Origin of the sequence: Streptomyces sp. OR43 (assembly GCF_008042275.1) — a bacterium.
In the GTDB taxonomy this organism is placed as follows: domain Bacteria; phylum Actinomycetota; class Actinomycetes; order Streptomycetales; family Streptomycetaceae; genus Streptomyces.
In genome coordinates, this window is record NZ_RDBK01000043.1 from 2,715,135 (window position 1) to 2,772,805 (window position 57,671).

General features: G+C 69.5%; 51 protein-coding genes and 3 pseudogenes (1 of these 54 only partly in view). 34 read left to right on the forward strand and 20 right to left on the reverse strand.

From position 1 onward, the window contains the following. Positions 1-725: 725 nt before the first annotated feature. Positions 726-2,297, reverse strand: a complete 1,572-nt coding sequence (locus EAO72_RS31240; protein WP_148020437.1) for a trypsin-like serine protease — start codon at positions 2,295-2,297, stop codon at positions 726-728. 116 nt (positions 2,298-2,413) lie between these two features. Then, on the reverse strand, positions 2,414-2,923 hold the full coding sequence (locus tag EAO72_RS43445; RefSeq protein ID WP_261991684.1) for a hypothetical protein: 510 nt from the start codon (positions 2,921-2,923) through the stop codon (positions 2,414-2,416). 400 nt (positions 2,924-3,323) lie between these two features. Between EAO72_RS43445 and EAO72_RS31250 the strand changes: the two genes are divergently transcribed. The 17 genes and pseudogenes from EAO72_RS31250 (at position 3,324) to EAO72_RS31330 (ending at position 20,935) form a co-directional block, all read left to right on the forward strand. Further along, positions 3,324-6,932, forward strand: a complete 3,609-nt coding sequence (locus EAO72_RS31250) for a colicin D domain-containing protein (protein WP_148020438.1) — start codon at positions 3,324-3,326, stop codon at positions 6,930-6,932. Between the two features lie 46 nt (positions 6,933-6,978). Further along, positions 6,979-7,215, forward strand: coding sequence for a hypothetical protein (locus tag EAO72_RS31255; protein WP_148020439.1), 237 nt, complete (start codon positions 6,979-6,981; stop codon positions 7,213-7,215). 768 nt (positions 7,216-7,983) lie between these two features. Next, positions 7,984-8,415 (forward strand): annotated as a pseudogene (locus EAO72_RS31260) (hypothetical protein); the annotation flags it as partial. Between the two features lie 171 nt (positions 8,416-8,586). Then, the gene (gene cpaB, locus EAO72_RS31265; RefSeq protein ID WP_148020440.1) at positions 8,587-9,297 is read left to right on the forward strand and encodes a Flp pilus assembly protein CpaB; all 711 of its coding nucleotides are present in this window, start codon (positions 8,587-8,589) and stop codon (positions 9,295-9,297) included. Positions 9,298-9,304: 7 nt separating this feature from the next. Next, entirely contained in the window at positions 9,305-10,576 is a 1,272-nt protein-coding gene (locus EAO72_RS31270; protein ID WP_148020441.1) for an AAA family ATPase, read from the forward strand. Between the two features lie 16 nt (positions 10,577-10,592). After that, positions 10,593-11,015: a TadE family protein gene (locus EAO72_RS31275; protein ID WP_148020442.1), complete on the forward strand. Its 423-nt coding sequence runs from the start codon at positions 10,593-10,595 to the stop codon at positions 11,013-11,015. Positions 11,016-11,018: 3 nt separating this feature from the next. Beyond that, positions 11,019-11,399, forward strand: a complete 381-nt coding sequence (locus tag EAO72_RS31280; protein ID WP_148020443.1) for a TadE/TadG family type IV pilus assembly protein — start codon at positions 11,019-11,021, stop codon at positions 11,397-11,399. A 66-nt stretch (positions 11,400-11,465) separates the two neighbouring features. Then, positions 11,466-12,803 (forward strand): CpaF family protein, encoded by a 1,338-nt coding sequence (locus EAO72_RS31285; protein ID WP_148020444.1) that lies wholly within the window; start codon positions 11,466-11,468, stop codon positions 12,801-12,803. A 10-nt stretch (positions 12,804-12,813) separates the two neighbouring features. Beyond that, positions 12,814-13,752, forward strand: a complete 939-nt coding sequence (locus EAO72_RS31290; RefSeq protein WP_148020445.1) for a type II secretion system F family protein — start codon at positions 12,814-12,816, stop codon at positions 13,750-13,752. Between the two features lie 14 nt (positions 13,753-13,766). After that, positions 13,767-14,648, forward strand: a complete 882-nt coding sequence (locus EAO72_RS31295; protein ID WP_148020446.1) for a DUF5936 domain-containing protein — start codon at positions 13,767-13,769, stop codon at positions 14,646-14,648. 54 nt (positions 14,649-14,702) lie between these two features. Beyond that, the gene (locus EAO72_RS31300; protein WP_148020447.1) at positions 14,703-16,019 is read left to right on the forward strand and encodes a sensor histidine kinase; all 1,317 of its coding nucleotides are present in this window, start codon (positions 14,703-14,705) and stop codon (positions 16,017-16,019) included. Positions 16,020-16,065: 46 nt separating this feature from the next. Continuing rightward, the gene (locus EAO72_RS31305; protein WP_148020448.1) at positions 16,066-17,163 is read left to right on the forward strand and encodes a response regulator transcription factor; all 1,098 of its coding nucleotides are present in this window, start codon (positions 16,066-16,068) and stop codon (positions 17,161-17,163) included. Positions 17,164-17,415: 252 nt separating this feature from the next. Beyond that, positions 17,416-17,646 carry a hypothetical protein gene (locus EAO72_RS31310; protein ID WP_148020449.1) on the forward strand — a complete coding sequence of 77 codons (231 nt, stop codon included), beginning with the start codon at positions 17,416-17,418 and terminating at the stop codon, positions 17,644-17,646. Next, positions 17,646-18,314 carry a pilus assembly protein TadG-related protein gene (locus EAO72_RS31315; protein WP_148020450.1) on the forward strand — a complete coding sequence of 223 codons (669 nt, stop codon included), beginning with the start codon at positions 17,646-17,648 and terminating at the stop codon, positions 18,312-18,314. The genes EAO72_RS31310 and EAO72_RS31315 overlap by 1 nt, the downstream gene beginning before the upstream one ends. 31 nt (positions 18,315-18,345) lie before the next feature. Beyond that, positions 18,346-18,948, forward strand: coding sequence for a hypothetical protein (locus EAO72_RS31320; protein WP_148020451.1), 603 nt, complete (start codon positions 18,346-18,348; stop codon positions 18,946-18,948). Between the two features lie 8 nt (positions 18,949-18,956). Continuing rightward, a complete protein-coding gene (locus EAO72_RS31325) occupies positions 18,957-19,607 on the forward strand; it encodes an OmpA family protein (protein WP_148022149.1) in 651 nt (216 codons plus the stop codon). Positions 19,608-20,330: 723 nt separating this feature from the next. Then, positions 20,331-20,935, forward strand: a pseudogene (locus EAO72_RS31330) (DinB family protein). 176 nt (positions 20,936-21,111) lie between these two features. On the opposite strand, the gene EAO72_RS31335 reads toward EAO72_RS31330, so the two are convergent. Beyond that, on the reverse strand, positions 21,112-21,546 hold the full coding sequence (locus EAO72_RS31335; protein ID WP_148020452.1) for a nuclear transport factor 2 family protein: 435 nt from the start codon (positions 21,544-21,546) through the stop codon (positions 21,112-21,114). A gap of 83 nt (positions 21,547-21,629) precedes the next feature. On the opposite strand from EAO72_RS31335, the gene EAO72_RS31340 reads away from it, so the two are divergent. From EAO72_RS31340 to EAO72_RS31375, 7 genes are all read left to right on the forward strand, one after another. After that, entirely contained in the window at positions 21,630-22,010 is a 381-nt protein-coding gene (locus EAO72_RS31340; RefSeq protein ID WP_148020453.1) for a winged helix-turn-helix transcriptional regulator, read from the forward strand. 110 nt (positions 22,011-22,120) lie between these two features. Continuing rightward, positions 22,121-22,612, forward strand: a complete 492-nt coding sequence (locus EAO72_RS31345; protein WP_148020454.1) for a DUF2975 domain-containing protein — start codon at positions 22,121-22,123, stop codon at positions 22,610-22,612. Then, on the forward strand, positions 22,612-22,833 hold the full coding sequence (locus EAO72_RS31350) for a helix-turn-helix domain-containing protein (protein WP_148020455.1): 222 nt from the start codon (positions 22,612-22,614) through the stop codon (positions 22,831-22,833). The genes EAO72_RS31345 and EAO72_RS31350 overlap by 1 nt, the downstream gene beginning before the upstream one ends. Positions 22,834-22,953: 120 nt before the next feature. Beyond that, positions 22,954-23,298 (forward strand): hypothetical protein, encoded by a 345-nt coding sequence (locus EAO72_RS31355; protein WP_148020456.1) that lies wholly within the window; start codon positions 22,954-22,956, stop codon positions 23,296-23,298. 652 nt (positions 23,299-23,950) lie between these two features. Beyond that, entirely contained in the window at positions 23,951-24,670 is a 720-nt protein-coding gene (locus tag EAO72_RS31360) for a hypothetical protein (RefSeq protein ID WP_148020457.1), read from the forward strand. Between the two features lie 31 nt (positions 24,671-24,701). Further along, positions 24,702-25,817 carry a hypothetical protein gene (locus EAO72_RS31370; protein WP_410090550.1) on the forward strand — a complete coding sequence of 372 codons (1,116 nt, stop codon included), beginning with the start codon at positions 24,702-24,704 and terminating at the stop codon, positions 25,815-25,817. Between the two features lie 112 nt (positions 25,818-25,929). Beyond that, complete coding sequence (locus EAO72_RS31375) at positions 25,930-26,727, forward strand: hypothetical protein (RefSeq protein WP_148020459.1); 798 nt, start codon at positions 25,930-25,932, stop codon at positions 26,725-26,727. Between the two features lie 208 nt (positions 26,728-26,935). Here EAO72_RS31375 and EAO72_RS31380 read toward each other — a convergent pair whose 3' ends face one another. The 3 genes from EAO72_RS31380 to EAO72_RS31390 form a co-directional block, all read right to left on the reverse strand. Next, complete coding sequence (locus tag EAO72_RS31380; RefSeq protein ID WP_148020460.1) at positions 26,936-27,442, reverse strand: hypothetical protein; 507 nt, start codon at positions 27,440-27,442, stop codon at positions 26,936-26,938. Then, on the reverse strand, positions 27,439-28,983 hold the full coding sequence (locus EAO72_RS31385; protein WP_148020461.1) for a polymorphic toxin-type HINT domain-containing protein: 1,545 nt from the start codon (positions 28,981-28,983) through the stop codon (positions 27,439-27,441). Before EAO72_RS31385 ends, EAO72_RS31380 begins: the two co-directional genes overlap by 4 nt. A 97-nt stretch (positions 28,984-29,080) precedes the next feature. Then, the gene (locus tag EAO72_RS31390; RefSeq protein WP_148020462.1) at positions 29,081-29,455 is read right to left on the reverse strand and encodes a DUF192 domain-containing protein; all 375 of its coding nucleotides are present in this window, start codon (positions 29,453-29,455) and stop codon (positions 29,081-29,083) included. Positions 29,456-29,558: 103 nt separating this feature from the next. Here EAO72_RS31390 and EAO72_RS31395 point away from each other — a divergent pair, with 103 nt between their 5' ends. From EAO72_RS31395 to EAO72_RS31405, 3 genes are all read left to right on the forward strand, one after another. After that, positions 29,559-30,449 carry a prepilin peptidase gene (locus EAO72_RS31395; protein ID WP_148020463.1) on the forward strand — a complete coding sequence of 297 codons (891 nt, stop codon included), beginning with the start codon at positions 29,559-29,561 and terminating at the stop codon, positions 30,447-30,449. Positions 30,450-30,558: 109 nt separating this feature from the next. Further along, a complete protein-coding gene (locus EAO72_RS31400; RefSeq protein WP_148020464.1) occupies positions 30,559-31,362 on the forward strand; it encodes a class I SAM-dependent methyltransferase in 804 nt (267 codons plus the stop codon). A 69-nt stretch (positions 31,363-31,431) separates the two neighbouring features. Beyond that, positions 31,432-31,890: a hypothetical protein gene (locus tag EAO72_RS31405; RefSeq protein ID WP_148020465.1), complete on the forward strand. Its 459-nt coding sequence runs from the start codon at positions 31,432-31,434 to the stop codon at positions 31,888-31,890. Here EAO72_RS31405 and EAO72_RS31410 read toward each other — a convergent pair. From EAO72_RS31410 to mgrA, 3 genes are all read right to left on the reverse strand, one after another. Continuing rightward, the gene (locus tag EAO72_RS31410) at positions 31,853-32,665 is read right to left on the reverse strand and encodes a YqjF family protein (RefSeq protein ID WP_148020466.1); all 813 of its coding nucleotides are present in this window, start codon (positions 32,663-32,665) and stop codon (positions 31,853-31,855) included. The genes EAO72_RS31405 and EAO72_RS31410 overlap by 38 nt on opposite strands. A gap of 88 nt (positions 32,666-32,753) precedes the next feature. Then, positions 32,754-33,908 carry a winged helix DNA-binding domain-containing protein gene (locus tag EAO72_RS31415; RefSeq protein ID WP_148020467.1) on the reverse strand — a complete coding sequence of 385 codons (1,155 nt, stop codon included), beginning with the start codon at positions 33,906-33,908 and terminating at the stop codon, positions 32,754-32,756. A gap of 430 nt (positions 33,909-34,338) precedes the next feature. Beyond that, positions 34,339-35,379, reverse strand: coding sequence for an L-glyceraldehyde 3-phosphate reductase (mgrA, locus tag EAO72_RS31420; RefSeq protein WP_148020468.1), 1,041 nt, complete (start codon positions 35,377-35,379; stop codon positions 34,339-34,341). 219 nt (positions 35,380-35,598) lie between these two features. On the opposite strand from mgrA, the gene EAO72_RS31425 reads away from it, so the two are divergent. The 4 genes from EAO72_RS31425 (at position 35,599) to EAO72_RS31440 (ending at position 40,709) form a co-directional block, all read left to right on the forward strand. Continuing rightward, positions 35,599-36,360 (forward strand): isoprenyl transferase, encoded by a 762-nt coding sequence (locus tag EAO72_RS31425; RefSeq protein ID WP_148020469.1) that lies wholly within the window; start codon positions 35,599-35,601, stop codon positions 36,358-36,360. 392 nt (positions 36,361-36,752) lie between these two features. After that, complete coding sequence (locus tag EAO72_RS31430; protein WP_148020470.1) at positions 36,753-38,075, forward strand: PhoH family protein; 1,323 nt, start codon at positions 36,753-36,755, stop codon at positions 38,073-38,075. A gap of 390 nt (positions 38,076-38,465) precedes the next feature. Continuing rightward, positions 38,466-39,170: an aggregation-promoting factor C-terminal-like domain-containing protein gene (locus EAO72_RS31435; RefSeq protein WP_148020471.1), complete on the forward strand. Its 705-nt coding sequence runs from the start codon at positions 38,466-38,468 to the stop codon at positions 39,168-39,170. 135 nt (positions 39,171-39,305) lie between these two features. Continuing rightward, complete coding sequence (locus EAO72_RS31440) at positions 39,306-40,709, forward strand: AI-2E family transporter (protein ID WP_148020472.1); 1,404 nt, start codon at positions 39,306-39,308, stop codon at positions 40,707-40,709. 72 nt (positions 40,710-40,781) lie between these two features. Here EAO72_RS31440 and EAO72_RS31445 read toward each other — a convergent pair whose 3' ends face one another. Together EAO72_RS31445 and EAO72_RS31450 are read right to left on the reverse strand one after the other, a co-directional pair. Further along, positions 40,782-41,315 carry an alkyl hydroperoxide reductase gene (locus tag EAO72_RS31445; RefSeq protein WP_018550318.1) on the reverse strand — a complete coding sequence of 178 codons (534 nt, stop codon included), beginning with the start codon at positions 41,313-41,315 and terminating at the stop codon, positions 40,782-40,784. Positions 41,316-41,327: 12 nt separating this feature from the next. Then, positions 41,328-41,882: a peroxiredoxin gene (locus tag EAO72_RS31450; protein WP_148020473.1), complete on the reverse strand. Its 555-nt coding sequence runs from the start codon at positions 41,880-41,882 to the stop codon at positions 41,328-41,330. A 132-nt stretch (positions 41,883-42,014) separates the two neighbouring features. Between EAO72_RS31450 and EAO72_RS31455 the strand changes: the two genes are divergently transcribed. Next, on the forward strand, positions 42,015-42,980 hold the full coding sequence (locus EAO72_RS31455; protein WP_148020474.1) for a hydrogen peroxide-inducible genes activator: 966 nt from the start codon (positions 42,015-42,017) through the stop codon (positions 42,978-42,980). Positions 42,981-43,011: 31 nt separating this feature from the next. Here the strand turns inward: EAO72_RS31455 and EAO72_RS31460 are convergent. The 5 genes and pseudogenes from EAO72_RS31460 to EAO72_RS31480 form a co-directional block, all read right to left on the reverse strand. Continuing rightward, a pseudogene (locus tag EAO72_RS31460) lies at positions 43,012-45,424 on the reverse strand (FtsX-like permease family protein). Further along, entirely contained in the window at positions 45,421-46,107 is a 687-nt protein-coding gene (locus tag EAO72_RS31465) for an ABC transporter ATP-binding protein (protein WP_148020475.1), read from the reverse strand. Before EAO72_RS31465 ends, EAO72_RS31460 begins: the two are co-directional and overlap by 4 nt. Further along, positions 46,104-46,628, reverse strand: coding sequence for a PadR family transcriptional regulator (locus EAO72_RS31470; RefSeq protein WP_148020476.1), 525 nt, complete (start codon positions 46,626-46,628; stop codon positions 46,104-46,106). Before EAO72_RS31470 ends, EAO72_RS31465 begins: the two co-directional genes overlap by 4 nt. Before the next feature lie 92 nt (positions 46,629-46,720). Then, on the reverse strand, positions 46,721-46,918 hold the full coding sequence (locus EAO72_RS31475; RefSeq protein ID WP_410090551.1) for a type II toxin-antitoxin system antitoxin: 198 nt from the start codon (positions 46,916-46,918) through the stop codon (positions 46,721-46,723). Between the two features lie 56 nt (positions 46,919-46,974). Continuing rightward, positions 46,975-47,946, reverse strand: a complete 972-nt coding sequence (locus EAO72_RS31480; protein ID WP_148020478.1) for an SPFH domain-containing protein — start codon at positions 47,944-47,946, stop codon at positions 46,975-46,977. A gap of 222 nt (positions 47,947-48,168) precedes the next feature. Between EAO72_RS31480 and EAO72_RS31485 the strand changes: the two genes are divergently transcribed. Next, positions 48,169-50,469 (forward strand): transglycosylase domain-containing protein, encoded by a 2,301-nt coding sequence (locus EAO72_RS31485; RefSeq protein WP_148020479.1) that lies wholly within the window; start codon positions 48,169-48,171, stop codon positions 50,467-50,469. 87 nt (positions 50,470-50,556) lie between these two features. Here the strand turns inward: EAO72_RS31485 and EAO72_RS31490 are convergent, their stop codons facing one another. From EAO72_RS31490 to EAO72_RS31505, 4 genes are all read right to left on the reverse strand, one after another. Next, positions 50,557-52,026 (reverse strand): catalase, encoded by a 1,470-nt coding sequence (locus EAO72_RS31490; protein ID WP_148020480.1) that lies wholly within the window; start codon positions 52,024-52,026, stop codon positions 50,557-50,559. 123 nt (positions 52,027-52,149) lie between these two features. Next, entirely contained in the window at positions 52,150-54,066 is a 1,917-nt protein-coding gene (locus EAO72_RS31495; protein WP_148020481.1) for a SpoIIE family protein phosphatase, read from the reverse strand. 394 nt (positions 54,067-54,460) lie between these two features. Further along, positions 54,461-55,180 carry a cytidylyl-2-hydroxypropylphosphonate hydrolase gene (gene fomD, locus EAO72_RS31500; RefSeq protein ID WP_148020482.1) on the reverse strand — a complete coding sequence of 240 codons (720 nt, stop codon included), beginning with the start codon at positions 55,178-55,180 and terminating at the stop codon, positions 54,461-54,463. Between the two features lie 44 nt (positions 55,181-55,224). Next, on the reverse strand, positions 55,225-56,625 hold the full coding sequence (locus EAO72_RS31505; RefSeq protein WP_148020483.1) for a class II fumarate hydratase: 1,401 nt from the start codon (positions 56,623-56,625) through the stop codon (positions 55,225-55,227). Positions 56,626-56,762: 137 nt separating this feature from the next. Between EAO72_RS31505 and EAO72_RS31510 the strand changes: the two genes are divergently transcribed. Further along, positions 56,763-57,671, forward strand: partial view of a ricin-type beta-trefoil lectin domain protein gene (locus EAO72_RS31510; protein ID WP_148020484.1) — the 5' portion only. Its footprint extends 618 nt past the window's final position; the window shows 909 of its 1,527 coding nt (coding positions 1-909); its start codon is at positions 56,763-56,765; its stop codon lies beyond the right edge, outside the window.

Consider the following 57,671-nt stretch of genomic DNA (forward strand, 5'->3'; position numbering starts at 1 on the left):
TGCCGGGGGTGCGGCACGGGGAGTGCTGGGGTGTGGAATCGAGGAACGGTGGCCACCGCTGGGCGACAAAACTGGTCCAGACCAATCGAGTTGTCAAGACCTCTGGCAGGGGCCGGTGGCGAAGAGTGCTGGGGAGAACGCCCCGAAGACCGTCCCGAAGACTGCTGTGAAGCCCGGTTGGGCGAGGGGTGAGGGGAGCTGCGTATCGCGGTTCGTTCGCTCACGCGAAGGGTCGATCCACCGGCGCGGGCGCGCGATCCGGGCGTGGGGGCCTGTGTGGGCGGTGCCGCGCCCGGATGCGGCGGTCGACGCGCATCCGAGGGCCGGAACGTTGCCCGATGCGGATGAGGGGGCAGGCACGTGAGCGAGTGCGGTCGACGGCGATACGGTCAGCGGATCGCGAACCGAAACGGCCGGAGCGATCCGCCGACGCCCGCGCAGGCGGCTCAGGACCGAGGCGTTCGGCCGCCTCGCCGGGCGATGCGAGTCAGTGGATAGCGCGCCGGCTTGATAGCGGGAAGGTCCTGGATGGCGCGTTCGCCTGATCGCCGGCGTGAGCGCACAGTCGCCGAGTCACCCAGGACCGCTCTTGTCTGGTCCGACGTCACCGTACGGCCCGGACGGCGACCGTTCCGCCCGGACGGACGGTGCCCGAGGCGGCCGTACCGCCCGGACCGACTGTCGCCGGTCCGGGCGGTACGCGGATCATCTGTGGGGTCGAGGGCTCAGGACCCCGCGGGCCACAGAGTGGTGCCGAGGGCGAGGGCGCCGGTGCCGTCTCCCCGATACAGGCTGAAGTTGTTCTTGGGGAACATGACCGGACCCGTCAGGTACCAGTAGGCGGCCAGGTCGCCCTTGCCGTCACCGTTGAAGTCGCCACCGGCTATGGCTTCCATGCCACTCCAGCTGTTGTCGTGCCACATCTGCCGGGCCGCAGCGAAGGAACCGCTCGCGTTGCCGACGTACAGGTCGAGCCTTCCGGTGGCATTGACCGCCGCGATGTCGTCCCGGCCGTCGGCGTTGAAGTCCGCGGTGGCGAAGTGTGTCTTGCCACCCCACGTGCTGTCGTGCCACATGTTTCGCTTTGTACCGGTGAGAGCGCCGCTGGGACCGGTGGTGTAGGCGTACAGCGAGCCGTCTTCCCAGACGGAGATCAGACCGTCGCGCCCGGAGGCGTCGGCCTTGTAGCGGGCGATGTGCCGCACGGTCTTCCAGCTGGTGTCCTTCCACATCGGGATTCGGGTACCGAGGTAGCCATTCGCGGAGCCGGGGTAGAGATAGAACTGACCGTCGCTCGACATCGCGGCCACATCGCCACGGCCGTCACCGTTGAAGTCTCCCCCGATGATCCTGGAGAAGGTGTTCCAGGTCCCGTCCTTCCACAGGGGCCGGCCGTATTCGAGAGTCCCGCCGGGTCCGGTGTAGAACGCGTGCAGGGTGCCGTTGGTCAGCACTACGGCGACATCGGTGCGGCCGTCACCGTTGAAGTCGGCGGAGGTGACGGCCTTGGTGGTCAAGTGGCTCACGTTGGTCAGGCGGGTCTGCCTTATCCAGGAGTCGACGTTGTCGACGCGGGTGTCTACGGCACCGTCACGGGTTTCGTCGGAGTTGTAGCAGCCGGCCCCCCAGGACCGGGAGTGAATGCCCACCAGCTCCGGTGTGCCGTCCGCCTTCATGCGGAAGGTGGGGCCACCGGCGTCGCCCTTGCAGATGCCCGCGGTCTCCGGTGCCGTGCCGCTCAAGGAGAGGGTGGTCTCGTCGACGGCTGTGACGGTCGGCGTGGCGGTGTGAGCGGCGTCCGTCACCCATTGCGTTTTCGTACGTCCGTAGCCGGTGACCCGGATGTCCTCACCAGCCGTCACAGGGGTGGAGGCGACCGCGATCGGGGCGACCTGAAACGCGGGGTCGATGTCGAAGGGAAACACCGAGTCCAGGCGGACCATGACCAGGTCACGGTCCGGGTGGGGAACGAGTTTGTCGGCCGTGACCGTGGTGGGCAGGGTCGGCGGCCCACCCGCAGTGACCGTTACTCCGTCCGGCACGTATCCGGAGGGAATCTGGCCGGTCCCGTCGGCGAAACAGCTGGCGGCCGTCAGGACCCACACCGGGTCCACCAGCGCTCCCGAGCAGCTGCGCTCGCCGTTCGCGATGTCGAGCTTGACGGTGAAGGCGTAGTCACCCGTCTTGACCGTGTCGCCACTGATCGCGACCGCGGGGGCGGAGGAGAGCAGGCAGGCGGCCACAGAGGTCGCGAGCAGGCCGATCGTCCACGAGGTACGCGGATTTCTTTTGGGCACGATTTTCCTTGACTGATTCAGAAGGCGAGGGGCCGCGCAGGACAGATGTGCGCGCCGGTGCGGCAAGCGGGCAGTCGGGAGCGCGGCGTTCCCGGGATCGCTAGGTGCGTTCGGGGTCAGCCGGTGACGCGGATCTCGACGAGCACGGACTGGGCGCCGCCGACGGTGCCCTCACCGACGGACTCGAAGCCGCCTTCGGGCAGGTCGATCGTGGCCGTCTGGCCATTGGCGGTGAGGTCGGCGCTTATGGGGTGATCCGCAGCTTCCAGAGCGAACACCCGTGGAAGCGAGAGCGTGATGAAGCCCGTCGCGGCCGTGGCCCGGAAACAGTAGGTGCCGGCGCGGCCCACCGTGTCGTCCTTGACGGTCAGGACTCTGATCTGCTCGGCCGCCGGGTCGCAATCGGCCAGCAGGACATGCCCGTCGCCCTTCTTCAGTTCGATGCCCTTGGTCGCGAGGATCTTCGCGGCGCCGGGGTACGAGAAGTCCTCCACGGCTGACGGCGGTGTTTCCGCGGTGGCTTGTTGAACGGGCTCACCGGCGGCAGATGCCAGGGGTATTGCGGCCCCCGCCACGATTATCCCCACGGCCGTGGCAATCAGTGTTCTACGGGCGCGATGAGCCACAGAGAGTCCTTCCGGGCATGGCGCCTGCGCATCCGGAGGCCCCCCGCCAAGATGTGATGATCAGGAAAAGATGTCGCTGGATATTAAGCGGCACCCACAAACCCGTCAAGGGCAGTCTGAAATTGGCCGGTTGGCCCGCCATATCCCCTATACGTCGTAGGCTTCCCGCCAGTTCGGCTTGATTCAGTCACGGGAAGCAGCGTTTGTTGGGAGAACAAAAGCCGCCCATCCGATTTTTTCTCAAGAAAAGTCTGTGTGGAGTAAATGCAACCAGCTTGAAAAAGGAGGCAGTTATGATCCGCGCGCCAGGATTCGCAGCGGTTGAATACGAGTTGACGTGGAGACAGAACGCGTGAGAATGAAACGACGATTGCATGGGCCGGGTGGCGCAAGGAGATCAGTGCGCGCGATACGCGCACTGATCACCACCCTGTTGCCGCTCGCTCTGGTTGTCGGCCTGCTCGGGTCCGCACCGGCGGCAGCCGAAGACGTTCCGCCCGAGATCGTCCCGGGCACCATGCTGGTGGTCCCGACCGACCGGGGCATGGTCGTGGAGCTCTGGAAGTCGGGCGGGCCCGGTGTCAAGGCCGCAGCCGAGGCCGCGCTGACGGGGACCGACGCCGATGTGCAGGCGTTCCTGGCCGCTTCCTCGGACCTGGCCTTCCAGGACAACCGGGTCGTGACGGCCCAGCTTGCCGGCGTCGGCGGTACCGAGCTCCTGGCGGCCGCCCGCGCGGCGCTCGCCGGGACGCCCGAGGATCTGGACGACTTCCTGCTGTACGGCTGGCAGTCTCCGCTGGAGCAGGACCAGCGGGTGCTCGTGGCGCAGGTCATGAGCGTGGGTGGCCCCGGTGTCCAGGAGGCGGGGCGGGCCGCGCTGAACGGCACGGCCGAGGATGTGAAGGAATTCCTGGACGCCGGTCAGTACAGCCAGCGTGAGCAGGACAACCGGGTCCAGCTGGTGCAGGTCATCAGCGTGGGCGGGCCGGCCGTGCAAGCGGCCGGGCGGCTGGCGCTGGGAGGGACCGCGCAGGACATCGCGGAGTTCCTGGAAGTGGGCCAGTTCGTGGCACGCTCCCGGGATCAGGAGCATGCCACGGTAGCCCAGTTGGCAGCGCAGGCGCAGGAGGCCGGGCGCCAGGCAGCCAGTGAGACGGCGGCGGCCAAGGAGGCGTCGGCGCAGGCGGTCGAGGCGGCCAAGCTGGCGAAGGAAGCGGCTCAGCTGGCTGCTGCGGAGGCGGAGGCGGCCAAGGGCGACACGGAGAAGGCCGCGCAGGCCGCCGGGCGTGCGTCCAAGGCCGCGTCCCAGGCCGCGGCCGCTGCACAGAAGGCCATCAACGCGGCCAATGCAGCGAGCAATTCGGCGCGGATCGCGGCGAGTGCGGCGTCGCAGGCGGCGGCAGCCGCCGCCGGTGCGGCACAGGCAGCGGCGAAGGCGCGCGGGGCGGCGGCGGACGCGGCTGTGGACGCCGGCAACGCGGCGGCGGCGCGTAAAGCGGCGGAGAACGCGCGTGGTGCCGCCAAGGGCGCGAACCTGGCGGCTGACGCGGCCGATCAGGCGATGCTGGCAGCCACGGCGGCCGGGGACGCGGCGGCTTCGGCCACAGGTGCCGGCGCGAACGCCAACCTCGCCGCGGACGCCGCGGTGGAGGCGAGCGGGTACGCCGGTCAGAGCAGCGCGCAGGCTGCGCAAGCGCGAGCCGCGGCCGCGGCCGCACGTCGGCATGCCGCGGAGGCGAACCGCGCCGCGGCCGCCGCGGAGGCGCTGGCCCGCAAGGCGGCGACGGCCGCCGGGGAGGCCCGTGACGCGGCCAGGTCAGCGGCGACGCACGCGAACAACGCGGCGGAGGCCGCCGATGACGCCGCGGACCATGCGGGCGAGGCCGCCACGGCGGCGACGAAGTCGACCGCACACGCGAACGCGGCAACCGCGGCGGCGAACGTGGCGTYCGCCATGGCAGCCAAGGCCGAAAGTGTGTACACGCTGGCTCGTGAGGTCGAGGCGGAGGAACTGCTGGGCCGCACCAACGCGGGTATAGAGCGGGCCAAGGACGCCAGGGCCGAGGAAGAGGCACGTCGGGCCGAGCAGACCCGTGCGGACCAGGAGAGCAGGGACCGTGACGCCGAGGCCCAGCGCCTGGCCACCGCGGCCGCCCAGCCCGGGGCCGACCTCGCGGCCATTGCCGCCGAAGGTCGCGAACTGGCCGTGCTGACGATGCCGAGGGGCACCCCTTGGGGTCGGGCCGCCGCCGAGTCCGCGCTCACCGGCACGGACGCGGTGGTCATCGAGTACCTGCGCAACGGATGGCGGCTGGCCGCGGAGCAGGACGACCGCGCCCATGCGGAGCGGCTTGCCGAGGACAGCGCCATCAAGGCGGTACGGGACGCTGCGGAGGTGGCCCTGGACGGAGGGCCCGCCGAAGTCACGGCGTTTTTGACGCACGGTCAGTACGAGGCGGGTGAGGAGGACTTCCGGGTCGCCGTCGCCCAGGCCGTCTCCGCGGGCGGGCCAGAGGTCCAGCGGACGGGACGGGCCGCGCTGTCGGCCGGGACCGTCGCCGCGTACCGCACGTTCCTGACGAGCACGCTGGACACTGCGCGCGGGCAGGACGAGCGGGTACGTGCCGCGCAGCTGGTCAGCAGTGGTGGTCCCGAGGTGAGGTCCGCGGCGCGGGTCGCGCTGGAGGGCTCGACGCAGATGCTGCACACGTTCATCGAGTCGGGCCAGTACATGGCCCAGCGCAAGGACCTCCTCGCCGCGACCCACCTCGCGCTGGTGCAGGAACTGATCTCGGAGGCGTCGAAGGTCGCCGCGCTCGCGCAGAAGGACGCGGCCACTGCGCAGAAGGTCGCAGCCCTCGCCCGCAAGGCCGCCGAGGAGGCGGAAAAGTACCGCAAGCAGGCCCAGGACTCGGCCGACGACGCCGAGGAGTACGCCGCCCAGGCGGAGCAGCACGCCAAGGACGCCGAGGCATCGGCAGCCGCCGCGGCCGCGTCCGCGAAGACGGCCCGCACTGCGGCGGACAGGGCCGACCGTGACGCGGACAACGCGGCCGCGTCCGCCGCTACCGCCACCGTCTCCGCCGAGAACGCCCAGGCATCCGCCGCCCAGGCATGGTTCGACTCCGATCAGGCCCGCGCCTCGGCCATCGCGGCCGGCAAGGACTCCGCGGCGGCTCTCGAAGCGGCGACTCAGGCATTCACCATCTCCGTGCAGAAGCGCAAGGAGGAGGAGGAAGCCCGGCGCAAGGAGCTGCTTGACGCGAAGGAAGCCGCGGAGAACGATCCGGGGGCGCAGGCTCGCAAGCAGTACCGCTGCGGCGTCCTGGACCCCACCTGCGAGATGACCGACAACCCCGTCCGGTGGTGCGTGCAGAACGAACTTCTGTGCCAGATCATCTCCGTGGGCCCCGCCTTCAACGACGCCATGCAGCAACTGTGGGAGGTCAGCGCCACACTCACGGGGCTCACTCAGCTCGAGAACTGCGCCATGAAGAAGGACCTCTGGGCCTGTGCGGAGCTCACGACGGACGTCATCGTCCAGTCCAAGCTGAAACTGCTGACCCGGTCGTACGAGGCGCTGCGCAACCTCAAGCGTGGCTGCAAGACCGTCGACAGGGCGAGCTTCGGCCTGCTCCGGGTCCTCGACCTGCCACCGCCCGCTTCGGCCGGGTGCGGCACCTTCTGGATGGATGAGGACAGGGCCGCGCACCATTACATGTCGCTCAACAATCAGGGTGTCAAGCACGCCGAGGACTTCGGGGTGCACGGCAACTACAATCGGGCGAACGGGGAGAAGTTCATCAAGGCGATCGAAAGACTGGTGACGAATCCGGGCACCCGCAGGATCGAGGGAACGTACCGGGGCAAGCCCGCCACCCACTTCGTCGACGAAACCGGCCTGCATGCCTCCTTCGCCCGGAACGGTCCGGACGTGGGCAAGTATCTCGGTGGCTGGCGATCGGACGGCGACCAGCTCCTGTACTTGCTGCGGGACGGGAAACTGTGAGGGCGGCGAATCGCTGTAAGGGTGACCTGCAACGGGAAGGTGCTGCATGAGGATCGAGTTGTCGCAGGACCAGGCGCTGGTCCTCTCCGACTGGATGGACCGGGTTCTGCACACGCGGGAATTCGCGGCTCAAGTGGACGACCGGGCGGTATGGTCCGCTTTGTTCACCATCAGCGGAACCCTTGAGACGTCGCTGCCGGCCATCTTCGCCGTCGACTACGGCGAGCAGTTGGAGGCGGCGCGTGAACGGCTGCTCCCTCAATTGGGTGATTTCGGAAAGTAGCCCGGCGCACTGAGCGTGCCGGGGCGAGCGGCCACCGACCTTCCGTCGGTGGCCGCTGCGTTTGCCGGCCCGGGTCCCTTCGGTGTCCTTGGCGGGGTGTTGTGTGATCTCTGCCTGGCGAGGGCGAGGGCGAGGGCGAGGGCCAGGGCGAGGGCGAGAGGGAGTGGCAGGGCAATGATCGGAATTCCGAACCCTGAACCCTGATCGCCGCCGGGCACCGGACCTGAGTCGTCCGCGAGTGGGACCGCACGCCCGAGAGGGCGACATCCCCTGCGCCTGAGTGGGTCCGGGGGCCCTAATCCGGGCCCAGAGTTCACTCTGGGCCCGTCCGGGGCGCCGAAGGTGATCGCAGGAATGAGCTCCCGCGCCGCTGACCTGCACCGAAGTGAGAAAGGATCATGAATTGTCTGGGCACCCATGACTTAGCCGCTTAATGGTACGCAATTTAACTACCAGTCACTTGAGGTGATTTGTCAGGCGAACGCCCTGTCCGGACTTCGTGAGCCCTGCCTCACTGGGTCCCCAAAGGTGTTCTCTGCCTCCCCGGACGTGGATAAAGTGCTGAGGCAGGAGCGCCCGGGTAAGGAGCACCTGGCAGGAGCGATTGCGGCCGGCGGTACGCGGCGGCCGGAGCCGAACGGGGAACAGCGTGCCGACAGCAATAGCAGTGACCAGTGCTGACCTCGTGCTGCCTCCGACCGACCAGCAGACGCCCACGGCGGTGGTCCTGAGGGCGCCCGACGAGCAGCCGCTCGACCAGGCACTGAGATGCCGGGCTCGCAGTTCGGTGTGCTGGCCCATCCGAATCCCCAGTTGATCAAGATCGGCTCGGGAGACCTCACCGGCCCCGAGTTCTCCACCCACCTGCTCGTTGCCAAGGGGCAGTTGCAGTCCGACTGGGTGGCGTCCACGATCGCTCCGGCCTGGCAGGTGCAGGCCGTGCAGGAAGTCGCCTTGCCCGCGGATTCGCCTGCTTGGTGGGGTACTCCGAAAATGATCGAATTCGCCGCCTTTCTGCCCGATATTTCACTGATTTATCAGCTGGTTTCTTCGGTTCGCAGGGAGGTCTGCACCTGGTGCGGAAATGAACTCATCGGCGACCGCTGCGGTCTCTGTTCAGCCCCGTTGAAACCACCGGAGAACCAAACGCACGGTTCCGGTGTCCTGAACCAGGGAACACCCATGCACCACGGGTCGTGAGCCACCGCGACGGCGGTGTGCCGCAGCTGCACCCACAGCACGGCGATCCGCGCACGGCACCGGCCCGCTTCCGCACGGGCGGACGCCGCAGCGTGACCCGCGTCGGCCCGACCCCGTTCAGCCCCTCAGTCCGCTCATCGGCCCACGTCTCCCAACGAGGTTGCTCCGCTCATGAACTCACGGCAACGCCGCGGCGTCATCCTTCTTCTTCTCTCGATCCTCTGTGCCTTCGGTGCGTTCGCCGGTGTGCTCTCGGTGATCAGTGATGTGAACTCGAAGGTCGGGCCGGAGGTGACTGCCTACCAGGTCAAAAAGGAAATACTTCCCTACCGGCCGCTGGACCCGGGGCAGTTCGAGAAGGTCTCGATGCCGAAGCGCTGGCTGTCCAAGAACGCCGTCACCGACCTCTCGGTGCTGGACGGCAAGATCGCCGTCACCAAGCTCCGCGCGGGCTCGCTGCTCCAGGAGGACATGCTCGTCAAGCGCCCGGCGCTGGAGAGCGGGCAGCAGGAGATCGCCATCATGATCGACGCCGCGACCGGCGTCGCCGGCAAGATCCGGCCGGGCAACCTGGTCAACATCTACGCGACCTTCGGCGGCCAGAACGACAAGGAACAGCCCACCTCGCGCGTCATCGTCCCCAACGCCAAGGTCATCGACGTCGGCCAGCTGACCTCCCTGGAGCCCGGGAACGAGGACCGCAGCGGCCCGACCGAGGCCGTGCCGATCACCTTCGCCCTGGACACCACCGACGCGCAGCGCGTCGCCTACGCCGAGTCCTTCGCCGAGCACGTCCGACTGGCCCTTCTGCCGAACGACAGCCCGACCACCCTGCGTCCGGGCGAGGGCAGCTACAACCTCGACGAAGACAAGAACAAGTGAGGACCGGATGAGCACACGAATCCTCCCGGCTGTCGGCGATGCCGACGCCGCCCGATCCATCACCACACTGCTCAGCCAGCTCCCCGACGCGGAGCCGGCCGGGCCCCTGGGTGACTCCACCGCGCTGCTCGACACCCTGGCCCGGCTCGCCGCCGAGTCCCTGGACGAGCTGCCCGAGGTCGTGCTGGTGCACGAGCGGATCGGTCCGGTTCCAGCCCTTGAGCTGATCCGGGAGGTGGCCCTGCGCTTTCCGGCGGTCGGGGTCGTGCTCGTCACCGCCGACGCGAGCCCCGGGCTCTACTCGGCAGCCATGGACTCCGGCGCCCGCGGCCTGGTCGGCCTGCCCCTCTCGTACGAGGAGCTGGCCCAGCGCGTCCAGGCCGCCGCCGGCTGGTCCGTCGGAGTCCGCCGCCACCTGGGAGCGGGCGCCGAGGTCTTCACGGGCCCCGGCGGCACGGTCGTCACCGTCAGCGGTGCGAAGGGCGGCGTCGGCGCCACCGTCACCGCCGTACAACTGGCCCTGGCGGCCCAGGCCTCCGGCCACACGGTCGCCCTGGTCGACATGGACCTGCAGTCCGGCGACATCGCCTCGTTCCTGGACGTACAGTTCCGCCGCTCCATCGTCGACCTGGCCGCGATCAGCGACATCTCGCCCCGCGTGCTGTCCGACGCCGTGTTCAGCCACGGCAGCGGGCTCGCCCTGCTGCTGGCACCCGGCGAGGGCGAACGGGGCGAGGAGGTCAGCGACCGGTCCGCCCGGCAGATCGTCAGCGCACTGCGTTCGCGGTACGAGATCGTGGTCATCGACTGCGGCAGCCAGATGAACGGCGCCAACGCGGCGGCCATCGAGATGGCCGACATCGCCCTGCTGGTCACGACGCCGGATGTGGTCGCGGTACGCGGCGCGAAGCGCATCGTACGGATGTGGGACCGCCTCCAGATCCGCAAGGCGGAGGAGACGACGACCCTCGTCAACCGCTACAGCCGCAACACGGAGATCCAGCCCCCGCTGATCCAGAAGATCACGGGGACCCGGATCGCGGGAACGGCGATTCCCGCCAACTTCAAGGAACTCCAGGGCGCGGTCGACGCCGGCCGCATGCACGAACTCGACTCGAAGAGCGTCGTCAAGCAGGCGCTCTGGGCTCTGGCGGGCGAGCTCGGGCTGGTGAAGGTTCCCGCCGGGGCGGAAGGCAGTGGCAAGTACAAGAACGACCGGGGTTCGATCGGGCGCTCGCGCAGGCGGGGCGATTCCGCGGGCCGTGGCAAATCCGACTGAGGGGGCAGGTTGATCCATGGTGACCACCGAGAGGGCGGAAACCCGGATAGGCAGGAGGCGTGAGCGGAGGCGTGACCGCGACCGCGGACAGACCGCGATCGAGTTCGTCGGGGTCACGCCACTGATCATCCTGATGCTCATCGCGCTCTGGCAGTGCGCGCTGTTCGGCTACACGTTCATCCTGGCCGGGAATGCGGCAGATGTGGCGGCACGGGCGGGGAACGGGTCGCAGCACAACCCGAAAGGTGCCTGTGAGCAGGCTGGGCGGAAGGACCTGCCGAGCGCGTGGCAGGGCAAGGCGCACATTGGCTGCCCCATCGGGTACGAGCCCGGCCTGTACAAGGTGAGGGTCGACCTCACCGTGCCCGTCCTGGTGCCCGGAGTACTCGACTGGGGGCCGAAGGTGCACGGCGACGCCGCCTCGGCCAAGGAGGGCTGACCAATGACCGCAAGCAAGCGCAAGCCACCGCGCGACCGCGGCCAGGTCGCGTTCGAGTACATGGGGTTCGTCCCGCTTCTGTTGCTGGTCGGCCTCTGCGCCATCCAGCTGGGCATCGCCGCGTACGCGGTCAACCAGGCGGGTACCGGCGCCCGGGCGGCGGCGCGTACGGCCAGCCACGACTTTCCGGAGATTCCGCCGGTGGTGGCAGGTCACCGGGCCATGAGCGACTGGATCTCCAAGAACGGCAACGCGGTGGTCCATCCCGCCCCGTCCGGAGCCGACACCGTGAAGTACACCGCCGAGGTCAAGATCCCCTCGATCATCCCGTGGGTCAACGACTTCGGCACCGCCACCCGCAGCTCCACCATGCCCAAGGAATGACGCGGAGCAGCCGCCGCCCCACCCACACCGCACCACACCGGCCAGCCGGATCGAGGAGTCAGCGAAATGAGCCTGCGGGCACGCATCACCGCCCCCGAGGAGCAAGCCGGGGGGCGGGAGGACGGCCACTTGGTCGCCTCCTACCGGGCCAAGCTGCTTGAGGAGATCGACCTCGCGGAGATGTCCTCGCTGGCCGCCGCCGACCGGCGGGCCCGCCTGGAGCGCGTACTCGGCCACATCATCAGCCGCGAAGGCCCGGTCCTCTCGACCGCCGAACGGACGCAGCTGATCCGCCGGGTCGTCGACGAGGCCCTCGGCCTGGGCATCCTGGAACCGCTGCTGGAAGACGCGTCCATCACCGAAATCATGGTGAACGGGCCGGATCAGATCTTCGTCGAGCGCAGCGGCAAGGTCGAACAGCTCCCGATGCGCTTCGGCTCGCACGAACAGCTGATGCAGACCATCGAGCGCATCGTCTCGACCGTCAACCGGCGCGTGGACGAATCGAACCCGATGGTGGACGCCCGCCTCCCCAGCGGCGAGCGTGTCAATGTGATCATCCCGCCGCTCGCGCTGACCGGTGCCACGCTCACGATCCGACGGTTCCCGAGGGCCTTCACCCTCCAGGAGATGATCAACTTCGGCTCGCTCGACGAGCAGATGCTGATCCTGCTGTCCGGCCTCGTCCAGGCGAAGCTCAACATCATCGTCTCCGGCGCCACCGGCACCGGCAAGACGACCCTGCTCAACGCGCTCTCCGGGCTGATCCCCAACAACGAGCGCATCATCACCATCGAGGACTCCGCCGAGCTCCAGCTCCAGCAGAGCCACGTCATCCGACTGGAGTCCCGCCCGGCGAACGTCGAGGGCAAGGGCCAGATCAGCATCCGTGACCTGGTCCGCAACTCCCTGCGTATGCGTCCCGACCGCATCGTCGTCGGTGAGGTACGTGGCGGCGAGTCGCTCGACATGCTCCAGGCGATGTCCACCGGTCACGACGGTTCCCTCGCCACCGTCCACGCCAACAACGCCGAGGACGCGCTGATGCGTCTTCAGACGCTGGCCTCCATGTCCGAGATCAAGATCCCCTTCGAGGCCCTGCACGACCAGATCAACAGCGCCGTCGACGTGATCGTCCAGCTCACCCGGCACGCGGACGGTGGCCGAAAGATCACCGAGATCGCGATCCTCGACTCGCACGGCCGCGACAACTACCGCATCGTCAGCGTCGCCCGCTTCATTCCCCAGCCGATGGCCGCCGACGGGCGGATCTACGGCCAGTTCCAGTACCTTCCGCTCCCGCGCAAGATCGCCGAACGCCTTTACATGGCCAGCCAGCCCATTCCCCAGGCCTTCGGCGTCGCCTCGTCCGACGAACAGCTCGCCACCCGAGAGGCCAAGTAGGTACCGCGCCATGACCAATCTCCCCCTCCTCACGATCGGCGTCACGCTCGTCTGCGGCGTGCTCGGCGTCATGGGTCTGCACGCGTACGCCGGCGGCAAGGCCGACCGCGACGCTCTCGTCGACCGCCTCTCGCACACCGGTCAGATACAGGCCGTAGGACGCCACCGCCGCTTCCAGGGCGTTGACCGCAGGCTGCGTAAGACCGGGCTGGGCCGCAGGATCGAGCTGAAACTGGCCGCAACGGGCCTGGAGATCACGCCGGGCGAGTTCTTCGTCTACGCGCTGATCGCCATGGCGGGCCTCTGGATGGCCGCTTCGTCGATCCTGGCCTCCTTCTTCGGCCCGGTCGCCGCGCTCGTCGGGCTCTGGGGCACCAACGCCTTCCTGAACTACCAGCGGACCAAGCGCACCGAGCGCTTCATCAACCAGCTTCCCGAGCTCTCCCGCATCCTCGCCAACGCCACCCAGGCCGGACTCGCGCTGCGTACCGCGCTCTCCATGGCGGCGGACGAGCTGGAGGACCCCGCCGGCGAGGAGCTCGCCCGGGTCGCCCGCCGCCTCAGCGTCGGTGAATCGCTCGAAGACGCCATGAGCGAGCTGACCGAGCGGCTGCCGTCCCGCGAACTCGTCGTCCTGGTCACGACCCTCGTTCTCTCCAACCGGGCCGGCGGTACGGTCGTCAGCTCCCTGCGCAACCTCACCGAGACGCTGGAGGAGCGCAAGGAGACCCGTCGTGAGGTCAAGACGCAGCTGTCGCAGGTCACCGTCACGGCCTACGCCGTCCCGGGCTTCGGCATCGGCGCCATGCTCCTGATGAACGCCGTGATGCCGGGCGCTCTCGACCGTATGACCGGTGCGTTCATCGGCCAGGTCGCGGTCATCGTCTCGCTGGTCCTGTACGCGATCGGATTCATCGTGATCCGCCGCCTGTCCCGTATCGACGTCTGAGGGGAGGAGCGGACATGGACTTGTTGCTCGCACTCGTTGTAGGTCTTGCCGTGTACGGAGCGATCGCCGGCATCCGGATGTACCGAGCCGACGCCAAGCTGCCCGGAGACCTGGCCGTCGCCCTGGAGGTCGGTTCCACGCGCACCAGCGCGGTCGGCTCCGGCATCGACCGGATGGGCATGCGGTGGGCCCCCGCGGTGCTCAGGATGATGGGCCCCAAGGCCGTCAACAAGAAGCGCCACCAGATCGACATGGCCGGTAACCCCGGCGGCCTCACCATCGACCGGTACGCCGCCCGGCGTGCGGTGTATGGCGCCCTCGGCGGGTTCGGCGCGCTGTCGATGCTCATGCGCGGCCAGGTCTTCGTGGCCATCCTGCTCCTCGCGTTCGGCGCCTTCTGGGTGGAGGTCGGCATCTGGTCGGCCGTCCGCGTCCGCAAGGAACACATCGAACGGACACTCCCCGACTTCCTCGACGTCCTCGCGGTCGTCGTCTCGGCGGGTCTCGGGTTCCGTCAGGCGCTGGAGCGCGTCGCCGAGAAGTACGAGGGCCCCTGGGCCGACGAACTCCGCATCACCCTCCGCCAGATGGACATGGGTGTCAGCAGGCGGCAGGCCTTCGAGGAGCTGCGGAAACGCAATGACTCGGAGCAGGTCGCCATGTTCGTGACCACACTCCAGCAGGGCGAGGAACTGGGTGCGCCGATCGTCGAGACGCTGATCCAGATCGCCAACGACATGCGGCGTACCGATGCACAGAACGCACGGCGGAAGGCGGCCAAGGCCGTCCCGAAGGCGACCTTCGCGGTGACCTCGTTCCTGCTTCCCGGAACCCTGGTGATGCTGACGGTCGGGTTCGTCTACGGGGCGAACGTCGACTTCTCGTTCGTCAAGTGATGACCCGCAAGAAGAAGGTGACGAAAATGGCGAGCATGAGGAGGTGACAGGCGCATGGCATTTCAACTGAGCGACTCCCAACCGGGTTTGACGAGTGAGGTGCGCCAGGCGCTCGCGAACCCGGGCGCGCAGCCGGCTTTTGCGATCCAGCTCAACGCGCTCCAGGCCATGTGCCGGCAGGTCTTCGGATTCCGTCTGGCCATGACAGCCATAGCGACGCCGTTCGCGATCGACCGCACGGCACCTGGTCTGGCCACGTGGCTGATCGGCGCGGCGATCCTCGTCACCTTCATGGGCTCCTACGTCCTCTTCCGGGACTGGGAGCGCTTCGGCCCGCTCTTCCTGCGCCACCCTTGGCTGCTCGGTGTCGACGCCTTCTTCGGCGCCCTGCTGCTCATCACTGCCACGCCCGAGTCCACCCTGGCGTACGTCACGGTCTGTACGCCGCTGCTGGCCGGGCTCGTCTACGGATGGCGGGGCTCAGCGGTCTTCGCCGCCCTTCAGACGTTGATCATCTTCGGCGTCTACGGTACCGACGCGAAACTGGACGCCAGCGAGGCCACCGCACTGCTTCTTCCCGGATTCTGCGTCATCGCCGGCGCCGTCGGCGTCACCTTGCGCAATCTGCTGCTCCGCTTCGGCACGGCGAGCCAGGCCCTTACCGAGACACGTGCGCGACTGGCCGTGAGTGAAGCCATCGAGGGCGAACGCACGCGCCTGGCACGGGAAATGCACGATTCTGTCGCCAAGACCCTGCACGGTCTGGCCATGGCCGCTGACGGCCTGGCCTCCTCCTCCGACCGGATGGACCCACTGACCGTCAAACACCAGGCGGAGCTCGTCGCCCGATCCGCCCGCCGCGCGGCGGCGGAGTCGCGCGAGTTGCTGTCGGACCTGCGGCGCGAGTCGGGACTCGACGGCGGAATCGACGTCGTGACAGAACTGCAAGCACGCGCCGACGACTTCACCCGACGCCACGGCCTCACCGCGACCTTCCGGCTGCTTAACGACATCCCGGTGCCGCCCGTGCCTCAGGTGGTCGCCCGGCAACTGCTCACCATCGCTTCCGAGGCGATGGAGAACGCCAACCGCCACGCCCACCCCACCTACCTTGTCGTACTCGCCGGAGTGAAGGGCGACGTGCTGAGGATCAGCGTGTACGACGACGGGCGCGGCCTGCCCCCCGGCGTCACGCTCGACGACCTCAGACGCGCCGGACACTTCGGACTCGTCGGCATGGTCGAACGCGCCGCGTCCATCGGCGCCCGCATCCGCATCGGCAAGGGCAAGGCGGTCACCGGCACGGAAGTCCGCCTTGAGCTGCCCATGGCCGCCTTGTCCCAAGCGCCATCCGCTACACCGCTCGACTGACCCGCTCCCCACCCGTCCCCACAGATAGATGAGAGGAGGTCGCAGAATGTCGGACGACGTCTCCCGTGCCTCGGGCCAGAACTGGGCCGCACAGCCCCACGCCTCCCAGCACACGTCCTCGCATGGCACACCGGTCACTTCCGAATCCAGCTCCCCCGGGTTTCCCGTTCCTCAGCAGACCGCGGCATCCGGAACCATGCCCGCCTTCCCTCCTGCCCCCGGCCTTCCCGCGCCAGGACCGATGAGAGTCGTTGTTGCCGACGACAACCCCGTGGTCCGGGCCGGGCTCGGCGCCCTGCTCTCCGGCCGGAACGACATCGAGGTCGTGGCCGAAGCCGCGGACGGCCGCCAGGCTTACGACATGGCCGTCCAGCACCGCCCTGATGTCGTGCTGCTCGACGTCCGCATGCCCGGCGTGGATGGCATCTCCGCGCTTCCGCACCTGGTGCAGATCGCGCCGGTGATGATGTTGACCTACAGCCGCGAGAGCCAGATCGTCCACGAGGCACTGCGGCTGGGCGCGGGCGGGTACCTGGTGCACGGTGAGTTCACCGCCGACCAGTTGGTGCAGGCCGTACGCGACACGCAGAGCGGCCGGGCCCACTTCACCGCTACGGCGGCCAACGCCCTCCTGGCCCACATGAGGCAGGGCCCCGGACCGCAGGGCTCGGTTCTGCCGGAGGGCCTGGGAACGGCGCTGACCTCGGGCGTTCCGTATCAGCAGCCCAGCTATGACGGTCGCCTGCCGGGGTCGCCGCATCAAAGCGATGCGTATGCACATGTGCAGACGCCGCTGCCGAACCCGCGGCAGGCCTCACCTGGGGCGCGACCGGCTGCACCCGCGCAGGGTCTTTCGCATCTGCAACCTGGTATGGCACAGTCTTCCGTAACTGGGGGGCCTGGTGGGCCTCCTGCCAGGCAGCAGTACGGGCTGAGTTCACGGGAGGTGGAGGTCATGGACCTGATCGCGTCCGGCATGAGTAATCAGCAGATCGCCGCCACCTGCTTCATCAGCGAGAAGACGGTCAAGAACCACATCAACCGCATCTTCACCAAACTTCACAGCGGCAGCCGCAGCGAGGCGATCGCCCGCTGGCTCGGCACGGCATCGCCTGCCGGACCTGCTGCACGGGGGGACAGGTAGTCATGGCCTATCGGGGGATAGAGCGAGGCAACGAGAGTTCGGGCTTTGGGGCCCAGTCCTGGGCGCCCAGGGCCCAACTGCTGGATTGGGCCCGGGAATGGGCCCTGGGACCCTCTGATGGTCACGGTGTTCCGCCGTATGTTTCTCGTATCGCAAACGGCACCGGCCAGGAGGAAGCCGGTAACGGGAGCGAGAACAGAGGAACTTGCGAGTCGGCCGGCAGTCGGTCGGCCGAATCTGGAGGGGAACATCATGTCGAACATCACCCTGAAGACCGCCGTCCGCGTCAACGGCTGGGCCAACACCGCCGTCTCCAAGATCCAGAAGCGCTACGCGGCCACGGACCGCGGCCAGACGGCCTTCGAGTACCTCGGCATCATCCTGGTGGTCGTCGCGATCATCGGTGGCATGGTGGCCTCGGGCATCGGCAGTGCGATCTCGACTCGCATCAGCGACCTGGTCGACACCATCACCGCTGGCTAATGACTGAGCACAGTCGCCGCGACGCAGGGCAGGCCTTCCCCATCTACATTGTGATGGTGGCGGGCCTGCTCTTCCTCGCGTTCGCGTTCTTTGCTGTTGGTCAGGCCTCTGCCACGCGCAATGGCGCTCAGGGCGCCGCAGACGCTGCCGCGCTTGCCGCCGCCCAGGAAGCCCGTGACGGTTTGGGAGTGCAGCTCCTTCCCGTACTTCGGGAGCCAAACGGCCTGAATGAGTTCCTGGCGACGCACGAGTACTTCCAGGCGGGCCGTGGGAAGGCGACTCAGCTGGCCTTTGACAACCGCTCGGATCTCATCGACTTCGGTTGGCGGACAGGCTATTGGCAGGACAAGGTCACAGCCCGGATCAAGACCCACTACACAGTGGGTGAATCGGTCATTCCTGGCACAGAGAAGACACATGCCACGGCGACGGCAACTGCCGTGATCAAGTTCCGGTGCAGCACGAAGGTCCAAGGCCTCCCGGATCCAGCCGACGACGAGGACGAAGGGGATGGCGGGAACGACGGGGACGACAAGAGCGGGACACCCGATCTGCCCATCCTTACCCTCGATTGCGACGGAGTGGAAGTTCCGCTCGACTTGGGGGACCACGATCTCGCGGCCGGCCTGGGCAAGTTGCTCTTTGACGTGCAATTGATCGACGACTGACAGCGAACGACGACTAAAGGAACCTGAACCCATGAGCATTCGGCGCACCACGAAGTCCCGAAGGGTAGCGGCCGCTGCCTCGATGGTGGCTGCCTTGGCCTTTGTCGTCACCGGTTGCGGTGGCGACGGCGGAGGGAAGGAGGGCGATGCCGGGTCGTCGTCTTCCGCGAAGCCTTCCGAGGAAGGCAAGGGCCCGAGTGATGACACGGCCGCCGGGGACAAGGTGGACCCGAACGTCAAGCTTGCTGAAGTCAAGGGACAGAACGGGGTGTTGCTCGTCGTCAATGAGGTGAAGCGTGACTCCGGCGGCTTCGTCACAGTTCAGGGTGAGATCAAGAACGAGGGCGACCTGTCGGTCAACCCTGCTGCGTGGGCGGGTAATGAGAGCGTCATCGTGAGGAAGAACCTCAACTCTGTGGGTGGCGCCACTCTGGTGGACAAGGCGGGGAAGAAGCGCTACTACATCCTCCGTGACACGGACGGCAGGTGCCTCTGCACCACCGGGATCCGACCGCTTGCGCCCGGGAAGTCGCTTCCTGTCTTCATGCAGTTCCCCGCACCTCCCGACACGACAACCGAAGTCGACCTCTCACTGCCCACTTTTGCTACGACTTCGCTGAAGATCTCTGGGTGACGGCCGACATGAAATCAGTGTGCACACAGCGCAGGCAAGGCCATGCGGCTGGACGAGTCCTTGCAGTGGCAGTGCTCTTGACGGGCGCGACGGTTTTCGGTGCCTCCTCCGCTCTAGCCGATGACGGTCCCAGCGTTCCTCCGGGCACCGAAGCGTCCTCCGAGCCGCCCGTCAAGTTGGACAGCAGCGACCCCGACCTCAAGATGCCCGAAGGCGGCACCCTCGCCCCGGGCAGGGTTCTCGACATCATCCAGGTCGTCGAGGACGAGGGGGGTGATGAGAGGCGGGAGGAGACCAACTCGGACATTAAGTTCGCTCTCCAGGCCGAGGTTCTCTTCGGCAAGGACAGCGCCAAGCTGAGCTCTGCCGCCAACTCCCGTATCGCCGCAATCGGTGCCGAGATCAAGAAGCAGAACGCCACCAAGGTGCGCGTCTTCGGCTTCACCGACAACCTCGGCTCCTCTGCACACGGTGACGTCCTTTCCAAGCAGCGCGCCGACGCGGTGCAGTCGGTGCTGGTGAAGTCCACGGGTTCGAGTGTCACCTTCGAAATCCGCGGCTACGGCGAGCAGTACCCGATCGCCAGCAACGCTACGGAAGAGGGCCGCAAGAAGAACCGCCGCGTGGAGGTCTCCTTCCCGCGTGGCGACTCCTCCTGAGTTACCCGCACCGCAGCAGGACAGAGCCCGGCGTCGCGAGAGATCGCGGTGCCGGGCTCTTGTCGTCACAGCAGGTGTTCGGACTGGCCGTGCGGGCGACGACTTTGGGGGTGCCAGCCAGATCCGCATCGTTCCGTGTGTCCGAATCAACCGGCTCAGCAACTCTTGGAGGGGACACCGGGATTCCCTCGAAGATGTCGAGCTTGGCGCTTGGTTCGCCCGGTACTTCTTCCTCGCCGATCAAAGTCGTGTTCGAGGAGGCCGAAAAGGGGGATGGCACTCCACTCGATCGTCTGGAGGAACTGCGGGTGGATGTCAACAACTAGGAGGGGAAACGACCCATCGAAGGATCCTCCGGGACGTGCTGGATGAGCTGATCGACTGGCACACTCCCGCCCCCGGCTGAGGCGGCGACGAGGCGGGACTAGTGCTCGGCGAAGACTTCGGCGTGACGTCGCGAAGGGTGCCGGGGGAACCTGATTGGGCACCCGGAGGCGCAATACCCCGGCGGGTATCCATCGGGAAGGTCTCTGCTTCCTCGTGGTCAGGCCCCCGGTTGAGATTTGCTGTCTCGGCGGCCCCGACCGCCATCCCGGCAGAGAGGCCCCGCACGCGTCGCCGACCCCGCCTGGCGCCGCCCTTACGCGCCCGGCGCCACGAGGTGCATGGCGTTGCCGGGCGGGATCTTGAGGCCACGAACGGTCCATGGCAGGCTCATGCCGCATGATTGATGAATTCGCCAAGGACAACCTGCACGGGAGACTGCGGCGGGACCGCGAGGCGCTGCTCTGGAAACTCGACGGCTTGTCCGAATACGACGTCCGCCGGCCTCTGACAGCGACCGGGACCAACCTCCTCGGCCTGGTCAAGCACGTCGCCACCATCGAGGCCAGGTACTTCGGCGAGGTCTTCGACCGCCCTTCCCCGGAACCGCTGTGCCGGTGGCAGGACTCCGACGGCAGCGATCAGTGGGCGGCCGGGGACGAGACCCGCGATCAGATCATCGGCTTCTACCGGCGAACGTGGGAACACTCGGACGCGACGATCAGCGAACTTCCCTGGACGCAGCGGGCCACGTGCCGTGGTGGTCCGAGCCCCGTCCCAACACGAACCTCTTCGCCGTCATGACCCATGTCCTCAGCGAGACCGTCCGGCATGCCGGACACGCCGACATCCTGCGCGAGGGGCTCGACGGAAGGACCGGGTTGCGCGCCGAGCACGAGAGGCAGATCGACGAGGAAGCCCGTGCAGCCCACCGCGCGAAGATCGAGCTGGCCGCCAGGGCGGCCGCCGGTTCGGCCGCACCAGTCATGGCTCAGGACTCCTGACGGCATGACCTGCCCCCAGCGGGCCGGCCCGGCCCGGCCCGGGCCCGGTCGGCTGGGCATGGGGCATGGGTTCCACGTCAGGTCCACGTCCATGTCCATGCCTTGGGCGCTTGGTGCGATCGCGTACTCCTCGATGCCCCGTCTTCCACAACCCGTCACTCGTTCACGGACCGACGTCAGGACATGACCACGGCGGGGTTTCCCTCGCTCCAGATGTTGGTGATCCTGCGGTGGGTGAAACGCCAGCCGTCCGTGGTGCGGCGCAGCCGGTCGTCGTAGCGGCCCCCGCCGAGGAACGTCTCGCCGTCCGGCACGCCATGGCGGACATGCTGGGCCTGGTAGTAGCACGTGTGCTCTGCCTCGTCGCCGTGCACCGCGGCGACATGGTTGCCGTTCAGGTGGTGGGTGGCGTCGAGGCGCTCCAGGCTGGTCCTGATCCTGGCGACGATCGCATCAGGTCCGCAGAGCCGTTCTGCCGAATTGCTGTACTCCCAGCAGGCGTCGCCCGTGAACAGCGCGCCCAGCGTCGCCCAGTCCCTGGAGTCCAGCGCCGTCGCGTACGCGACGACGACATCCACGATCGCAGCGCGGTCGGTGAGTTCCTGGAGCATCGAGCCGCCTTCCGGTGTGGTGCACGATTTGATACCGAGTACACGATCGGTAACTGTCGGCCCCGGCGGAAGAAGGCACTTTCATGTCCCAGAGGCACATCGATGTGTCAGTCCTGGCCAGCGAGGCGTGCCCGGTCTCGGAGGTCCTCGATCACGTCTCCGGGAAGTGGAGCATCGGCATCCTGGTAGCCGCTGCGCGGGGCCCGGTTCGGTTCACGGAGCTGGAACGTTCGATCAGAGGAATCAGCAGGCGCATGCTCACGCTCAATCTGCGGAAGCTGGAGCGGGACGGCTTGCTCGTACGCACCGTCCATCCGGTCGTTCCGCCCAAGGTCGAGTACACGCTGACGGAAATGGCCCAAGAACTCCACAAGTCGCTGCTGGAGCTCACCGACTGGGCCAAGCGCCACGGCGGCGCGGTCGCCGCCGCCCAGGCCGCCTACGACCGCGAGCACAACGGCTGACGGCACTACCCGGAAACTGGCCCGGCCGGCGGCCCGGCCGCAGCGTCCGCTCTTGCTCGATCTATCGACTTTCGATAGATTCCCATCGTAAATCGATGGAAGGGTGGGTCATGGGCAAGCTGACAGTGGCTGCGTTGCGCGTCGTGCTCGTGGTGGTGCTGGCCGGCACCGTGTTCGTACAGGCCGGGATGGTGTGGGTGCTGGTCAGTGGCAATGACCCGGAGGACGGTTCGCTCCCGCTGACTACGTTGCGGGTATGTACGATCCTGGGCATGGTCGCGGTTCAGGCCGCCCTGGTCTGCGTATGGCGGCTGGTGACGATGGTGCGCCGCGGGACCGTGTTCTCCCGCACCGCCTTCCGGTACGTGGACGTCATGATCGGCGCGATCGTGGCGGCTGCCCTCGTGTGGTTCACGGTCACGGCCGTCAACGCGCCGGGCCAGCGGGACGATCCGGGTGTCACCGTCATCATGGGCGGCGTCGGTGTGGCCGTCCTGGGGGTCGCGCTCATCGTGCACGTGCTGCGCATGCTGCTGGCCCAGGCCCTCGCGCGCGACGTCGAAGCGTCGCAGATGCAGGCCGAGTTGGACGAGGTGATCTGATGCCGATCACGGTCGACATCGACGTGATGCTGGCACGGCGCAAGATGTCCGTGGGTGAGCTCGCGGACCGTGTGGGAATCACGCCGGCCAACCTGGCGGTACTCAAGAACGGCCGCGCCAAGGCGGTCCGCTTCGCGACCCTCGCCGCGCTCTGCGAGGTGCTCGAATGCCAGCCGGGGGACCTGCTGCGCTGGGAGGCCGAGGACGCCGCGGGCGGATGACGGGCCCCGGAGAGGGCGTGAACGCGGCCGGCCCTGTCTGCCCGGTGACACGGCACGTGGACCGCTTCAACCCCGTCGCTCGGGCAGCCCGCTGTCAGTGGTGACCGTCACCCTGGAGCCATGACGCACACGGACCTCGACCCCGGCGCTGTCTGGCGCCTCCACCATGGTGATCAGGAGCTCGCCCGGCTGAACGTGACCGGCGCAGACATGCCATGGATGCACGCCGACATCGAAGAATTACCGGGCTTCGCGGAGTTCCGCCCCGTCTTCATGGAGCAGGAACAGGCTGCTGACGCGGAGGACTGGGAACGGCTGGAGGACTGCTTCGAGCGGATCCGCGCGGCGCTGACCATGACGTTCCCCGACGACACCCCGGTCGCCGAGTTCTGGCTACGCATTCACGGCGACGGCACCGCCGGCTGGCGCTGGTACGGCGAACCGTTCGACGAGGCGAATCCATGACCCGGTCGAGGCGTTGACCCCCTGCCGGGTGCTGCCGCCTGTGTTTCGGGGTGGAGGCCGGCATCGGGGTGGAGGCCGGCATCGCGGAGGAGGAGGCGGGCGACCGTCTCGGCAGGGATCCGGAGTCGGGGTCGAGGAACGGGAGCAGGGTGCCGACGGCGCACTCCGCGCACCCGCCGGGCGGCCAGGGCGGACAGGGCGGAGTCCGCGCCCGGGCGGTGAGGAGGCTGCCTCCCGGCGCGAGGGCGGCCAACTCCTGTGCTGCGGCCTGCCGCGTGCGTGGAGCCACGATTTCCCATCCGGCGTGGAGGCGGGAGGGCCTGTGGACAGGCCCTTCGGCAACCAGGCGGAGTGTCCCGCACGTCAGTCCTTACGTGGGCGAAGGTCGCCACCCGCAACCAGCCTTCATGTACGGGCACTTGGGGAGTTGTCCGTGGTCGCGGGGCCGACGGCGGCCGAGCGGTAGCCTGTCGAACGCAAGTTTGATGGGCCTCCTGGGTGAACGGGCCGAACAGCAGCGATGAACCGATGAGTTGGGGGACTTCTCGTGTCTGGCTTCAGTGGTATCGCGTTCTCAGGTGGAGCAGGCGGAATCGGTGGAGTGATAGCCGCCGGCCCGGGACGGCAGCCGCTTCCGCGGGCCCTCTGGGCGGTGCTGCTGCTGACCCGGGCGCTCTTCGTGCTCGCTGTCGTCGGCGGCATCGGCATCCTGACCGTGGCGTCCTCGGTCAACGCGGTCGACGGCCGGCTGTTCGGGCTGCTGTTGTACGCGGCTCTGCCGAGCGTCGTCGGGTTCGTGCTCTCGCTGTACGTACGGACCGGAGGCATCGGGGTCCGGCGCGGTCTCCTGGCCGTGTACCTCTGGTTCGTGCTCGGCGCGCTCGCGACGCTCGGCGAGGACGGCGGCGGGCGCGGGGTCACCCAGCTGGTGATCCCGGTCGCCGTCATCGTGGCGCTGTTCCGGGCGAGCTCGCGCGACTGGTTCGAACTTCCCCTGGAACAAAGGTTGTCGCCCCGCCCCTTCAGCGTCTCGCGGATGATCAAGTGGCGCCGGGACGGCGGGCAGACGGCCATGGAATATCTGGGCCTCGTCCTGGTGGTGGTGGCCCTCATCGGCGGGCTGGTGGCGACCGGCATCGGCGCTGGGATCACCGGGGGCATCCAGAGCGCCATCTGCTCGCTGACCGGTAGCGCCTGCCCCGCACCCGGCACCGAGGTGGTGGCCGGTGACGACGGGGGCGCCGACGGGGGCGGCGACGGCGGAACGGGTGGTTCGACCGGGATCACCAGCTGGGTGACCCCGCGCCCGCCGCCGTCCTCGCCGGAGGGAAGAAGGCCAGGTCGGAGTGGATTCCGCCGTCCGGGAGCGTGACCGTGTACCCGTAGCCGTTCTCCGCGACCCGCTGGTACCAGACGGAGTCCCAGCGCTCGGAGAGCAGGTGCGGGTCCGGATCGTCGGGCTCGTCGTCTTCTGGGCCGCCGCGTCGGCCGCGGGCAAGGACGCGCCGCACCTGCTCTCCGAGCGCTGGGACTCCGTCTGGTACCAGCGGGTCGCGGAGAACGGCTACGGGTACACGGTCACGCTCCCGGACGGCGGAATCCACTCCGACCTGGCCTTCTTCCCTCTGCTGCCCGCCCTGGAGCGCGGTCTCGCGGAGGTCACCCCGCTCGGCCTCGCGGGCGCCGGACTGCTGGTCGCCTGGTCGGCGGGGCTGCTCGCCGCCTGGGGGATCTTCGCTGTCGGGGCACGGCTGTACGGGCGCCGGGCCGGGGTGGTCCTGGCGACGCTGTGGGGGGTGTACCCGACGGCGTTCGTCCAGTCGATGGCGTACACCGAGACCCTGTTCACCGCGCTCGCCGCCTGGTCGCTGTACGCCGCGCTGACCCGGCGATGGATCGTGGCCGGCGGACTGTGCGCGCTCGCCGGGCTGACCCGTCCTTCCGCCGCCGCGCTCATCGCCGCCCTCGCGATCACCGCGGCCGTCACCCTCGTACGGGAGTGGCGGGCCGGTGCCACCGACGGTCTCGTGCGCCGCAACGGACGGATGCTCCTCGGGGTGGTGCTCGCGCCGCTGGGCTGGCTCGCGTACGTGGTGTTCGTCGCCGTGCGCGAAGGCAGCCCGTTCGCCTACTTCGACGTCCAGGCGCAGTGGAGCAACAGCATCGACGGCGGCGCCGCCCTCGCCTCCTTCATCCTCGGCCTGCCGCTGCCCGGCATGCTCGGGTTGTGCGCGGCGCTGGCGGCGCTCGGCTGGCTGGTGTCCCTGTGCGTGCGGCAGCGCCAGCCGCTGCCCGTACTCGTCTACGGCATCGCCGTCGTCGTCATCTCGCTGATCGGCTCGGGGTACTTCGGCTCCCGGCCCCGGCTGATGATGCCCGCCTTCCCGCTCCTGCTGCCGCCCGCCGTCGCACTGGCCCGGCTGCGTTCCACCGCCCGTACGGTGACGGTTCTCGCGGTACTCGCCGCGGCCTCGGCCGCGTACGGGGCCTGGACGCTGCTCGGTTCCGGGCCGCCGTGACCGAACGGGTTGGGCCCGTGGGCCCAAGCGTCCGGGCCACTCGGGTTGTTAGCGTGCGGAGTCCGTGCGGGAACAAGGTCGGCGGTAGCGGTTCGCCGGTGAGGAGCGGTCAGTGACCAGGGTCTTTCGTACGGCAGCCGTGGCGGCCACGACAGCGGCGCTCTGCCTGGCGGCCGCCGCCTGCGGCCCGGACGGCGAGAAGTCCGAGAAGGACGGCGGGAAGGCCGCGGGCGCGACCGCCGATCCGAGCGGGACGGCCTCCGCGAACGCGAGCGACCCTGCCGCAAGCGACTCCGCCGCCCCGGCGCCCACCTCCACCCCCACCAGCAGCGGCGAGGTCCTCGACAAGGCCGGGCTGGCCAAGGTCGCACTGACGACCGGCGAGGTGGCCGCCTACGAGGTCACGCCGATGCAGGGGGGCGAGGAGAGCGGCACGGAGCGGTCCGAGAACAAGGACTGCGAACCGCTCGTCGCCGTGATCAACGGCGCGCCCCAGCCCACCCCGGCCGCCACCGTCTTCCGTACCGTCATGGACAAGTCAGAAGAGGGCAAGGACGACCAGACCGTCGTCACGGAGATCCTCACCTCGCACCCCAAGGACGCGGCGCAGCAGCTGATGCGCGGAGTCAGGGACGCGGTCCGGGCCTGCGCGGGCGGCTTCCGTACGTCGAGCGAGGACGGCCCCTCCACGTACACCGAGGTCAAGCAGCTTCCGCTGCCGCCGGCGGGCCAGGAGAGCATCGCCTACCAGGTGACCGGGAGCATCGAGGGGGACAAGGTGCCGCTGGTCTTCCAGCTGGTGCGTACCGGCTCGACCGTCGTCACGTTCTACGTGGCCGACTTCCTCACGGCGAAGACCCCGCAGCTTCCGGCCGAACTGGTCGCGGCACAGGCGGCGAAGCTGCCCTGAGGCGGGAACGACGATGCCCTGCCGACGGCGGTCCGCCGACGGCAGGGCATTCTTTTGGTTACGCGGGGGCGGAGCCGGGTCCGAGCTCACCGGGTTCCGTCAGTCGGCCGGCCCTCTGGTGCGACACCCGGGCGAACTCACCCGGCCGTGCGTGATCCGCACCGCCCGACGGCCACGAGCCGGGTGCCATCGCCCAGGGTGAGGTCGCTCAGCGTGAACGTGACACCTGAAGCGGGCTGCACGCGGACGACCAGGAGGGCAAGGCCCCTTGGACGCGCTTCAGGTCCCCATCCGAGTAATCGGGCGGCACGTCACCGATTCCTTCCACCGCGAGTACGTAGAACTCCGCCAGATCGCCCACCACTTCCAGCTGCGCGTCCGGAAAGAACGCAAAGCTCGCACGAAAGGAATCGTTGAGCCGATCGGGCGCACTGGACACCACGGTCAGCGCCGTGAGCGGGCCCCGCGCCGGAGCCGAGTTCCACCCGAACGAACGCAGTCCGCGCACCACAAGCAGCGCGGCGTTCCCCGCTTCGAACTGCAAGGAAGTACGCAGTTCGAAGAGAAGGGCCGCCGTGGAGGTCAGCTGGCACACCCGGGAGTCCAGCAACTGCGACTCCTGCAGGGCATCCGCCTCCCGCAGAGGATCCGATTCGGCCCGGTCGAGGCCTGTCGAACGAAACGGTGCCGTGACGAGATCATTGATCGAGGTCATGGAATCGGGATGTGGTTGTAGGGATCAGCCTTGCTCACCGTCTGTCCGGTCAGAGGATTGACGGATTGTCCCGCTTTGTTCATGTAGACCACATAGCCCTTGGGGTACTGGTATTTGCCGGTGGTGACGGGGTCCATCACCCGGACCTGTGTCACCCGGGGATCGAGGCCCTTGGTGCCGGCCGGGATGTCGTAGGACCAGCCCTTACCCGTTGCCACCGGGGTGCCGGTCGCCCCCTTGGGCAAGGGCAGCGATTCTCCACCGGGCCCGGTCACCGATCCGACAGGACAGTCGGTGTTGTGCACGAGGACCGGAGTCCGCCCGGCCAGCACATAGTACGTGTGGATGCCGTTGACGGTGAGGTCATGGGTGGTCCGGCGCTGGGTGTGGCGGGACACCCCGGCGACGGTGAGCACGGATCCGTCGGGGGACCGGAGCCTCATGCCGGGAGTGATGTCGCCCGCGTCGGCCCAGCGCCGCTCGCCGGTGATCCAGAACGGGTGGGTGTCGGTCGCGGTGATCACCGCGGGGCCGCCGCCGGCGCGGAAGACCAGCCGGGTGAAGTGCTTGTCGTCGTACGTGGTGATGGCGCGCTCGACGGGGCGGGCCTCGGTCCTGCCGGTCACCGGATCGGTGGCCGTCACCAGGTCGCCGGGGCGGATCGTCTCGATGGACCGGCTGCTGCCGTCGGCGAGGAGAACCGGAGTCCCGGGCAGGAAGCTGTGGCTCACCGGGCAGGTGGGCGGCTTCTTGTCGTCGGGTTTGGGCTCGTCCTTCTTGGGCTTCTTGGTGTCGTCGAGCTTCTTTGCCGCGTCGTCGAGGGCCTTCTGGGCGTCCTTGACCTTCCCGCGGCTCTTGATGAGCCCCTTGAGCCCGTCGTACAGGTCCCCGCCGTGCTTCTTGAGGCTCTGGATGAGCTTGTAGGCCTTCTTCCACTTCCAGGGCGCCCCGTACTTCGCGGCGAGCTTCCCGACCGCACCCCCGACCAGACTCAACAGCACGTTGATCAGCGTCTCGGTGCAGGCGCCCATGTCGCCCTTGGTGACGCAGTCCAGCGCGTCGGTGATCCCGAGCTCGTCGGCAAGGATCTTCGCGAGTTCCTTCGCCGCCTCGATCGCCTTGTCGCTGTTGGACTTCTCGTCCTTCTGCGCGTCCTGGAGATCCTTCAGCGCCTTGTCGTACGCGATCTGCTCCGGCGACTTCGGCGAACCGTCGGCATTCCTGTCCGAAGCCGGATCGCCCTGCCCCGGAGCGTTCTGATCGCCGCCCCGCGCCTCGTTCCCGCTGTCACCACCACAGTTGCCGCCGCCACCGATCCGGCAGACCTGTACGCCGATCTTCGCGGTCAGGTCCGCGCCGATCCCCGTACCCACCAGCGCACCGATGATCGCCACGACGACCAGCGTCAGGCCCAGGTACTCCAACGCACCCTGGCCCCGGTCGCCCCGCCGCCGCAGCGCCGGCAACCGCACACCCGTACGCGGCACCGAAGTCCGTGACCACCGGCGCATCCGCCGACGCAACTCCCCCATGGATGACATGTTTTCGACCCTAGAGCCGCAACGGACCCAGCGTCATGGGCCCCGGGACCCCATCCGTGCCCGGCCGGGACGGCTTCCGGAGGGCCGGAGCCGGAGGTCAGTCCGTCTGCTGGGTGATCCGCACCCGCATGCCGGGCCGCAGCCCCCACTTCGCCATCGCGCCGGCCTCCGACTCGATCACATGCCGGGCCCGCAGTCGGGGCAGGCCGAGCCGCCCCGGCTTCATCGTGTGCACCGCCACGACGTTGAACTTCCGGTCCAGATAGGCCACATCGATCGTGAACCGCATCCGGAAGGAGTGCACACTCCCGCACGGAGTGATCATCAACGCCCCGTCGATCCCGTCCTGACCGAGCAGCCCACGGCTACGGTGACGGTACGAGGCCGCGATCCGCAGCGGCACCTCGGTTCCGTCCTCCCCGTCCCGGTCCCTGATCGTCAGCGTTCCTGTTCCATTGCGCCATCGAGCCATGGCCACGACGGTAGCGCCACGTGACGGGCTCTGGGTCCCGCATGGTGCGAAGTGGGCCCCAGGGCCCATGACCGGTACCCGCGAGCCGCCTAGGGTCGATGCTGTGTACGCCATCCTGATAGGGGTCGCCGCCCTCTGGGGAGCCGCGACCGGACTGCTGGTGCCGCGCGCCGCCTACCGGTTCTCCGTCGAGCCGGACGACGCGTGGCGCGACGCCTGCCCCGCCGGCCACGCCCTGACCGGGCCCGCCCGCGGCTGGTTCGGCTCCACGCGCTGCACGACCTGCGCCGAGGTGGGCGCCGCCGTCGCCGTGCGGGCGGCCGCCGGACCCGGGCACGGCGGCCCCGGACCGGTGGACGGCGACGAGCCGGAGCCGGCCGGTGACGCGGACGACGCCCAGGGACCGGACACCGCCCCGCCGTCACCCGCCGCACCGAGCCGCAGCGGCCCGCGCTACGCCCCGCACATCGTCGCGCCCGTCGTCGCCGCCCTGGCCTGCGCCGTCCTCGCGGCGGCCACCGGCGCACGGCCCGAGCTGGCCGTCTGGCTGCTGCTCACTCCCGTGGGCGTACTCCTCGCGACCATCGACCGCCGGGTCCACCGGCTGCCCGACCAGCTGACCCTGCCGGCCGCGGCGGCAGCCGCCGTACTCCTCGGGCTCGCCGCCCTGCTGCCCGAACACGGCGGATCCTGGCTGTCCGCGCTGCTCGGCGGTGCCGTCCTGGGCGCCTTCTACTTCCTGCTCTTCCTCATCAACCCGAGCGGGATGGGCTTCGGAGACGTCAAGCTCGCGCTGTCCCTGGGCGTGGCCCTCGGCTGGTACGGCTGGGCCGTCGTGTTCGCGGGCGGGTTCGCCGGGTTCCTGTTCGGTGCGCTGTACGGGCTGGGGCTGGTGGTGATGCGGCGGGCCGGGCGCAAGACGGGCATCCCCTTCGGCCCGTTCATGATCGCCGGTGCGCTGCTGGGCATCCTGTTCGGCGCACTGGCCGCCTGACGCCCCGAGCCGTCCGGCCCCCGCCGGACGGGGACCGGACGTCCGGCCCTCGACGGGCGCGCGGGAAATGCGGTCGCGGCCGGTGGTACCCGGCTGCCACCCTGGCCGTATGACCGCACACCCCGATGACGCGCAGGCGGCCGCCGCGGCGGAACACGACCGGTTCGAGGCCCTGGTCGCCGAGGCCGACGCCGTCTCCGTGGCCGGCTGGGACTTCTCCTGGCTGGACGGCCGGGCCACCGAGGAGCGCCCGTCCTGGGGATACGCCCACGCCATGGGTGAGCGCCTCGGCAGGGCGCGGGCGGCGCTGGACATCCAGACCGGGGGCGGCGAGGTGCTCGCCTCCGCGCCGAAGCTGCCGCCGCTGACCGTGGCGACCGAGGGCTGGCCGCCGAACATCGCCCGTGCCACCGCCCTGCTGCATCCGCGGGGAGCCGTCGTGGTCGCGGACGAGGACAAGCCTCCGCTGCCGTTCGGCGACGCGGCCTTCGATCTGGTGGTCAGCCGTCATCCGGTGACCACGTGGTGGGAGGAGATCGCCCGGGTCCTGGTCCCCGGAGGCACGTACTTCTCGCAACAGGTCGGCCCGGCGAGCGTCTTCGAACTCGTCGAGTACTTCCTCGGCCCGCAGCCGCCGGAGGTACGCGCCGGACGCGACCCCGGCCAGGCACGTGCCGCGGCCGAGGCGGCCGGTCTCGACGTCGTCGACCTGCGGATGGAGCGACTGCGCACCGAGTTCCTCGACATCGGCGCCGTCGTCTACTTCCTGCGCAAGGTGATCTGGATGGTGCCCGGCTTCACCGTGGACGCGTACCGGACACAACTCGCCGCGCTGCACCACCGGATCGAGACCGAGGGGCCGTTCGTCGCCCACACCACCCGCTTCCTGATCGAGGCCCGCAAACCCGGGTGATCCCGAACACCCTTCCCGCGCCCGAAGGATGGCACCCTGGGTGCTGAACGCACCGGGAAGGAGCAGGCCATGAGGGTCGGCAACGACGAGGAAGCGGCGCGCGGCCCGCGGCAGGGAAACGCCGAATGGCTCGCAGGCGCCCGGATCGTCGGCGTCCTCGGCATCTTCTACCGGCCCGAGGGACGCATGGGGGAGCCGGAAGCCGTCGCCTTCCTGCTGGACGACGGCCAGTCCGTGCTCCTGACCTGTGCCTCCGACGGCAGCCTGCACGTGGGTCCCGGAACGTGGCCGCACCTTCCCGACTGGTGCGTACCGGCCGCCCAGTGGGAGTACGCCGCGATGGCACGGTTGCCGCAACCGCCCCACGGCGGCTGGACGGTGCTGCGCACCGAGGAGCGCAGGGACGAGCGCGGCGAGGTGGACGAGGCCGTCATCCGCTGCGAGGGCGGCCGCTTCGTGGTGACCGGCGGCGACACCGTGGGCATCCGCTTCACCCGGGGCCACCGGGGCGCGGCCGCGACGACGTGACAGCCGGGCGCGCGTCCTGGGGCCGCTCGTCCCGTACGCGGCCGACACGTACCGGACGCCCCAGCCGGACGGGTACGCCGGGGGAGTACAGCACGCTGACCGGGGCGCCGCCCGGGGCGGTCAGGCCCGCGGCCTCGATCAGGTTCTCCTCGCAGCGGAGGAGCTCGGCGCGGTGCAGCGGCCAGCGCGGGTGCTCGTTGGGCAGGTAGGCCGTGGCGCCGAGGAACGGGTTGTGCAGGCCCCAGCGGGCGGTGAGGAAGTACTCCAGATCCGTGGGCTTCTCGATGCGTTCACCGGTGCGTACGGTGATGCGGCTGTGGGCGCCACGAGGGCCGGGCAGGCGCCGCGAGCTGGTGTAGGTGATGGTGTCGCCGGTCGCCTCGACGCTCATCCGGGACCACACGTACGGCAGGCGGAAGCCGATCCGGCCTATGGCCACGGGAACCAGGCGCGACGCGTCCATGGAGCGGAAGACGACCCCGCGCCGCCCCTGGGCGTCGACCGAGTACAGCCGGACGTTGGTTTCGGGAAACGAACCGAGATAGGGCACGCCCGGCAGCCCGAGCCAGCCGACCCGGTGCATCCGGAAGGCCACCAGGCCGACGTAGGTGACCCCGTCGACCGTGTCGGGAACGGTTCCTTCGGGCAGCAGCCCCGCGACCTCCGCCGGATCGGCCGCCCAGTGGACGAAGCAGAGATCGAGCCACTGCTGCGTGAGGAGGGGGCGGCGCAGGGCGACCGGGGCGTCGGGGGTGAGGGGTGCGGGCGGCGTCACGGGACAAGCGTGACACGGGCGGCCGGCGCCCTGACCGGCCCGCGGTGCCGGCCCCCGTACGCCGGCACGGGCGCACCCGCCGATGGCGCTACGCGTGGCCGCCGACCGTCACTTCCCCCACCGTGAGCTCGGGCTTGCCCTCCATCACCTCGCCCACCCGCGCCACCTGCCGCTCCAGCTCCCGGAGTTGTCCGGCCGTCAGCGGGGACAGCGGCTCCACCGTCACCACGATCCGCCGGCCCGAGCGGCGCTGGTGCCACACCCCCGCCACGGTGCCGTCCACCAGCAGTACCGGGAAGTTCCCCGCCTGGCCGCCCGCCAGCGCCCGGGTGTACGCGGCTCCGGGGAAGAGCCGCTCGCGGGGCTGCGAGGCGATGACGAACGCGTCGAAGTAGGGGAGCAGCCGCACGCCACGTACCGGCTGCGAAGGGAACGCGGTGTCACCCGCCGCCACCCAGGCCGGGCTGCCGTCCTCGTACGCCACCTCTTCGATCTTCCCGTCCGCCGCGAGCCCGGCGAACAGGTCCGAGGCCCAACGGCCGGGTGCGGCGAGCCATTTGGCGAAGTTCTGCGGGGTGGCGGGACCGTACGCGTGCAGATAGCGGCCGACGAGCGCGGCGAGCGCCGGCGGTCCGGCGAGCGGGGTGACGTCCGGGCGGGTGTACGTGATCCTGCGGCCGCGGTCAGCTCCGAAGCAGAGGACTCCTCGGTGGGACGCCAGATGGGTGACCTGGCGCCAGCGCGGCCACAGGGTCTGGAAGGCGGGCATCACCGGTTCACCGGCCCAGGCCCCGGCACGGGCGACGACCGCCTCCGTGAGCTCGTCGACGGTCAGCTCCGCCCCGGTCAGCGCGTCGGCGATCGCGGCGAGTACCTCCTCGGTCTGCTCCGGCGTCATCCGCACCCCTTCCGGCTGGGTGGTGCGGCCCGCCGGCAGTGCGGACAACGCTCCGGTCCACAGCGGGAGTTCGGCGGCCGACACCAGATGGACCGTGCCGCGCGGCCCGAACGTCTTGATCAGCGTCCGGTCCGTCCACAGCGCCTTGCGCACGTCGGTGCGGGTCAGCTCCCGGCTCCGCAACCCCACGGAGAGCTCGGCGGCGGACAGGACCTGCGCGTGCGCGGCGGGCATCGACTCGACCACGGCGGACGGGGTGCCGCTGAGCGGGTCCGTCAGGCCCTGGCGTTCCAGCCGGCGGGCGTTCGCCCCGGTCCACGTCACGGTCGCGCTCGGCGTCGTCATGAACCGAAACTAGTGGACCAGTAGGTCAGATCCTGTCCCAATGGGGCGACCGTTCATGACCCTGCGTGAGACCCCTGGCCGGTCGTCGAGGACGCGGGGCTCAGGCCGTCCACGACCGGAATGTGCACATCCTGTGTACGTCCTGCGGGCGCGTTCGGCGTCAATGTGGCGCCTGTGGGTGTCTGTGCAGGTCACAGGGGTGCGAAGCGCCGGGATCCGCGTCCGCTGCGGAGTTCCGCACATTCGGAGAGTAATTATTTCGCGGCGTGGCACGCAGCAGCACTTACGAAGGGTTATGGTGGAAACCCCCCCTCGGGCCGGTCCGTAACCCCCCCCACGGACCGGCCCGTTTTTTTGTGCCCCGGTACGGCCGGGCCCGCACCGCGCAAGCGGTCGCGCGGAGCCCCGGCCACCCGGTAGGGCCGCTCGCTCAGCCCCGTCCGGCCCAGATGTTGGTGCCCGCGGTGTCCACGGCGAAGGTGTCGATCTCCTTCAACTCCTCGGCGGTCAGCGGCGGACCGGCCAGAGCCGCGACGTTCTCCTCCAGCTGTCCCACGCTCGACGCGCCGATCAGGGCCGACGTCATGCGGCTGTCGCGCAGCACCCAGCCGATGGCCAGCTGGGCGAGCGACTGGCCGCGGCGGCGCGCGATGTCGTTCAGCCCGTTCAGCCGGCGGACCACCTCGTCCGAGAGCAGGTCCGGGTCGAGGGACTTGCCCTGCGTGGCACGCGAGCCCTGGGGGATCCCCGTCAGGTACTTGCCGGTCAGCAGGCCCTGGGCGAGCGGCACGAAGGAGATGCAGCCCATGCCGGCCGCCTCCAGGGTGTCCAGCAGCCCGTCGTCCTCGGTCCAGCGGTTGATCATCGAGTAGGACGGCTGGTGGATCAGGGCCGGTACGCCCATCTCCTTCAGCAGCCGGGCCGCCTCGGCGGTCTGCCCGGAGTTGTACGAGGACACCCCCACGTACAGCGCCTTGCCCTGGTGCACGGCGGAGGCCAGCGCCCCCATCGTCTCCTCCAGCGGAGTGTCCGGGTCGAAGCGGTGCGAGTAGAAGATGTCGACGTAGTCCAGGCCCATCCGCTTCAGCGAGGCGTCGAGCGACGACAGCAGGTACTTGCGCGAGCCCCACTCCCCGTACGGGCCGGGGTGCATGTCGTACCCCGCCTTGGTGGAGATGACCAGCTCGTCGCGGTAGGGGGCGAAGTCCTGCCCGAAGATCTTCCCGAAGTTGAGCTCGGCCGAGCCGGGCGGCGGGCCGTAGTTGTTGGCCAGGTCGAAGTGGGTCACGCCGAGGTCGAAGGCGCGGCGCAGGATGGCGCGCTGGGAGCCCAGCGTGCGGTCGTCGCCGAAGTTGTGCCAGAGGCCGAGCGAGAGAGCCGGGAGCTTGAGGCCGCTGCGGCCGGCGCGCCGGTACTCCATGGAGTCGTAGCGCGCGGCGTCGGCCCGGTAGGGGGAAGAGGAATCAGTCACGTTCTCTCCTATCACGGACGTGCGACAGGCCGGTTATCACGGACTTGTGACAGGCCGGGTTGGGCCTGCGAGCCGCCTGCGCAGTAATGTGGCCGCTTCGGGACTGCCACGGCACGGCGGGGCGATCGCCCCCTTCCGGTGCGGCGATCCCCAGGTGGACGACCCCGGGCCCCGGGCCGAGGGGTGGGCGTGCCCGCACGGAACCGAGAGGTGGACTCAGTGAACTTGCGCGACCTGGTGTACGGGCTCTACGCACGCCGGGTGGAGGCCCGCCTCGATCACGCCCAGGTGCCCAAGCACATCGGTGTCATCCTCGACGGAAACCGGCGCTGGGCGAAGGCGTCCGGTGGCACCGCCGCGCAGGGGCACCAGGCCGGTGCCGACAAGATTAAGGAGCTTCTCGGCTGGTGCAGCGAGACGGACGTCGAGGTCGTCACGCTCTGGATGCTCTCCACGGACAACTTCGACCGGCCCGAGTCCGAGCTCATCCCGCTCCTCGGCATCATCGAGAACACCGTGCGGGACCTGGTGGCGGACGGGCGCTGGCGCGTCCACCACGTCGGCACCCTCGATCTGCTGCCCGCGCACACCCAGACGGTCCTCAAGGAGGCCGAACAGGCCACCGTGGGTGTCGACGGGATACTGGTCAACGTCGCCGTCGGCTACGGCGGGCGCCAGGAGATCGCGGACGCCGTGCGCTCCCTGCTGCTCGACCACTCCGAGAAGGGCACCTCCTTCGAGGACCTGGCGGAGATCGTCTCCACCGACCTCATCTCCGAGCACCTCTACACCCGGGGCCAGCCGGACCCGGACCTGGTGATCCGCACCAGTGGCGAGCAGCGTCTGTCGGGCTTCATGCTCTGGCAGAGCGCGCACTCCGAGTACTACTTCTGCGAGGTCTTCTGGCCGGCGTTCCGCCGCGTCGACTTCCTGCGGGCCCTGCGCGACTACGCGGCCCGCCACCGCCGCTACGGCGGCTGACACCGCGGGCCTTCTCCGGCCCGCAGGCGTTCCCGGCCGGTCCGGCAGCCCGGGGGTCCTCCCAGCTGCTGTGCTCCCGCCCGCGGTCTCGTACGACACTCCCCGCTCACCCCACCGGCCCAGGTCGGCATGGCTTGGCGCGTTCGAGGGCATACCCCTGACAGGTCGACGTCCGGTCACCAACCAGGCGGACGTCGTGTCCAAGTGAGCGGCATGGAGTCCGCTCGCCCGGGAGGCCCTTTGCACACGAAGGACCGTACATACAGTGCGGCCGACGCGGAGGGCCGGCGCTCGGCCCGCGCAAGGTGGCCGGAGCCCGGCCCGTCCTCTCCCATTGGGATGCTCCGCGACGCCGTCGCACCCCAACCTCGTCCGAGGGGGTACGTCCTTCCGTGGTGACCAGCACAAAGCGCCGCATGCCCGACAGGCGCACCTATGTTCTCGACACCAGCGTCCTGCTGGCCGATCCGAACGCCATGGCCCGCTTCGACGAGCACGAAGTCGTGCTCCCGATCGTCGTGGTCACGGAACTGGAGGCCAAACGGCACCACCCCGAACTCGGGTACTTCGCCCGGCAGGCCCTGCGCCTGCTGGACGACTTCCGGGTCCGGTACGGCCGGCTGGATGCCCCGATCCCCCTCGGGGATCTGGGCGGGACGCTGCGCGTCGAACTCAACCACTCCGATCCCGGCGTCCTTCCCGCCGGCTACCGGTTGGGGGACAACGACTCACGGATTCTCGCGGTCGCACGCAATCTCCAGGCCGAGGGGTACGACGTCACGGTCGTCTCCAAGGACCTGCCCCTGCGCATCAAGGCCTCGTCGGTCGGTCTCCTCGCCGAGGAGTACCGGGCGGAACTCGCCATCACCGACTCCGGCTGGACCGGGATGTCCGAACTGTCCCTTCCCGCCGAACAGGTGGACCTGCTCTTCGCCGAGGAGACGCTGTACGTCCCCGAGGCCGCCGAACTCCCCGTCCACACCGGCCTGGTCCTCCAGTCCGAACGGGGCAAGGCGCTCGGCCGGGTGACACCCGAGGGCAACGTCCGGCTCGTGCGGGGCGACCGGGAGGCCTTCGGTATCCACGGCCGCAGCGCCGAGCAGCGCATCGCCCTGGAACTGCTCCTGGACCAGGACGTCGGCATCGTGTCGCTCGGCGGCAGGGCCGGCACCGGAAAGTCGGCGCTGGCGCTCTGCGCGGGCCTCGAAGCGGTGCTGGAGCGCGGACAGCACAAGAAGGTGATGGTCTTCCGTCCGCTGTACGCGGTCGGCGGGCAGGAGCTCGGCTATCTCCCCGGCAGCGAGGCCGAGAAGATGAGCCCCTGGGCCCAGGCCGTCTTCGACACCCTGTCGGCCGTCTCCGGCCGCGAGGTGATCGAGGAGGTGCTGGGGCGCGGCATGCTGGAGATCCTGCCGCTCACCCATATCAGGGGCCGGTCCCTCCACGACGCCTTCGTGATCGTCGACGAGGCGCAGTCGCTCGAACGGAACGTCCTGCTGACCGTGTTGTCCAGAATCGGGTCGAATTCCCGGGTGGTGCTCACGCATGACGTGGCCCAGCGGGACAACCTCCGGGTCGGCCGGTACGACGGTGTGGTCGCCGTCGTCGAGAAGCTGAAGGGGCACCCGCTCTTCGCGCATGTGACGCTCACGCGTTCGGAGCGTTCCCGCATCGCCGCACTGGTGACCGAAATGCTGGAGGAAGGCCAGATCTGATACGGCTTGGGACAGTTGGTGCCGCCCGGCGAGCGAAGGAGCTTAGCCGGGCGGCATCGTGTTGCGGCGCCATTTCCGTCATTCACGTGCTCCAAACGGGGTGTGACCTTTCACACGCAACAGAGAATTGCTTCCCGGCGTCCCGTTCCGGCAGAGTCTTGCTTCCGTCAGGCCCCGCATACGGCACACCGGCACCTCCAGAGGTGCCACGCACCACACAACTCAACAACCGCCGTCCGTATGCCGCCCGCGAGCACCACGCGGCGCTCCCTCCGGGGAGTGCCCACCGGGCCCGTGCCTCCCGTGACCCAAGCAGTAGGGAGGCCAGTGTCCAGGGGCACGATTGCGCCCGCGAGGTCACCTAAGCGGGCGATGCTGGAAGGACACCGTGTGAGCCGGATCTCGGTCCGGGGGTTCGCCGTGGCATCAGCCACAGCGGTAACCACCGTTGGCGCCGTCGTAGGCGTTGCAGCAGGCAGCACTCCCGCTGCCGATGACAACAACTTCGAGGCGACCGCAGCCGACACCACGCTGCTCGCAGACATCCCCGCGGGCCAGCAGGCCCAGGTGCAGACCGCATCGCTGACGCAGCAGGCCGACGCCCAGGCGTCCGCGGCCGACGCGACGGCGAAGAAGTCCGCCGAGGAATCAGCCCGTGTGCAGGCCGCCAAGGACGCCAAGTTCAAGAAGGCGGCGGCCGAGGCGCAGCTGGAGAAGGAGCGTCAGGAGAAGGCGGAGCGCGCCGAGCGCGCCAGCCGCTCCGAGGTGCGCAGCGCTTCGGCGTTCGCGACGCAGGGCTCGTACAGCGTGGCCGACGTCCAGGCGATGGCTCGTCAGATGATTCCCGGCGACCAGTTCCAGTGCTTCAGCAACATCGTGAACCACGAGTCGAGCTGGAACTACCGGGCGAGCAACCCGTCCTCCGGTGCCTACGGCCTCGTCCAGGCGCTGCCCGGCTCGAAGATGGCGTCCGCCGGTGCCGACTGGCAGACCAACCCGGCCACCCAGATCAAGTGGGGCCTCAACTACATGGACAGCCGCTACGGCAGCCCGTGCGGTGCCTGGTCCTTCTGGCAGGCCAACCACTGGTACTAGAACCTTCCGAGGTTCGGTCTCAACCTCACGGAGCCCCTCACCGTCCTACGGTGGGGGGCTTCGCGCGTGTACGGTCGGGCGGAACCGTTTCCCGGGGGAGCGGTGGGGAGAACGGACGGGGGTAGAGGAACCGTTATGTCGAAACTGCCGGGGTGGCTCGGACAACTGGGTGGCGAACTGACCAGGCTGGGTGAGCGCCTGGACGAACGGCGGGCCGAATCGGCGGCCGAGGACGACGCGGTGCACGCGGAGACCTCGGTGACGGCGGGCACGATCGCAGGGGAGGCCGGGAGCGCGGCCGACCATGTCCCGCCACCGCCCGCGTACGCCCCCTCCGTCTCCGCGCGCCCGGACCCGGTCGCGGCCATCCCCTGGGGCATGCGGGTCGCAGCCGAGGCGGGCTGGCGGCTGCTGGTGCTCGCCGGAACCCTCTGGGTGCTCATGCGGGTCATCAGCGCGGTGCAGTTGGTGGTGCTGGCGTTCGTCGCCGCGCTGCTCGTCACCGCCATGCTCCAGCCGACCGTCGCCCGGCTGAAGCGGTACGGGCTGCCGCGCGGACTGGCCACCGCGGTCACCGCGATCCTGGGCTTCGTCATCATGGGCCTGGTCGGCTGGTTCGTGGTCTGGCAGGTCATGGACAACATCGACACCCTCTCCGACAAGGTGCGGACGGGGATCGACGATCTGAAGAACTGGCTGCTGGACAGCCCGTTCCATGTGACCGACAAACAGATCAACGACATAGCGAAGAACCTCAGCGACACCGTCGGCACCAACACGGAGGCGATCACCTCCGCCGGACTGCAGGGCGTCACCGTGATGGTGGAGCTGCTCACCGGGATGCTGCTGGCGATGTTCTCCACGCTCTTCCTGCTGTACGACGGCAAGCGCATCTGGCACTGGGTGCTCAGGCTCGTCCCCGCGCAGGCCCGGCCGGGCGTCGCGGGCGCCGGCCCCCGGGCCTGGCGGACGCTGACCGCCTATGTGCGCGGCACGGTGATAGTCGCCCTGATCGACGCCATCTTCATCGGCCTCGGCATCTTCTTCCTCGATGTGCCGATGGCCGTGCCGCTGGCCGTCTTCATCTTCCTGTTCGCCTTCATCCCGCTCGTCGGGGCCGTGGTCTCCGGGGCGCTGGCGGTGGTCGTCGCGCTGGTCACCCAGGGCGTGTTCACGGCACTGATGGTGCTGGCCGTGGTGCTCGCCGTGCAGCAGATCGAGGGCCACATCCTGCAGCCGTTCATCCTGGGCCGCGCGGTGCGGGTGCATCCGCTGGCCGTGGTGCTCTCGGTCGCCGCGGGCGGCATGATCGCCGGCATCGGGGGCGCCGTCGTCGCGGTGCCGCTGGTCGCGGTGACCAACACCGTGGTCGGCTATCTGCGGACGTACGGGCAGGAGGAGTCCCGCCGTCACTCGCCGCCCCCGCACGGCTCGACATCACTGGACGCGGCGCCCAGGCCGGCCCCCGGCTCGCCGCCGGAGGACTTCGACGACGGCAGTGACGAGGAGCCGGTCGCCGACGAGCCGCAGAAGGCGTGAACACCTGAACGGACACAGAAGAAGGACCCCCGGACGGTCGGTCGTCCGGGGGCCCTTCTCGTTTCGGGGGTACTACTCGGCGAGGACGGCCTCGGCTTCGAGGGTCACGCCGACCGCCTGGATCACCGAGGCGATCTTGACGGCTTCCTGAATGGTCTCACGGTCGACGCCGGCCTTGCGCAGCACCTGCTCGTGGGAGTCCAGGCACTGGCCGCAGCCGTTGATCGCCGAGACGGCGAGCGACCACAGCTCGAAGTCGACCTTCTCCACGCCCGGCTTGCCGATCACGTTCATCCGCAGGCCGGCCCGGAGGTTGCCGTACTCGGGGTCCGACAGCAGGTGCCGGGTCCGGTAGAACACGTTGTTCATCGCCATGATGGCGGCGGCCGACTTCGCGGCGGTGTACGCCTCCGCGGAGAGGTTGGCCTTCGCCTCCGGCTCCAGCTCGCGCAGCACCTTCGGCGAGCGCGAGGCGATCGCGCAGGCCAGGACGGTGCCCCACAGCTGCTGCTGCGGGAGCTCGCTGTTGCCGATGACCGAGCCGAGGTTCAGCTTCAGGTCCTTGGCGAAGTCCGGAACGGCGGCCTTCAGTTCGTCGAGTGCCATGTCGCTGTCAGCTCACTCGCCCGAGAGGAGCGCGACCGGGTCCAGGGTGTTCTCGCCCTTGGTCCAGTTGCAGGGGCACAGCTCGTCGGTCTGCAGGGCGTCGAGGACCCGCAGGACCTCCTTGGGGTTACGGCCCACGGAACCGGCGGTCACCATCGTGAACTGGATCTCGTTGTTCTGGTCGACGATGAAGACGGCGCGCTGGGCGAAGCCGTCCTCGCCCTCGATGCCGAGGTCACGCATGAGCTCGTGCTTCGAGTCGGCCAGCATCGGGAAGGGCAGGTCGGTCAGGTCCGGGTGGTCCTTGCGCCAGGCGTGGTGCACGAACTCGGAGTCACCGGAGAAGCCGAGGATCTGGGCGTCACGGTCGGCGAACTCCTCGTTCAGCTTGCCGAACGCGGCGATCTCGGTGGGGCACACAAAGGTGAAGTCCTTGGGCCACGCAAAGATGACCTTCCACTGACCCTCGTAGGTCTTGTGGTTGATCTGCTCGAACTCCTTGCCGCTCTCCAGCGAAACACAAGCGGTCAGGTCGAACTCGGGGAACTTGTCACCGACAGTGAGCACGCGCTCTCCTTGCAGCGTAGGAATTCCCTTTTTGGGGGAGTTCCTGAGGGTTGGACGATGTCCACCTTGGCACAGAGTGCATTGATCGCGGAAATAGCTACACTCGGTCGTGATGATCGGAGGTGCCTATCAGTGGCCCAGAGTAATCAGGGCATCAGGCCCAAACAGCCCAGCCTCTCGCAGCTGCGCGCCTTCGCCGCCGTGGCGGAGTATCTGCACTTCCGGGACGCCGCGGCCGCAATCGGGATGAGTCAGCCCGCGCTCTCCGGGGCCGTGTCCGCGCTGGAGGAGGCACTGGGTGTCCAGCTCATCGAGCGTACGACGCGCAAGGTGCTGCTCTCGCCCGCCGGGGAGCGGCTCGCGGTGCGGGCGCGGGTCGTCCTGCATGCCGTGGGCGAGCTGATGGAGGAGGCCGAGGCGGTCCGCGCGCCCTTCACCGGAGTGCTCCGGCTCGGCGTGATCCCGACCGTCGCCCCGTATCTGCTGCCGACCGTGCTGCGGCTGGTCCACGACCGCTACCCGGAACTCGATCTCCAGGTGCACGAGGAGCAGACCTCCTCGCTGCTGGACGGGCTGGCCGCGGGGCGGCTGGACCTGTTGCTGCTCGCCGTGCCGCTCGGGGTGCCGGGTGTCACGGAACTCCCGCTCTTCGACGAGGACTTCGTGCTCGTCATGGAGCGCGACCACTGGCTCGGGGGGCGGCAGGACATCCCGCGCGAGGCGCTGCGCGAGCTGCCGTTGCTGCTGCTCGACGAGGGGCACTGCCTGCGCGACCAGGCGCTCGACATCTGCCGTGAGGCGGGGCGTACGGAGGGTGCGCCGGTGACCACGACCGCGGCCGGGCTCTCCACGCTGGTGCAGCTGGTGGCCGGAGGGCTCGGGGTGACGCTGCTGCCGCGGACCGCGGTGACCGTCGAGACGGCCCGCAACGAGGCGCTGAGCACCGGGTACTTCGCGGAACCGGCCCCCGCGCGGCGGGTGGCGCTGGGGATGCGGACGGGGGCGGCCCGGCACGAGGAGTTCGAGGAGTTCGCGGCGGCGCTGCGCGGGGCGATGGAGGCGTTGCCGGTACGGGTGGCGGCGGCCGGCCGGACCTGAACTGCGGGGTCCGGCCGGCCGTCGGGTCCGCCTACTCGCTGCGCAGCCCGTCGGGGCGCATCAGGCGCCACAGGACCGGCAGCGAGAGCAGGGTGACCAGGAGGATGAGGGCCGCGCCCGCGCCGGCCAGGGGCAGGAACAGCCACCAGCCGGACACCTCCTTGCCGACCATCCAGCACAGGGCGGCGCCGAGCGCGAGGCCGCCGGCCACCGCCACCGCGAGCCCGATGACCACCGGGATCGCGGTCTGCCACAGCACCGACCAGCCGAGGGTGACCCGGCGGGTGCCGAAGGCGACCAGGACCGACAGCAGCCGCTTGCGTTCGCGCAGTTGCTCCAGCTGGGAGACGAGCATGGACGCGGCGATCAGCAGCAGGGTGGCGGTCGCGCCGACCTGGAGGCCGGTCTGGATGCTTTCGTACTGCCGGTTGCGTTCGACCGAGTTCAGCGTGACCAGGCGCATGCCGGGGTCGAGCCGGGCCGCCGTGTTGCGTACGTACTCGGCGACGTCCGGGACGCTTTCGTCGACGCGGATCTGCGAGATGGTCTGGGCACCGGGCAGGGTCCGCGCGTCGATCGCTCCGGGCGTGACCAGGATGCCCGAGCGCTCCTCGCCGTACGGGTCGGTCCGGGCCGCGACGGTCCGGGAGCCGGCCGGCAGCGTCCAGTGCAGCGGCTTGCTCCGGCCGTAGGTGTCGAACTCGATGACCTTGCCCTTGCGGGCGGTCTGGTCGACCCAGCCGGCCTGTTCCTTGTCCTTGGGGTGGGCGACGAACGTGTCCCCGTCCCGGCAGGTGGTGATCCTGGCGAGTTCACGCAGGGTCGCGCAGTCCCCGACGGTGAACGAGGTGGTGGGCTGGATCTCGTCGTCGGTGTACTTCCCCGGCTTGGTCGCGTAGGCCTCGATGGTGCCGATGACCGTGGTGACGCCCTTGGTGGCGCGGAACTCCTTGATCGACTGGAGGGCGGCGTCGCCCCGGACGATCTCGGAAGCGGCGTAGAACTGGGCGCGGGACGGGTCCTGGCCTGTGATCCGGTTGAAGTCGTCGTTCATCGCGGCGAACAGCATCTGCAGGGCCACAGCACCGGCCACGGCGACGGTGACGCCGCTGACCGCGCGGGAGGCCGCCCCGCTGCTCAGCTGGAGCCGGCGGGTGGCGAGCTGCCAGGGGACCGGGCCGCCCCGCAGCCGTCCGACGCAGGCCTCGACCAGCCAGGGCAGGAGGAGGGCCAGTCCGACGAGGACGAGCACCGCGCCTGCGGCGATCGGGTACGGGTTGACGACGCTGTACTCGTCGATCTTTCCGCCGAGTCCGAAGACCGCGAGACCGGCGGTCGGCAGCAGCAGACGCCACCAGAGGCGGCGCCCCCGGTCGCGGCCGTTGCGTACGACGCCGAGCGGCTCGATGACCACCGAGCGCATCGCGGCCAGCGTGACGAGGACGGCGGTGAGCGGAACGGCTACGGCGATCAGCGCGGCCAGCCGGAGGTCGGGGGCCAGGTCGGAGGGGAACGCGCTGGTGTCCCAGACCTCGATGTGGCCGACGAACCGGCGGGCCACCAGGAACATGACCAGGCCGATGAGGAGGCCGAGCACCGAGCCGGTCAGTGCCTCACCGGCCGCGATCCGGCGGGTCATCCGGATGTCCGTACCGACCAGGCGCAGGGCGGCGAGGCGGCGGTCGCGGCGGTCGCCGCCGAAGCGTACGGCGGTGGCGATGAAGATGGCCACGGGAGCCAGCAGCACCACGCAGACCATGATGATCAGCACGAGGAGGATCGGGGGCATCGGGTCGGAGGGGCCGGGCCGGCCGTATCCGGCGATGCGATGGCCGCCGGATGCCCCGGTCAGGGTGTCGGAGCCGGCGTAGAACCACATCTCGCCGGGCGAGCGCAGACCCGCTTGCGCGATCGTGCCGGTCACCTCGTACGGCAGCCGCTCCCTGAGCAGCTTGTTGCCGGGGTCGTCCAGGAGATCGCGGAGGGCGGGGGAGACGACCATCTCGCCGGGCGACCATCTCGCCGGGGGCGGGAAAGGCCGTGATGCCCGGGGGGACGACCGGGTGGCTGCCGTCCGCGCGCATCAGGAAGCCGGTGATGGTGCGGTCGCGGAACTCGGTGCTCGCCTCGATCCGCAGGACCGTGGTGTCCGACTTCCTGGCCTGCGCGTCGGGCGACTCCGAGATCTTCGTTTCGGAGCGGGCCTGCTCACGGGCCGACCGCTCGTCGAGCATGTGCGGGACGGACGCGGCGGTGAGCAGCAGCGCCACGCCCAGGCCGACGCCGACGGCGGTGAGCAGTGTGCGGATCCAGCCCTCGCGGCCGCCGCCGGCGGCGAACCGGATGCCGAGCCGGAGGTCGCGCAGCCAGGAGGCGGCACGTGACGGGGGTTCGGGAGGGTGCGCCGGGCCGGCCGGGGGCCGCTTCTGGTCGAGCATGGTCATACGGCGTGCTCCAGGTCGCGGGCCCGGCCGTCGCGGACGGTGATGTCGCGGTCGGAGTAGGCGGCGACGCGGGCCTCGTGGGTCACGAGCACCACGGCGACGTGGGAGGAACGGGCCGCGTCGGTGAGTAGTTGCATGACGCGTTCGCCGTTGAGCGAGTCCAGGGCGCCGGTCGGCTCGTCGGCGAAGATCACCTTCGGGGACGCGGCCAGGGCGCGGGCCACGGCGACACGCTGGCCCTGGCCTCCGGACACCTCGCCGGGGCGCTTGGCGCCGATGTCATCGACCTCCAGGCGCTCCATCCACTCCAGGGCGGTGCGCTCGGCGGCTTTGCGGCGGGTGCCGTTCAGCCGCATCGGCAGGGCGACGTTCTCCACGCAGGTCAGTTCCGGGACGAGCTGGCCGAACTGGAAGACGAAGCCGAACTCGCTGCGTCGCAGGGCGCTGCGCTCGGCGTCGGACATGGTGGAGAGCTCGCGTCCGGCGTAGGTGATGCTGCCGGAGTCCGGGGTGATGATGCCGGCGAGGCAGTGCAGCAGGGTGGACTTGCCGGAGCCGGAGGGGCCCATCACGGCGACGACCTCGCCGGGGTGGACGGAGAACGAGGCGCCGTCGAGTGCGGGGGTCGGCCCGTAGGCCTTGTGCAGATCGTGGGCGGCGAGCAGGGAGCCGGCGGGAATCACGGGGCCACCACCTTCGCGAGCTGGCCGAGTCGCGCGGCGGTGAGCTCCAGCCAGCGCAGATCGGCTTCGAGATGGAACAGGGCGTGGTCGCAGATCAGCTGGTCGGCGAGGTCGCCCCGGCGCTTGCGATCGGTGAGGATGCGCATCATGCGCAGGTGCTCGGAGCGCTGGGCGTCGAGCACGTCGGCGGCGCTGCGGCCGGTCAGCATGGCCAGGACGACCTTGGTGTACAGGGTCGACTGGAGGTACGGCTCCGGCTTCTCGGGCTGCGCCAGCCAGGTGGCGACGTCGGTGATCCCGGCGTCGGTGATGGCGTAGCGCTTGCGTTCCGGGCCGCCGTCCGTCTCCACGCCGTCGACCTCGACGAGGCCGTTCTTGAGGAGGCGGGACATCGTCGAGTAGACCTGTCCGTAGTGCAGGGGACGGTCGTGGCCGAACTTCTCGTCGAAGGTCCGCTTGAGGTCGTAGCCGTGACGGGGGCCGGACTCCAGGAGCCCGAGCAGGGTGTGGCCGATAGACATACCGAGGACTGTACACGGTGTGTATACCTGCCGTGTATACCGGTCGCCGGGGGCTCGGGTCAGTGGCCGGGGCCGCAGCGGGCCCCGGTGGATCACTCCGGCTCCGGTGCCTCCGGAGCCTTCGGGGGGCGCCCGCGGCGCGGGATCGGCGCCGCGCCGCCGGGCAGCCGGCCCGCTTCGGCGAGCGCCCGCCGCAGCAGGAACTCGATCTGGGCGTTCGCGCTGCGCAGTTCGTCCGAGGCCCAGCGGGCCAGGGCGTCGTGGACGGCGGGATCCAGCCGCAGCAGCATCTGCTTGCGCTGCTGCGGCCCGGACTGCGGCGCGCGGCGCCGCGGGGTCTGATCCGTCACTGGTAGAGCGTGCCCGTGTTGAGGACCGGCTGCACCGCGCGGTCGCCGCACAGCACCACCATCAGATTGCTGACCATGGCCGCCTTCCGCTCGGGGTCGAGCTCGACGATGTCCTGCTCGGTGATCCGGGTCACCGCCATCTCGACCATGCCGACCGCTCCCTCGACGATCAGCTGCCGGGCCGCGACCACCGCTCCGGCCTGCTGGCGCTGGAGCATCGCGGAGGCGATCTCGGGGGCGTACGCGAGGTGACTGAAGCGGGACTCGATGATCCGTACGCCCGCCGCCCGGACCCGTGCCGTGAGCTCCACGGCCAGCTTCTCGGTGATCTCCTCGGCGTTGCCCCGGAGCGAGAGGCCGCCCTCGTCGTGGGCGTCGTACGGGTACTCGATCGCGATGTGCCGGACGGCCGCCTCGGTCTGGGTGGCGACGAACTCCAGGAAGTCGTCGACCTCGAAGAGCGCCTGCGCGGTGTCCTCGACCTTCCAGACGACGATCGCGGCGAGCTCGATCGGGTTGCCGTAGGCGTCGTTGACCTTGAGGACCGCGGTCTCGTGGTTGCGGACCCGGGTGGAGATCTTGCGGCTGGAGGTCAGCGGGTTGATCCAGCGCAGCCCGTCGGTGCGGATCGTGCCCACGTAACGGCCGAAGAGCTGGATCACCCGCGCCTCGCCCGGTGCGACCATCTTCACACCGCCCATGCAGAAGAACGAGGCGATGACGAGCAGGACGCCCAGGATGCACAGCGGGACGCCGAGGCCGTTGTTCCCGTTCGAGCCGATGACGCCGCCGAGGATGGCGAGGCCGACACCGACGACCACCCCGATCACGGTCAGCAGGAGGCCGAGGCCGCCGGCGATGCTGTGCGCCCTCGTCTCGCGGACCTGCGGTTCCGGCATGTCCGGTGCGTCCGGAGTGAGGTCGGCCCGCGGTTCGGCCGAGGCGTTCGGGTTGAGCGGTTCAGTCATGGAATCCCCCGTTTCGACTGGCTAGCGATGAGCTAGCAATGTGATTACACATTAACGGATATCGCAACCCTGCGCACCCCTCGTGAGTCGGTTCCCATGGGAACGGGTGCTCATTGTCACGTCCGGAAAAGGCGGGATCGCTCGCTTTTTGTCCTTGCCAACGGTGTTAGCTGGCAGGTCCGAGCTGATCCGGTCGAGCAGAGAAACGGGAGCAACACAGCAATGGGTCGAGCGGATGCGCGACGAGCCCAGCGGCGCGGGTCGCGGCGGGCCGGGAAGAGCGGCGGCATACGCGGACTCTTCACCTGGCGGAAACTGCTGGGCACGGCCCTCGGTGTCTGCCTGCTGGGCATGGGTGCCTTCGCCGTGCTCTACATGATGGTGAGCGTGCCCGAGGGCAACGCCCAGGCCAAGCTGCAGAGCAACATCTACAAGTACTCCGACGGGACCCTGCTGGCCAGGACGGGTGAGGTCAACCGCGAGATCGTGGACCTCGCGCAGGTACCCAAGGAGGTCCAGATGACCTTCGTCGCCGCCGAGAACAAGTCCTTCTACCAGGACAAGGGCGTCGACTTCAAAGGCACCGCACGCGGCCTGCTGAACACCGTATCGGGCAAGGGCAAGCAGGGTGGCTCGACCATCACCCAGCAGTACGTCAAGAACTACTACCTCGACCAGGACCAGACGGTCACCCGCAAGCTCAAGGAACTGGTCATCTCGCTGAAGGTGGACCAGAAGCGGAGCAAGCAGGAGATCCTCGCCGGGTACATCAACACCAGCTACTACGGCCGGGGCGCCTACGGCATCCAGGCCGCCGCGCAGGCGTACTACGGCAAGGACGCCGAGGACCTGAACGTCGCCCAGGGCGCCTACCTCGCCGCGCTGCTCCAGGCCCCCAGCCAGTACGACTGGGCCGTCGCCGGCCCGAAGGGGAAGGCGCTCGTCCAGGAGCGCTGGAACTACGTGCTGGACAACATGGTCGAGGAGGACTGGCTGGACGCCGGCAAGCGCCAGGGCCTGAAGTTCCCGATTCCGCAGGACCCCAAGCCGCTCAACGGCGTCGCGGGACAGAAGGGCTACATCGTCGAGGCGGCCCGCAAGGCGGTGCTGGAGGAGACGGGTCTCAGCAGCGACCAGTTCGACCTCGGCGGCTGGACGATCACCGTCAACATCGACAAGAAGAAGCAGCAGGCGCTGGAGAAGTCGGTCGAGACGAAACTGATCGACAACCTGGACACCAAGAAGCGCAAGCTCGACCAGGACATCCAGGCCGGAGCCGTCTCGGTGGACCCGAAGACCGGCGCGGTGCTCGCGCTGTACGGCGGACGCGGTCAGAACGAGCACTGGACGTCGAACGCCACCCGCCCCGACTACCAGCCCGCCTCCACCTTCAAGCCCGTCATCCTCGCCGCGGCCCTCGACCAGGAGTCGGTGACGCAGGACGGTCAGGAGATCACGGCCAACACCCGCTACGACGGCACCAGCAAGCGGCCGGTCGTCGGGAGTGACGTCGCCTTCGCGCCGGAAAACGAGGACGATCAGGACTACGGGCAGGTCACCGTCCAGACCGCGATGAACAAGTCCATCAACTCGGTCTTCGCGCAGATGGGCGTGGACGTCGGCATGGACCAGGTGCTGAAGACCGCCGGCGAGCTCGGCATGGACGTGAAGAATCTGGACCACGGTCCCGCGCAGACGCTCGGCTCCATGGGCGCGAGCCCGATGGCCATGGCCGGCGTCTACGCCACGCTCGACAACCACGGCAAGAAGGTCACCCCCCAGATCGTGAAGTCGGCCGTGCACCAGGGCGAGGAGCCGGTGCAGCTGCCCGACGCGATCGGCGACCAGGTGATCAGCCGCCAGGCCGCGGACTCCGTGACCTCGGTGTTGACCGGCGTGGTCGACGACGGGACGGCCCAGGGCTCGGTGCGCAACGCCGAGGGACTGGCCGACCAGGACATCGCGGGCAAGACCGGTACCTCGGACGACAACAAGTCGGCCTGGTTCACCGGCTACACCCCCGACCTCGTCACCTCGGTCGGCCTGTTCGGCGAAGCCGCCTACCCGCGCACCGACGACGACGGCAAGAAGGTCCAGAAGGGCGCGCAGGTGACCCTGAAGGGCGCCGGCGGCGGCGGCCGCGTCAACGGTGGCGGCTTCCCGGCCCGGATCTGGGCGGACTTCACCGCGAAGGCCATGGGCGAACCGAGCGAGTTCGTGCTCGACACCGACATGGGCGCCGCGGTCACCCCGCCGCCGGACACCAGCTCCCCGAGCGCGACCACGTCACCCTCCGAAGAGGCCTCGCCCTCCGACGAGCCGACCACCCAGGCACCGACGACCACACCGCCCGCCACGACCGAACCGCCGGAGACCACCCCGCCGCCCACGCCGACCGGCGATCCGACGACGACCCCGCCCACCGACCCGTCGACCGAGCCGGGCCCGTCGGACACCGCCGGACTCCCGATCGACCCGGGAGGCAACAACCGGCCGGGCAACGACGACGCCGTGACGCGCTGACACGGCAGTCGCCGCAACGGGCGGTGTGCGGGGGAGAGACCCCGCACACCGCCCGTTCCCGTGTTCCGGGACCGTGGGGCCCGTGATTCAGCCGCCGTCGACCTTCTTCGCCACCCGGTCGCCGAGGTCCTTGTCCACGTTGCGCCAGTACTGCAGTGCCCGGTCCAGGACCGGGCGGCTCACGCCGTCCAGCAGATGGCCGGAAATATTCGACACCAGGCGTTCGCGTGCCGCGTCGTCGAGGACCGTGCGGACCATCGTGCCCGCCTGGCCCCAGTCGTCGTCGTCCCGGCGCAGCGTGTACGCCTCGTGCACCATCTCGCCCGCCGTGGCCCAGCCGGCCGGCTCGCCGAAGCGCGCGGTGTCCGCCTCGGGACCGCCGTACGAGTTCGGGGCGTAGACGGCACCCGTACGCGACGGCTCGTAGCGCATCGGGCCGTCCTTGGAGTACGAGTTGCGCGAGAAGCGCGGCCGGTTCGGCGGCAGCTGCGCGTAGTTCGGGCCGATCCGGTACCGGTGGGTGTCCGGGTAGGAGAAGAGCCGGCCCAGCAGCATCTTGTCGGGCGACGGACCGATGCCGGGCACCAGGTTCGACGGCTCGAAGGACGCCTGCTCGATGTGGACGAAGAAGTCCTCGGGGTTCTCGTTCAGCGTCATCCGGCCGACCTCGGTCAGCGGGTAGTCGCCGTGCGGCCAGACCTTCGTCAGGTCGAACGGGTTGAACCGGTAGTCCGGTGCGTCGTCGAACGGCATGATCTGGACGGAGAGCGTCCAGCTCGGGTGGTCGCCGCGCTTGATCGAGTCGAACAGGTCGCGGCGGTGGACGTCACCGTCCGTGCCGGCCATCGCGTCGGCCTCGGCCTGGGTGTAGAACTCGATGCCCTGGTCGGTCCTGAAGTGGTACTTCACCCAGAACCGCTCGCCGCCCGCGTTGACCCACATATAGGTGTGCGAGCTGAAACCGTCCATGTTGCGGTACGTCTTCGGGATGCCCCGGTCGCCCATCAGCCACGTCACCTGGTGCGCGGATTCGGGGGACAGGGTCCAGAAGTCCCACTGCATGTCGTGGTCGCGGACCGCGCTGTCGGGCCTGCGCTTCTGCGAGCGGATGAAGTCCTGGAACTTCATCGGGTCCCGGACGAAGAAGACCGGCGTGTTGTTGCCGACCATGTCGTAGTTGCCGTGCTCGGTGTAGAACTTCAGCGCGAAGCCGCGGGGGTCGCGCCAGGTGTCGGGGGAGCCCTGTTCACCGGCGACCGTGGAGAAGCGGGCGAGCATGGCGGTCTGCTTGCCCGGCTGGAAGAGGTCGGCCTTGGTGAACTGACTGACGTCGTTGGTCACCTGGAAGAAGCCGTACGCGCCCGAGCCCTTGGCGTGGACCACGCGTTCGGGGACCCGTTCACGGTTGAACTGGGCCATCTTCTCGATGAGGTAGTGGTCCTGGAGCAGGATCGGCCCGTCGGTGCCGACGGTGAGCGAATGTTCGTCGCTCTCCACCGGGATCCCGGCGTTGTTCGTGGTGTAGGGGGCGTTCTTGGTCCTGGGTTCCTCGGTCACGAGCGTCCTCCCGTCGGTGGGGGTTTCGGTCAGGTCGCTTCGTACACGCCTGAAGTCAACTCCGCCGAGTGGAGGACGGCAACATTTCGGCACCCTCGGTGACCAGGGCTTCGACGGCCCCGGTCACTGCCCCCGGGTGGGCATCTCGAACCAGACCACCTTGCCGGTCGACAGACGCGTCGCGCCCCACCGCCGGGCCAGCCGGTTCACCAGGAACAGGCCGCGGCCGCCCTCGTCCATGTCCCGTGCCCGGCGCTGCCGGGGCAGCTGCGGGGCGTCGTCGCCGACCTCGCACCGCAGGATGTCGGTCCGCAGCAGCCGCAGGGTCACCGGCCGCTCCGCATACCGCACGGCGTTGGTCACCACCTCGCTGACCAGGAGCTCCACCGAGTCCGCGATGTCGTCGAGCCCCCACCGGCTGAGCGCCCGGCGGGCCAGCCTGCGGGCCTTGCCCGGGGCGGAGTCCTCAGGTTCCAGGAACCAGTACGCCACGTCGCTCGGCGCGATCCCGTCGAAGCGGGCGGCGAGCAGCGCGATGTCGTCGTCCCGGTCGCCCGGGCCGAGCATGTCCAGCACGTCGTCGCAGAGGGCCTCCAGCGGCGGCGAGTGGTCCGGGCCGGTCAGCCGGGCCGTGGCGGCGAGCCGCTCGCGCAGCTGCTCGATACCCGTCCAGACGTCCCGCAGCCGCGACTCGACCAGCCCGTCGGTGTAGAGGAGCAGGGTGGCGCCCGCGGGCGCGTCCAGCTCGACGGCCTCGAAGTCCACGCCGCCGACGCCGATCGGGGCGCCCGGCGGCACCTTCAGTACCTCGGCCCGGCCGCCGAGGTGGAGCAGGACGGGCGGCGGGTGACCGGCGTTGGCGATGGTGATGCGGTGCGCGACCGGGTCGTACACCGCGTACAGGCAGGTCGCCATGCGGTCGCTGCCGAGCCGCTGGGCCTGCTCGTCGAGGTGGTGCAGGACCTCCTGCGGGGGCAGGTCGAGCCCGGCGAGCGTCTGGGCCGTGGTGCGCAGCTGGCCCATGATCGCCGCGGAGGTCATCGAGTGGCCCATCACGTCGCCGACGACCAGGGCGACCCGGCTGCCGGGGAGCGGAATCGCGTCGTACCAGTCGCCGCCGACCCGGGCGGTCTCGGCGGCGGGCAGGTAGCGCGAGGCGAGCCGGACGCCGGTGGGCTGGGGGAGCGAGTCGGGCAGCATGGTGCGCTGGAGCTCGTCGGCGATGTACGCCTCGCGGCCGTACAGCACGGCCTTGTCGATGCCGAGCGCGGTGTGCGTCGCCAGCTGGGCCGCGACCAGCAGGTCGTTGGCCTCGAACGGCGGGCGCTCGGTGCCGCGCAGGAACACCGCCGCGCCGATCACCCGGCGCCGTCCGCGCAGCGGCGCCAGGATCGCCCGGTGGCCGGACGGCACCACGCGGTCCGCGCCGAGCAGCTCGGGCAGCGCGACCCGGGCCGCGGCGGAGTCGCCGAACACCGGACGCACCCCGCGCAGCACCTCGGCCAGCGCGCCGCCCGCCAGGACCTCACACAGTTCGGCGGCGGGCGTCAGACCGGCCTGCGGGTCGGCGGCGGGCAGCCGCAGCCGCTCGCTTTCCGACAGGTTCTCGGTGTCCTCGTCGCTCAGCCGCAGCCGGTCGGAGCGGCGCAGCCGCAGCACGAACGGGTTGACGGGCCGCTCGTCGCCGACCGGCAGCGGGTCGCGGAGGTAGACGAGTATGGCGTCGGAGAACGTCGGCACACTGGCCCGGCAGAGCCCCAGCACGATCTCGTCCAGGTCTATCCCGCGGGCGATCCGCCTGGTCGCGGCCCCGACGAAGCGCAGCCGGTCGCCCTCGCGACGGGATGCTGCCTGCGGGTCGGGGCCGGCCGCGGGACCCGTGCCGGCAGCGGCCGGGTTCGGGCCCTTGGCCGGTGCCGGGATCGCCGCGGTGGCAGGGGCCGGGGCCGACGCGGCGTCACGCTGCCGCGGCCGGGTGCGTTCCTGCGACCGGGCGGCGAGAGGCTGCCGGCCTTCGTGGGAGGTGGGATGCTCCGTCACGCGTGGGGTTCCGTCCGTCCGGGCCGGTTGTATGAGGCAATCACCTCGTGGAGCGCTACTGTGCCCCGGCATGAGCGGCAATCACAACGGCTGACATCTCGTGCCCCGGAACTCGGGGCCGAAACCGGATGTCCGCGCCGGGTGTCCGTGACAACGTTTCCGGCGCCGGGGCGGCGGACAGCGAGCACGTCTCCACCCCCTCGTCGTGGCTCATGCGATGCGGACAACTCGTGCGACTCGCACGACTCGTACCGCTGCTGCGGTTCATGAAGTGTGCACGTGTGCGATGACTCGGTGACTTACGGTCAGGTCGTGTGCCGCGCCCGTCGGTTGGGGCGGAGCTGATCTTCTCGGGACGATCCTACGTTTGCCCCCCTGGGGTGCATCAAGGGTCTCACGACGGCATGGGGGAGGGGGTGCGGTCCCAGTCATCCGGCAACCGGTCCCAGTCGGCCGGCAGCGCGGGCACCCGCCAGTGCGGATCGGGCCGCCAGTCCTCCCAGCCGTCCCGGAACGGCGTCCCCCACGCGCGGATCACCCCGACGGCCGCGCGCCCCGCCGCCAGCACCTGCCGGGCGGCGTCCGGGCTCATCAGGCCGACCCGCTGGGCCTGGGCGAACTCGTCCTCGTCGCGCCAGAGCCAGCTGTGGTCCGGGTAGACCGAGATGTCGAGGAAGTGGTCCTCGGAGTCGATGCCGCCGGCCCACCGGGTCCGCGGTTCCTCCAGGTTCACGTACCAGCTGCGGAACTGCCAGCCCCGGTCCCAGAACAGCCACACGGACCACGGTTCGCCGGGCCGGGCCAGCTTCAGCACCCCGTTGCCCAGCCAGGGCGAGCGGGCGGTGGTGCGCGGGGCGGTGTACCGGGTGGCGAGCGGTTCGGCGTGCACCTCGGTGCCGTCGGCCAGCACCGGCTTCACGCACTCGGTACCGGGCGCGACCCAGACGGCGAGCAGCTCGTCGGTGTCCTGGACGACGGTGACCGGACGGCAGATGTGCACGGGGTTCGGGGTCCCGGCGGGCGCGGGGCCGCGCCGCCGCGGTCCGTTGCCGCGGTAGCGCCACAGGATCTGATCACCCGGCGCCCAGCGCTCGGTCTCTCCGGTACCTGTCATGGAGAGATCTTAGTGAGAGAGCCGTTCCTCCGCAGCGACGCACGTCACGGACGCGTCATACGCAACACGTCCAGCGCCTCGTCGAGCTGCTCCACCGTGAGGTCGCCGCGCTCGACGTAGCCCGAGTCCAGCACCACCTCGCGGATCGTCCGGCGTTCGGCCAGGGACTTCTTGGCGACCTTCGCGGCCTCCTCGTAGCCGATGTACTTGTTCAGCGGGGTGACGACGGACGGCGAGGACTCCGCGTACTCCCTGGCCCGCTCGACGTTCGCCGTGATGCCGTCGACCGTACGGTCCGCGAGCAGCCGGGCGGCGTTGGCCAGGAGCCGGACGGACTCCAGCAGGTTCTTCGCGATGACCGGGAGCATGACGTTCAGCTCGAAGTTGCCGGCGGCGCCCGCGACGGCCACCGTCGTGTCGTTCCCCGTCACCTGGGCGGCGACCATCAGCACGGCCTCGGGAATGACCGGATTCACCTTGCCCGGCATGATCGAGGAGCCCGGCTGGAGGTCGGGGAGGCTGATCTCGGCCAGTCCGGTGCGCGGTCCCGACGCCATCCAGCGCAGATCGTTGGAGATCTTGGTGAGGGAGACCGCGATCGTGCGGAGCTGGCCGGAGGTCTCGACGAGGCCGTCCCGCGCGCCCTGTGCCTCGAAGTGGTTCCGGGCCTCCGTGAGCGGCAGCCCGGTGACGCGGGCGACCTCGGCGATGACCGCGGCGGCGAAGCCGGGCGGGGTGTTGATACCGGTGCCGACGGCCGTACCGCCCAGCGGCAGTTCGGCCAGGCGGGGGAGCGAGCCGCGCAGCCGCTCGATGCCGTAGCGGATCTGTGCCGCGTACCCCCCGAACTCCTGGCCCAGGGTGACCGGGGTGGCGTCCATCAGATGCGTACGCCCCGACTTCACCACGTCCGCGAACTCCTCGGACTTGAGCTCCAGCGCCACCGCCAGATGGGCCAGGGCCGGGATCAGCTCGCGTGTCACCGCGTCGGCAGCCGCGATGTGGATCGAGGAGGGGAAGACGTCGTTGGAGGACTGCGAGGCGTTGACGTGGTCGTTGGGGTGGACCGCGCGGCCGAGGCGCTCGGTGGCGAGCGTGGCCAGGACCTCGTTCGTGTTCATGTTCGACGAGGTACCGGAGCCCGTCTGGAAGACGTCGATCGGGAAGTGCGCGTCCCAGCGCCCCTCGGCGACCTCCGCCGCGGCCTCCTGGATGGCCTCCGCGATCTCCGGGTCGAGCACGTCCAGTTCGGCGTTCACCTTGGCGGCGGCGGCCTTGACGCGCGCGAGGGCCGCGATGTGCGCCCGTTCCAGACGCTGTCCGGAGATCGGGAAGTTCTCCACGGCACGCTGGGTCTGGGCCCGCCATTTCGCGTCGGCGGGCACCCGCACCTCGCCCATCGAGTCGTGCTCGACGCGGTAGTCCTTGCCGGTTCCCTCGTCCATGGTGATCCAACCTCCCTGTAGGACCGCCCACCACTCCCGGGCGGTCGAAAAAGATGAGCACTTGTCTTGTTCCATGTATTCCCAAGTCGTCTACCGACCAGTAAATACCGGGGGTAACAACAACCTCGGGAGGCGCAATGAGACGTACCGGACACCGACTCCGATGTACGGTCGCGGCCGTCGCGGCCATGGCGGCGGCATTAGGCGGCATGACCGTCGCCGCCGGTCCGGCGGGTGCTGCCCAGCCCGGTACCAGCAGTACCGCATCCACCGCCCTGCCGCCGGAACTGGAGGCCCTGCGCGCCGCCGAGGCCACCCGGCTGTACGGCGACCCGGCCGAGCGCCCGCTCGCCGAACGCAAGACCGGACTCATCTCGCTCGGCGACAGCGAGATCTCGGGCGAGGGCGTCGGCACGTACGAGGCGGGGACCAACGGCCCCGACAACTGGTGCCACCGCTCACCCGACGCCGCCATCCACCGCACCGGGATCCCGGCCGACGTCACGTACAACGTCTCGTGCTCCGGCGCGTACACCGGAAACATCGTCATCGGCGGCTCGAAGCAGTACGCCGACGAACTCGTCCAGAGCGACAGCCTCGCCATCAAGGCGCGCAACACCCGCATCAAGATGATCGTGCTGGTGGCGGGTGCCAACGACGACCTCCAGTTCGGCCCGGTCATGACGGACTGCGTCACGCGCTGGGTCCTCAGCCAGGGAACCTGCGAGCCCAAGTACGACGGCGGCTGGCAGGCCCGCGTCGACGGGCTCGTGCCCAAGGTCGAGAAGACCGTGCGCGACCTGCGGACGGTGATGACCGGCGCCGGTTACGCCGACCGCGACTACAAGCTCGTCGTGATGGGCTACCCGAGCCCCATCGGCCCGGACTTCTACGACAACCCGAACTTCCCCGGCAAGCTTCCCGGCGGCTGTGCCGGATACGACTCCGACGCCGCCTGGGGCCGTAACGTCGCCGTTCCCGCCTTCGAGCGGGGCATGCGCAAGGCCGCCGCCGACACCGGGGCGGTCTACCTCGACAACTCCCGG

Bases quoted from the DNA above. Each gene is read 5' to 3' on its own strand.
- EAO72_RS31255 (WP_148020439.1), top strand. From the start codon at position 6,979: ATGAGGATCGAGTTGTCGCAGGACCAGGCGCTGGTCCTCTCCGACTGG.
- cpaB (WP_148020440.1), top strand. From the start codon at position 8,587: ATGAACTCACGGCAACGCCGCGGCGTCATCCTTCTTCTTCTCTCGATC.
- EAO72_RS31270 (WP_148020441.1), top strand. From the start codon at position 9,305: ATGAGCACACGAATCCTCCCGGCTGTCGGCGATGCCGACGCCGCCCGA.
- EAO72_RS31275 (WP_148020442.1), top strand. From the start codon at position 10,593: ATGGTGACCACCGAGAGGGCGGAAACCCGGATAGGCAGGAGGCGTGAG.
- EAO72_RS31280 (WP_148020443.1), top strand. From the start codon at position 11,019: ATGACCGCAAGCAAGCGCAAGCCACCGCGCGACCGCGGCCAGGTCGCG.
- EAO72_RS31285 (WP_148020444.1), top strand. From the start codon at position 11,466: ATGAGCCTGCGGGCACGCATCACCGCCCCCGAGGAGCAAGCCGGGGGG.
- EAO72_RS31290 (WP_148020445.1), top strand. From the start codon at position 12,814: ATGACCAATCTCCCCCTCCTCACGATCGGCGTCACGCTCGTCTGCGGC.
- EAO72_RS31295 (WP_148020446.1), top strand. From the start codon at position 13,767: ATGGACTTGTTGCTCGCACTCGTTGTAGGTCTTGCCGTGTACGGAGCG.
- EAO72_RS31300 (WP_148020447.1), top strand. From the start codon at position 14,703: ATGGCATTTCAACTGAGCGACTCCCAACCGGGTTTGACGAGTGAGGTG.
- EAO72_RS31305 (WP_148020448.1), top strand. From the start codon at position 16,066: ATGTCGGACGACGTCTCCCGTGCCTCGGGCCAGAACTGGGCCGCACAG.
- EAO72_RS31310 (WP_148020449.1), top strand. From the start codon at position 17,416: ATGTCGAACATCACCCTGAAGACCGCCGTCCGCGTCAACGGCTGGGCC.
- EAO72_RS31315 (WP_148020450.1), top strand. From the start codon at position 17,646: ATGACTGAGCACAGTCGCCGCGACGCAGGGCAGGCCTTCCCCATCTAC.
- EAO72_RS31320 (WP_148020451.1), top strand. From the start codon at position 18,346: ATGAGCATTCGGCGCACCACGAAGTCCCGAAGGGTAGCGGCCGCTGCC.
- EAO72_RS31325 (WP_148022149.1), top strand. From the start codon at position 18,957: ATGAAATCAGTGTGCACACAGCGCAGGCAAGGCCATGCGGCTGGACGA.
- EAO72_RS31335 (WP_148020452.1), bottom strand. From the start codon at position 21,546: ATGCTCCAGGAACTCACCGACCGCGCTGCGATCGTGGATGTCGTCGTC.
- EAO72_RS31340 (WP_148020453.1), top strand. From the start codon at position 21,630: ATGTCCCAGAGGCACATCGATGTGTCAGTCCTGGCCAGCGAGGCGTGC.
- EAO72_RS31345 (WP_148020454.1), top strand. From the start codon at position 22,121: ATGGGCAAGCTGACAGTGGCTGCGTTGCGCGTCGTGCTCGTGGTGGTG.
- EAO72_RS31350 (WP_148020455.1), top strand. From the start codon at position 22,612: ATGCCGATCACGGTCGACATCGACGTGATGCTGGCACGGCGCAAGATG.
- EAO72_RS31355 (WP_148020456.1), top strand. From the start codon at position 22,954: ATGACGCACACGGACCTCGACCCCGGCGCTGTCTGGCGCCTCCACCAT.
- EAO72_RS31380 (WP_148020460.1), bottom strand. From the start codon at position 27,442: ATGACCTCGATCAATGATCTCGTCACGGCACCGTTTCGTTCGACAGGC.
- EAO72_RS31385 (WP_148020461.1), bottom strand. From the start codon at position 28,983: ATGTCATCCATGGGGGAGTTGCGTCGGCGGATGCGCCGGTGGTCACGG.
- EAO72_RS31390 (WP_148020462.1), bottom strand. From the start codon at position 29,455: ATGGCTCGATGGCGCAATGGAACAGGAACGCTGACGATCAGGGACCGG.
- EAO72_RS31400 (WP_148020464.1), top strand. From the start codon at position 30,559: ATGACCGCACACCCCGATGACGCGCAGGCGGCCGCCGCGGCGGAACAC.
- EAO72_RS31405 (WP_148020465.1), top strand. From the start codon at position 31,432: ATGAGGGTCGGCAACGACGAGGAAGCGGCGCGCGGCCCGCGGCAGGGA.
- EAO72_RS31415 (WP_148020467.1), bottom strand. From the start codon at position 33,908: ATGACGACGCCGAGCGCGACCGTGACGTGGACCGGGGCGAACGCCCGC.
- EAO72_RS31440 (WP_148020472.1), top strand. From the start codon at position 39,306: ATGTCGAAACTGCCGGGGTGGCTCGGACAACTGGGTGGCGAACTGACC.
- EAO72_RS31445 (WP_018550318.1), bottom strand. From the start codon at position 41,315: ATGGCACTCGACGAACTGAAGGCCGCCGTTCCGGACTTCGCCAAGGAC.
- EAO72_RS31470 (WP_148020476.1), bottom strand. From the start codon at position 46,628: ATGTCTATCGGCCACACCCTGCTCGGGCTCCTGGAGTCCGGCCCCCGT.
- EAO72_RS31475 (WP_410090551.1), bottom strand. From the start codon at position 46,918: ATGCTGCTGCGGCTGGATCCCGCCGTCCACGACGCCCTGGCCCGCTGG.
- EAO72_RS31480 (WP_148020478.1), bottom strand. From the start codon at position 47,946: ATGACTGAACCGCTCAACCCGAACGCCTCGGCCGAACCGCGGGCCGAC.
- EAO72_RS31485 (WP_148020479.1), top strand. From the start codon at position 48,169: ATGGGTCGAGCGGATGCGCGACGAGCCCAGCGGCGCGGGTCGCGGCGG.
- fomD (WP_148020482.1), bottom strand. From the start codon at position 55,180: ATGACAGGTACCGGAGAGACCGAGCGCTGGGCGCCGGGTGATCAGATC.
- EAO72_RS31505 (WP_148020483.1), bottom strand. From the start codon at position 56,625: ATGGACGAGGGAACCGGCAAGGACTACCGCGTCGAGCACGACTCGATG.